Raw genomic sequence first — 55945 nt, 5'->3', positions numbered from 1 at the left:
GCACTTCGGCTTTTTCCGAAGTCCAGATTTCTTCCAGGTCCGAATACTCGCGTTCCAGACGGACGATTTCTTCCTGGAGTTTTTCCAGGCGTTTCTTCGCCGCGTCGTCCTCTTCTTTCTTCAGGGCCTGGGATTCAACTTTAAGTTGAATCAGACGCCGATCCAGACGGTCGAGCACTTCCGGCTTGGAGTCAATCTCCATGCGAATGCGGCTGGCCGCTTCGTCGATCAAGTCGATGGCCTTGTCGGGCAACTGCCGGTCGGTGATATAGCGATGGCTCAATTTCGCCGCCGCAATGATCGCGCCGTCAGTGATGGCCACTTTGTGGTGGACCTCATAACGCTCTTTCAGGCCACGCAGGATCGCGATGGTGTCTTCTTCGCTCGGCTCTTCCACCAGCACTTTCTGGAAGCGACGTTCAAGGGCCGCGTCCTTTTCAATGTACTGGCGATACTCGTTGAGCGTAGTGGCACCGACACAATGCAACTCACCCCGCGCCAACGCTGGCTTGAGCATGTTGCCCGCATCCATCGAGCCCTCGCCTTTACCAGCGCCGACCATGGTGTGCAGTTCGTCGATAAACAGAATGATCTGCCCTTCCTGCTTCGACAGTTCATTCAGCAGGGATTTGAGGCGCTCTTCGAACTCACCACGGAACTTGGCGCCAGCGATCAACGCCCCCATGTCCAGGGACAGCAGGCGCTTGCCTTTAAGGCCGTCCGGCACTTCACCATTGATGATGCGCTGGGCCAGACCTTCGGCAATCGCGGTTTTACCCACGCCAGGCTCACCGATCAGCACCGGGTTGTTCTTGGTGCGACGTTGCAGGACCTGGATGGTGCGACGGATTTCATCGTCACGCCCGATCACCGGGTCAAGCTTGCCGTCTTCGGCGCGCTTGGTCAGGTCGACGGTGTATTTGTCCAGGGCCTGGCGCGACTCCTCATGATTGGGGTCGTTCACCGCGTCGCCGCCACGCAGGTTGTTGATGGCGTTTTCCAGGGCTTTCTTGCTCACGCCCTGGCCCAGCAACAACTTGCCGAGTTTGCTGTTTTCGTCCATGGCGGCGAGCAGCACCAGTTCGCTGGAGATGAACTGGTCGCCCTTTTGCTGGGCCAGGCGGTCCGCTTGGTTAAGCAGGCGCGCCAAGTCCTGGGACATATTCACGTCGCCGGTCGGATTTTGGATTTTCGGCAATTGGTCGAGCTCTTTGCTCAACTCCTTGCGCAGGCTGTTGACGTCGAAGCCCACCTGCATCAGCAAGGGCTTGATAGAACCACCTTGCTGCTCCAGGAGCGCCTGCATCAAGTGCGCAGGCTCAATGGCCGGATGGTCGAGGCCCACCGCCAGGGATTGAGAGTCAGATAATGCCAACTGTAATTTGCTGGTTAAACGATCAATACGCATTAGTCACCTTCCTTTTGAGCAGGCCGGAGCTATAAAACATCCTGAATGAAGAAACCTGCCAGATACCCTTATAGATGGGGTGGATTCTGGGAGTTTCAAGCGTCGGACAGTTGACCTGGGTCAGAAGAGTCTAGCGTGCAAGCCAGATAAGGGAGGCAAACCGACCAGTGCGAGGACTGCGGCGGTAAGAAAAGAAGCGCGGATCGGTCACGGTGCAGAAACCGCCACCATAAACAGCGGTTACACCGCGTGCGGCAAGGCGCAGGCGCGCGAGCTTATAGATGTCGGCCATGAACTTGCCGGGGTTGCGACTGGGCACGAAAGCTTCAGCGGTGATCGGCAATTGCTGCATGAAGGCTTCCCGCACTTCCGGGCCGACTTCAAACGCTTGCGGACCAATGGCCGGGCCGAGCCAGACCAGAACCTCGCCGGGTTCGGCATCCAGGCTTTCAAAAGCGGCTTCCAGCACGCCAGCCGCGAGGCCACGCCAACCGGCATGGGCTGCGGCGACGCGAGTACCGGCACGGTTGCAGAACAACGCGGGCAGGCAATCGGCAGTCATGGACGTGCAGGCAATACCTGGGGTGCTGGTCCAACTGCCATCGGCTTCAGCGGTGCGGTCTGGGTCGGCTTCGACCACGGTCACACCATGAACCTGACGCAGCCAGGCCGGCCGGACATCGAACGCATCGCTCAGACGGCGGCGATTCTCGAGGACGGCCTCCAGGCTGTCCTCGACGTGATCGCCCAGGTTGAGGCTGTCGAACGGCGCCAGACTGACGCCGCCCGCACGGGTGGTGACGCAGGCCTTTACCCGAGCCGGCGCGGGCCAGTCAGGAATCAGCCAGTCACTCATCCGATAAACGCCTCGCGATCCTGCTTGAGCAACGACAACAACCAGACCAGATCGTCTGGTAGAGGCGATTCCCAGCTCATCCGCTTACCGCTCGTCGGATGATCCAGTTCCAGGAAGCGTGCATGCAGCGCCTGGCGCGGGAACGACTTCAGCGACTCAACCATGGTCTGACTTGCCGCTGGCGGAATGCGGAAGCGACCGCCGTAGGCCGGATCCCCGACCAACGGGAAGTTGATGTGGGCCATGTGCACACGAATCTGGTGGGTACGACCGGTTTCCAGCTTGACCCGCACGTGGGTGTGGGAACGGAAACGCTCCAGCACACGGTAGTGGCTGACGGCTTGCTTGCCGCCTTCCATCACCGCCATACGCTGGCGCTGCTGGCCGTGACGACCGATCGGCGCGTTGATCTTGCCACCGGCCACCACGACGCCGATCACGATGCATTCGTAGATACGGCTGACGCTGCGGCTCTGCAGTTGTGTGACCAGCTGCGTCTGCGCCTGAATGGTCTTGGCCACCACCATCAAGCCGGTGGTGTCTTTGTCCAGACGGTGCACGATACCGCAGCGCGGGACATTGATGATGTCCGGCACGTGGTGCAACAGGGCATTGAGCAAAGTGCCATCAGCGTGCCCAGCTGCCGGGTGAACCACCAGGCCTGCGGGTTTGTTGATGACCAGGATGTCGTCGTCTTCATAGACGATGTCCAGCTCGATGTCCTGGGCGACCCATTCTCCCTGGGCTTCCTGCTCGGCAGTCAGCTCAAGAATCGCACCGCCATGGACTATGTCTCGCGGGCGGATAACCGCTCCATCCACAGTCAGGCGGCCGTCTTTGATCCAGGCGGAAAGGCGCGAGCGCGAGTGCTCAGCGAATAATTGTGCGGCGACTTGATCGAGGCGTTGGCCGCCCAATTCGGACGGCACCTCTGCGCGAAGTTCAATTTTATCGGACATGCTCAGACTAGGCGTGGCACAGCCTTTGGTTTCGGCTGCGCGCTTGTGGTTAAATACGGCGTCTTTTGCCCCGAGGCTTTCAACGGGGCGCTCATCATAACAGGACGGCCCCGCCCAAGACAGCGGCCGTCATAGGGACGCAAGCCGCCATGCAAGTGAAACACCTGCTGCTGATCGCCATCCTCGCCATGACTGCTGCTTGCTCGTCAACAAAGGAAGTCGTCGACGAAAACCTGAGCGAAGTCGAGTTGTACCAACTGGCTCAGAAAGACTTGGACAATAATAGCTACACCAGCGCCACAGCGAAGCTGAAGGCACTGGAGTCGCGCTATCCGTTCGGGCGCTACGCCGACCAGGCCCAGCTTGAGTTGATCTACGCCAACTACAAGAACGCCGAGCCGGAAGCCGCCAAGTCCGCCGCCGAGCGTTTTATCCGCCTGCACCCACAGCACCCGAACGTTGACTACGCCTACTACCTCAAGGGCCTGACCTCGTTTGACCAGGACGTCGGCCTGCTGGCGCGCTTCCTGCCGCTGGACATGACCAAGCGTGACCCAGGCGCTGCCCGCGACTCCTACAACGAGTTCGCCCAGCTGACCAGCCGCTACCCGAACAGCCGCTACGCGCCGGACGCCAAGCAGCGCATGATCTACCTGCGCAACCTGCTGGCGTCCTACGAGATCCACGTGGCCCACTACTACCTGACCCGTCAGGCCTATGTCGCTGCCGCCAACCGTGGCCGCTATGTCGTGGAGAACTTCCAGGAAACCCCGTCCGTCGGTGACGGCCTGGCCGTGATGACCGAGGCTTACCAGCGCCTGCACCTGGACGCCCTGGCCACCACCAGCCTGGAAACCCTGAAGCTCAACTACCCGGATCACCCAAGCCTGAAAGACGGCCAGTTCGTACCCCAGGTCGCCGAAGCGGACAACCGCTCGTGGCTGAGCAAGTACACCCTGGGCCTGATCGAGTCCCGTCCACCACTGCCGCCGGGCGAAACCCGCGCCAACCAGGACGTGATGAAGCAGTTCCAGGATGCCAAGGAAGCGATTCCTTCGGAGCTCAAGCCCCACGACGAGAACGGCGACGTGATCGAAGAAGAAGCCCCGCAAGCCCTGGGCAACAATCAGGACCGCTCGTGGTTCAGCTACATGACCTTCGGTGTGTTCGACTGATCTGTTGACGCAACGCAAAAAGGGAGCCCTTGGGGGCTCCCTTTTTTGTGGGCAAGCATTATTGCGCTGTGCGCCTGCCATGTCCTTGGCTAAACTGGCGCATTCCTTGTCGAGAAGCTGCCCATCATGGTTCGTCTACTGTTCTGGATTGCCGTCATTGCCGCCGCAGTATGGTTCTGGCGTAAATTCAAAAGCCCGGCTGCCAAACAGCAGCGCTCCGCCGAGCCCGACGCGGCATTGATGGTGCGCTGCGCCCACTGCGGCGTGCACCTGCCGCAGGATCGCGCATTGAACTCACGCCAGGAGTGGTACTGCACCCAGGCGCATCTGGAGCAAGGGCCGAAGTCTATCCAGCGTTGATCCGACCGTCGGGAGCGTACGGCGCCGGGTCGATGATCGGCGCACGTCCCAGCAGCAGATCCACAAACAACTGGCAGGATGCCGGAGCAAGCACCAGGCCGTTGCGATAATGCCCGCAGTTGAGCCACAAACCGTTGAAACCCGGCACCTGGCCAATATATGGAATGCCTTCCGGCGACCCCGGACGCAAGCCGGCCCAATGCCCCACCACCTCGGCGTCGGCCAACGCGGGGATCAACTCCACCGCTGAAGCCTTGAGGCTTTCCAGTGCCGCTTCGGTTGGCGTCTTGTCGAAACCTTCATGCTCCAATGTGCTGCCAATCAAGATATGTCCATCACGCCGAGGGATCGCATAACGCCCCTTGGCCAGGACCATGCACGACAAAAAGTCCGACGCGCATTTGTACAGAATCATCTGCCCCTTGACCGGCTCTACCGGCAGCGACAGCCCCAGGGTGCCGAGCAACTCACCGCTCCACGCCCCCGCCGCCAGCACCACCTGATCACCCAGGACCGGGCCACTCGGTGTGTTCACGCCGATCACGCGCTCACCCTCCCGAACAAACCCGCTCACTTCGCACTGCTCATGGAGCGTCACGCCCGGCAGCGCCAACAGCGCCGCCTTGAGCGACTTGACCAGCCGAGGATTGCGCACGTTGGCCACGTTGGCCATGAACACCGCCTGGGAATATCCGCTGCCCAGCACCGGCACCGCGTCATGGGCGGCGCAGACATCCACCTTGCTCAAAGGACGACCTTCGCGTGCAGCCCAGGCAAGCGCCTCGGCCTCATCATCCAGGTCGAGCCAGTACAAGCCGGTGGTATGTACCTCCGGGTCAACACCAGTCGTAGCAAACAGGCGCTGCGCCAACTGTGGATAAAAATCCTGCGACCAATGGGCCAGCGCGGTGACCGCCGGGCTGTAGCGCCACGGGTACAACGGCGAAACAATACCGCCGCCGGCCCAGGACGACTCCTGCCCCACGCCCGCACGCTCCAGCAGCACCACCGCCTGCCCCTGAGAGGCCAGGTTGAACGCCGTCAACAAGCCGATTACGCCACCACCGACAACCACCACCTGCTGTTGCTTAGCCATCATTTGATCCAGCCGATAAATAGGGACAAGCGCACCCGGCGCCCAATCTTCCAGCACTCTCATCACTGCCCCCAGCACAGCTTGCGCGACATGTCCGGCGCTGCGCCAGGGTTGGCCCGGGCGCCGGTGCTGGTCAGGCTGAAGTCGCCGCAAGGGTCGCCGGCCATCACCGAGTCGACGGCAGGCGTAGCCACCAGGCGGAAATCCTGAGGGTTCAATGCAGCGGTGATTCTATAGCGATCATTGCCCGCACTGATGCCGCTGGCGTCAATAAAAGTACCGTTGCTCGTATAAAAACGTTCCAGATGCTGGGCCTGCTCGTTCAGCAGGGCGACGATTTCTGCGCGATAAACCTTTTTTATATGGCCGGTGTAGCTGGGGTAAACGATCCCGGCCAGCAACCCGATGATCGCCACGGCGATCAGTAATTCGATCAGGGTAAAACCCTGGCTATCCCTGCCCATCACACCACTCCTTATTGAACCTGCCGCCACGCTACCCGCCGAAACCGTGGGCCGCCCTCCTCCCTCAGCCGCGCATACACGCTCTCCAGCACCGTGCGTGATTGGCCGCTGAGCCCGACAGCCGTCACCCGATACACATTGGCCACAGCCTGTGGCGGCAAATGCGCCAGCCCCACCGCTTCCCCAAGGGACTGAATGCCGTAGAAACCACCCTTGAGCGCGATCCAGTCAACGCCAGAAACCGGGTTCGCCCCAGCGCCAATCAATAGAAGCGCTTCACCCGGGGGCGCACAGGTGGCAACCGACTGGCACACCGGCAAGGCGGCAAACGCCCGTTGCACGCTGGACTCCCCCAACCTCAGGCCACTCTCGGCGCTTTGCAGCGACTGATTGCGATGCCAGAGGCTGGCTGCCATCTTTTGCTGGGACACCGCGCCTTGCATCGAAGACAGGCCGATCAGCGACAACAGCAGCAGAAACACCAGGCTGATCAGCAGGACCATCCCCGCCTGCCGCACACCAATACGTTGAATCATTTCCATGCTCGCGCCCTACCCCAGACGGTTTCGTAGCGCGGCGACGACGCTGTAGGTTTGATCCTTTACCCGCCCGGAAGGGTCTTGCAGCGTCATCCGGATGCGCACACTGCGGATCAACGACTCGTCCCCGGGGCTGGTGTCGTAACGCACCACACCGGGCGACTCCGGCTTGGCGGCCAAACCAAAACTGATCTCGAAATTGCGCACGTTATCCACCAGCACGGCCTTGGCCGGTGCGGTGGGCGTACTGACCTTCAACTGGCCCGCCTCGAATGTGTAGGTGAGTTGGCGTATCGCAAAACGAATCTGCCCGGGAGCAGGCGCCGGTCCGTGCGCAGCGTAAGCCTGGGCCCTTGCGGTGCAGTCGGAAAGCACCGTCCAGTCCGGCGTGCCACCAGCGACATCAGCCGTCACCAACATCAGCGCCGTTGACCCGCTACCGGCACTCCAGCCCACTGGCCGATCAAAGGCCGGCGGGGCGTTGTCGATAAACGCCGTGGCCAGGCAGCCGAACATGCCGGCCTGGCGAATATCCTGAACCATCTTGCCCAGGACAAACCGCGCATCGTCCTGCAGCAGCATGGCTGCCTGCTGGCTGGCGTGTGTCATGCGAGCGCTGACCGCGACCTGGCGGGCCCCGAGCACCAGCACCAGACCAACGGCCAGTGCCAGCAGCAGTTCCACCAGGCTAAAACCTCGCACAGGACGCTTCATTGCGCCCCCGCCATACGGCTGGTCAGCGTGAATGTTTCACGGGCGCCCGGGGTATGGGTGCCCCGACTGTCGTCCCAAGTGATGCTGACGGTGACTTGATCATCGCTGACCACCACCGAGCCTTTGGCGCTCTCTCCGGCAAAGCCGCGGATATTGGCTTCGAAATCATGCAGGTCCAGGTCACGCACGCTGGAGGAAGGGCTGCTGAGCGGGGCGCGCTCGGCGCGTCCCCAGGTGTAGTCAGCGGTGGAATTGGCGCGGATCCGGTCAAGCATGTCGTACGCGATAAAACTCGCCTGGCTGGCCATCCTCGAGCTGTCGGTGTACTTGAGCGCATTGAGCTGGATAAGCGCCGCACCCAGCAGACCGATCGTGAGGATCGACAGCGCAACCAGCACTTCGATCAGTGTCGTGCCGGTTTGGCATCGACGTGAAGCATGGGAAAAAACATTGTTGGGGCAGGCGGGCATCACCATCGTCATCCGTGTCGAGGGCCAAAAAAAGCAGGCAAATCCTGCTGTGCGAACCAAGACTAGCGGCGGTTTTTACCGCGTGCCGCTGCCGGAACAAAGGGAAATACTTTGGACAAAAAGGCCATCATCCAGCGCCACGGACTGGGCGCTATACCTATCACTGCACCCAAATCCATGGAGGGATGACCGATGAAACAGCGAGGTTTCACCTTGATTGAATTGCTGCTCGCGCTGATCGTGAGCGGCATCCTGGCGCACCTGGCGGTCCCCAGCTTCAAGCATCTTCTGCAATCGCAACAACGACACAGCGCAGCACAGTCGCTAGTGGGAGGGCTGCGCTTTGCCCGCACCGAGGCCATTGCACACAACCGGGCGGTGGTGATTCACGCGCTGGGCGATGATTGGAGCCGGGGCTGGCGGGTGATATTGGATCTGAGCGGGCGCGGCCACCTGGACGAGGACAACCCGGTGCTGCTGGAGCACCAGGACAGCGGACAGGTGCCGATGGTCGGCAATGGGCCAGTGAAGAACCAAGTCCGCTTCAGCGGGCTGGGCGAACCGGTCTTTTCAGGCGGAGGGTTTCGGGCAGGGACGGTACACGTATGTACCACGGACCAGGCGGAGAGCCTTTACCAAGTGGTGCTGGCGCCCAGCGGGCGCATCAGCCTGCGCAGCGACAGGGCCGAGCAGGCGCTGTGCCGGAGCTACTCCGGCAGCCTGGCGCTCAGAGCAGCGAGCGAACCCGCAGCTCCTTGGGCATGGAGAAAGTGATGTTTTCTTCACGACCAGCCAACTCATCGGCGCCAGTGGCACCCCATGCGTGCAGTTGCTGGATCACACCACGCACCAATACTTCCGGAGCCGAGGCACCGGCGGTGATGCCGATACGCTCGACACCATCGAACCAGCTGCGCTGCATGTCTTCTGCGCCGTCGATCAGGTACGCCGGCGTGGCCATGCGTTCGGCCAACTCCCGCAGGCGGTTGGAGTTGGAGCTGTTGGGGCTGCCGACCACCAGGACCACATCGCACTCGTCGGCCAGTTGCTTGACCGCGTCCTGGCGGTTTTGCGTGGCGTAGCAGATGTCATCTTTACGCGGGCCACCGATGGCCGGGAAGCGGCTGCGCAGGGCGTCGATCACCCGGCTGGTGTCGTCCATGGACAAGGTCGTCTGGGTCACGAATGCCAGGCGCTCGGGGTTGCGCACCTGCAGGTTGGCGACGTCTTTTTCGTCCTCCACCAGGTAGATGGTGCCGCCATTGCTGGCATCGTACTGGCCCATGGTGCCTTCGACTTCCGGGTGCCCGGCGTGGCCGATCAGGATGCACTCACGGCCGTCACGGCTATAGCGCGCCACTTCGATATGCACCTTGGTCACCAGCGGGCAGGTGGCATCGAAGACTTTCAGGCCACGGCCTGCCGCTTCGGTACGCACTGCCTGGGAAACACCGTGGGCGCTGAAGATGACGATCACGTCGTCCGGCACCTGATCCAGCTCTTCGACAAAGATGGCGCCGCGTGCGCGCAGGTCTTCGACCACGAACTTGTTGTGGACAACTTCATGGCGCACGTAAATCGGCGGCCCGAAGACTTCCAGGGCGCGGTTGACGATTTCGATCGCACGGTCCACGCCGGCGCAGAAGCCACGGGGGTTGGCGAGTTTGATTTGCATGCTGTGCCTCGTGTCTTGCAGCCACTTGGGTTCAAGCTAGACGCCAACCCACCTGACAGTAGAGATCAAAGGTGGGAGCGGGCTTGCTCGCGAATGCGGTGGGTCAGTAAATACATCTGTTGACTGACACTCAGCATTCGCGAGCAAGCCCGCTCCCACATTTTTAACCGTGTCGTTGATCAGAGCGCTTTAACGTCGATGATTTCAACGTCAAAGGTCAAGGTTTTACCGGCCAACGGGTGGTTGAAGTCGATGGTTACTTGCGTGTCATCGAAGGTTTTCACCACGCCAGGCAATTCGGTGTTCGCCGCGTCATTGAAGATCACCAGCAAGCCTTCCGAAAGGTCCATGCCTTCGAACTGCGAACGCGGGATGATCTGTACGTTTTGCGGGTTGGGCTGGCCAAAGGCGTTTTCCGGCAGGATCTGCAGGTTGCGCTTGTCGCCAGCCTTGAAGCCGAACAGGGCCGCTTCGAAACCCGGCAGCAGGTTGCCGTCGCCGACCTTGAAGGTGGCCGGGGCTTTGTCGAACGTGCTGTCGACCGTGTCGCCATTCTCCAGGCGCAGTGCGAAATGCAAGGTGACTTCCGTGTTCTGGCCGATGCGTTGCTCAGCCAATACCTGATCAGTCATTGACGGTCTCTCCGGTTTTCTTACTTTTGAACATGTCCAACGCCAGCATGATTGCACCGACGGTGATGGCGCTGTCGGCAAAGTTGAACGCCGGGAAATACCAGCGGTTCTGCCAATGCACCAGAATGAAGTCGATCACATGGCCCAGGGCAATGCGGTCGTAAAGATTGCCCAGCGCGCCGCCCAGCACCAGAGCCAGGGCGACAGCCAGCCAGGTGTCATCGCGGCCCAGGCGCTTGAGCCACACCACCAGCACCGCACTGACCACAACGGCGATCAGGGCGAACAGCCAGCGCTGCCAGCCGCCACCATCAGCCAGGAAGCTGAAAGCAGCACCGGTGTTGTAGGCCAGGGTCCAGCTGAAGTAATCCGGGATGACCACGATCTGCTGGAACATCTGCAAGGAGCCTTCGAAATGAGCCTTGCTGACCTGGTCGATGACCAGGACCAGCACGCTCAGTACGAGCCAACCCAGACGTCCGAAACGACTGGCGTTAGGCATAGTGGCGAACCTCGCCAGCGCCCGAGATGTTGTCGACGCAACGACCACAGATCTCCGGATGCTCAGGGTTCACGCCGACGTCTTCACGGCAGTGCCAGCAACGGGCGCACTTGGCGAAGGCCGACTTGACCACTTTGAGCTTCAGGCCTGGAACTTCGGTAGCGACCGCATCCGTTGGAGCCTGGGCGAAGGGTGCCAGGCTCGCAGTGGAGGTGATCAGCACGAAACGCAGTTCGTTGCTCAGCTTGGCCAGGTCGGCGCTCAAGCCTTCCTCGGCGAACAGGGTGACTTCGGCTTGCAGGTTGCCACCGACGGCCTTGGCCGCACGCTGCACTTCCAGCTCCTTGTTCACCGCGACCTTGACGGCCATCACGCCTTCCCAGTACTCGCGGCCCAGTTCGAAGTCGGCCGGCAGTTCGGTCAGGCCTTCGTACCAGGTGTTGAGCATCACGGACTCGTTACGCTCGCCCGGCAGGTATTCCCACAGTTCGTCGGCGGTGAAGGCCAGGATCGGCGCGATCCAGCGCACCAGTGCTTCGCTGATGTGGTACAGCGCGGTCTGCGCCGAGCGGCGCGCCTTGCTGTTGGCGCCGGTGGTGTACTGGCGGTCCTTGATGATGTCGAGGTAGAAACCACCCAGCTCCTGCACGCAGAAGTTGTGGATCTTCGAGTACACGTTCCAGAAGCGGTATTCACCGTAGCTTTCCTGCAACTCGCGCTGCAGCAACAGGGTACGGTCCACGGCCCAACGGTCCAGGGCGAGCATGTCCTCGGCCGGCAGGATGTCGGTGGCCGGGTTGAAGCCGGTCAGGTTCGACAGCAGGAAGCGTGCGGTATTACGGATGCGACGGTAGGCATCGGCGCTACGGGCCAGGATCTGGTCCGACACGGCGATTTCGCCCGAATAGTCGGTCGACGCTACCCAAAGACGCATGATGTCGGCGCCCAGGGTGTCATTGATCTTTTTCGGCTCGATCACGTTTTTCAGCGACTTGGACATCTTGCGACCCGTCTCGTCGACGGTGAAGCCGTGGGTCAGCAATTCGCGGTACGGGGCGTGGTCGTCGATGGCGCAACCGGTCAGCAGGGACGAGTGGAACCAGCCACGGTGCTGGTCCGAGCCTTCCAGGTACAGGTCGGCACGCGGGCCGGTCTCGTGACCCATCGGGTGCGAGCCGCGCAGGACGTGCCAGTGAGTGGTACCCGAGTCGAACCACACGTCGAGGGTGTCACTGATCTTGTCGTACTGCGGCGCTTCGTCGCCCAACAGTTCGGCCGCGTCCATCTTGAACCAGGCTTCGATGCCTTCCTGTTCAACACGCTGAGCAACGATTTCCATCAGCTCGACGGTGCGTGGGTGCAGTTCGCCGCTTTCCTTGTTCAGGAAGAACGGGATCGGCACGCCCCAGTTACGCTGGCGGGAGATGCACCAGTCCGGGCGGTTGGCGATCATCGAGTGCAGGCGCGCCTGGCCCCAGGCCGGGACAAACTTGGTGTCTTCGATGGCTTTGATTGCGCGGTTGCGCAGGGTGTCACCGCTGGCCGGCTCTTTGTCCATGCCGATGAACCACTGCGCGGTGGCGCGGTAGATCAGCGGGGTCTTGTGGCGCCAGCAGTGCATGTAGCTGTGCTGGATGGTCGCGGTTTGCATCAGCGCACCGACTTCACGCAGCTTCTCGATGATCGGCTGGTCGGCCTTGAAGATGAACTGGCCGCCGAAAAACTCCAGCGAAGTCGCGTAGACGCCGTTGCTCTGCACGGGGTTGATGATGTCATCGTTGACCAGGCCGTACTTCTTGCAGATCACAAAGTCGTCTACGCCGTAGGCTGGCGAGCAGTGAACCACGCCCGTGCCCGAACCCAGCTCAACATAGTCGGCCAGGTAAACCGGCGACAGACGGTCGTAGAACGGGTGACGGAAATTGATCAGTTCCAGCGCTGTGCCGGTGGTGGTCGCGATGACCGAACCCTGCAGCTCGTAACGGGCCAGGCAGGCCTCAACCATTTCCTCGGCCAGTACCAGCAGGCGATCACCGACGTCCACCAGGGCGTAGGTGAATTCCGGGTGCACGTTCAACGCCTGGTTGGCAGGGATGGTCCACGGGGTGGTGGTCCAGATCACGATGGCGGCGGGTTTGGCCAGCGATGCCAGGCCAAAGGCCTCGGCCAGCTTGGCGTCGTCGGCAATCGGGAAGGCCACGTCGATGGTCGAGGACTTCTTGTCTTCGTACTCGACTTCCGCTTCGGCCAGGGCCGAACCGCAGTCGAAGCACCAGTTCACGGGCTTGAGGCCCTTGAACACGAAACCGCCCTTGACGATTTCGGCCAAGGCGCGGATTTCACCGGCCTCGTTCTTGAAGTTCATGGTCTTGTAGGGGTTGTCCCACTCGCCCAGCACGCCCAGGCGGATGAATTCGGACTTCTGCCCTTCGATCTGCTCGGTGGCGTAGGCACGGCACAGTTCGCGGGTTTTATCCGCGCCCAGGTTCTTGCCGTGGGTCACTTCGACCTTGTGTTCGATCGGCAGGCCGTGGCAGTCCCAACCCGGCACATACGGCGCGTCGAAGCCCGACAGGGTTTTCGAGCGCAGGATCATGTCCTTGAGAATCTTGTTCAGCGCATGACCGATGTGAATCGTGCCGTTGGCATAAGGAGGGCCGTCGTGCAGGACGAATTTCGGACGATCCTTGCCAATCTCGCGCAACTTTCCGTACAGGCCAATACTGTCCCAGCGCTGCAGGATCTGCGGTTCGCGCTGTGGCAGGCCGGCCTTCATTGGGAAGGCGGTGTCCGGAAGGTTTAGCGTGGCTTTATAGTCGGTCATTTAAGGCTCTTCGGTTAGCGATGGGCGCTAGGTGCGGCTAGTGCACGGGCGGCGGCGACATCCGCATTGATCGCCGTTTTCAACGCCTCAAGGGAGGCGAAACGCTGCTCTTCACGCAGCTTCTGGTGGAAAACCACCGTCAAACGCCGGTCATACAGATCACCGGCAAAATCCAAAAGATGAACTTCCAGGTGGGCCTTGCCATCACCTGCAACCGTGGGCCTGACGCCTATGTTGGCGACTCCCGGCCACGGTTGGCCGTCGATGTCGACACTGACCAGGTATACCCCGGTGAGCGGCACACGACGGCGCTTGAGTTGCACGTTGGCGGTTGGCGTGCCCAGTTGGCGCGCCAGCTTCTGGCCGTGCAGTACCCGCCCGGCAATGCGGAACGGGCGACCGAGCAGACGCTCGGCCAAGGCGAAGTCGGCAGCGGCCAGGGCGTTACGCACCTGGGTGCTGCTCACGCGCAGGCCATCGAGTTCGACGGTTTGCGCGGCTTCGACGGTAAACCCCTGGTTGACGCCTGCGTGTTGCAGGAAATCGAAATCACCGACGCGGTCGCAACCAAAACGGAAGTCGTCGCCGACCTCCAGGTGCTGTACGCCCAGGCCATCGACCAGGATACGGTCGACGAACTCGGCGGCGCTGAGGCTCTGCAAACGCTGGTTGAAGGCCAGGCAGAGGACGCGGTCCACGCCTTCTTCGGCCAGCAGTTGCAGTTTGTCGCGCAGGCGCGCCAGACGCGCCGGAGCGGTCTCGGGAGTAAAGTATTCCCGCGGCTGTGGCTCAAAAATCACCACGCAGCTGGGTACGCCCAACTCGACCGCACGCTCGCGCAGCCTGGCCAGGATAGCCTGGTGGCCACGGTGAACACCGTCAAAGTTGCCAATAGTGGCGACGCAGCCCCGATGCCGGGGGCGCAGGTTGTGGAGACCTCGAACCAGCTGCATAACGCGCTTCTTGCTCATAAAGTGGTCGATTATAACCACACCCGGCCCCGGACGACAGGCAACAGAACAGGCCAAATGGATCGAATCGATAAAACAATGGTTTTATCGCCGCAAACGCTCTAACTGATCGACTTGCGATTGAAATCCCGCAGGCGGAAGCCTTGCAACAGCAACATCCCGAAGTACACCACCACCCCCGCGACCACCAGCACACCCAGGCGCATGAAGCGCTCCAGCATGTGGCCCTGGTCCCAGGCGGGCATGAAGTGCATCAGGCCCAGCAATACCGCCGACATCGCCGCGACCGCCACCAGCAGTTTCAGGGCAAACATGCCCCAGCCCGGCTGCGGCTGGAACATCTGCTGCTTGCGCAGTTGATAAAACAGCAGGCCGGCGTTGATGCATGCCCCCGCACTGATGGCCAGAGCCAGCCCGGCGTGGGCCAACGGGCCGATAAACACCAGGTTGAGCAGTTGCGTGACGATCAGCGTGAAGATCGCGATCTTCACCGGCGTGCGAATGTTCTGCTGGGCATAGAAGCCCGGTGCCAGCACCTTGATCACGATGATGCCAAGCAGGCCGACGGAGTAGGCGATCAACGCATGCTGGGTCATCAGGGCGTCATGGGCATCGAACTGCCCGTACTGGAACAGCGACACCGTCAGCGGCTCGGCCAGGATGCCAAGCGCCAGGGAGCATGGCAGCACCAGCACAAAGCACAGGCGCAGCCCCCAATCGAGGATACGTGAATATTCCTGACGATCCTTGCTGGCATAGGTGCGCGCCAGCGTCGGCAGCAAGATAGTGCCCAAGGCCACGCCGAGCACGCCGGACGGCAATTCCATCAGACGGTCGGCGTAGTACATCCACGACACCGACCCCGAGACCAGCAGCGAAGCAAATGCGGTGTTGATGATCAGGGAAATCTGACTGACCGATACGCCGAGGATCGCCGGCAACATATTGCGCATCACACGCCAGACGCCGGCGTCCTTGAGGTTGAGACGCGGCAGTACGAGCATGCCGATCTTTTTCAGGTGCGGCAGTTGGTAGAGCAATTGCGCCAGGCCACCAGCCAGTACGGCCCAGCCCAGGGCCATGACCGGCGGATCGAAGTACGGCGTCAGGAACAGCGCGAAGATGATCATGCTGACGTTCAGCAGGGTCGGCACGAACGCCGGCACCGAGAAGCGGTTCCAGGTGTTGAGGATTGCCCCGGCCAGGGATGACAGGGAAATCAGCAATATATAAGGAAAGGTCACCCGCAACAGGTCGGTGGTCAGCGTGAATTTTTCCGGGGTGTTGGCAAAACCGGGGGCCGTGGCCCAGATCACCCAGGGCGCAGCGAGCATGCCAAGGATGGTCACCAGCATCAGCACCAGGGTCAGCAGACCGGAGACGTAGGCAATGAAGGTGCGGGTCGCCTCCTCGCCTTGTTGGGTCTTGTATTCAGCCAGGATCGGCACGAACGCCTGGGAAAATGCGCCCTCGGCGAAGATCCGCCGCAGCAGGTTGGGCAGTTTGAAGGCAATAAAGAAGGCATCCGTGGCCATGCTTGCGCCAAAAATGCGGGCCAGCAGAGTGTCACGCACAAAGCCCAGAACCCGGGAAATCATGGTGATGGAGCTGACGGCGGCCAACGATTTGAGGAGGTTCATTGAAAGAGTTTGCGCCTATTAGATAAACAGCAGGCGAACAACGCGCCTACTTATGCGATACTGCGCGCCTGCAAAACAGCACAGAGCCAAAGCTCGCGAGTTTACAGGTCAAGCGCCGGAAATAAATCACCCGCCTCTTCAGATCGACCACTCAGCAGTTCGCATCAACCGCCCTTGACAACCAATCAACTCATCGGCATGATTCGCGGCCTATTTTGTTTGCTATTTCCTAAAAAGTCTTTCGAGGAGCTCGACGGTGGCCAACACACCTTCCGCCAAAAAACGTGCAAAACAGGCTGAGAAGCGTCGCAGCCACAACGCCAGCCTGCGTTCCATGGTTCGTACCTACATCAAGAATGTAGTTAAAGCCATCGACACCAAAGACGCTGAAAAAGCTCAAGCAGCTTACGTTCTGGCTGTGCCAGTTATCGACCGTATGGCCGATAAAGGCATCATCCACAAGAACAAGGCCGCTCGTCATAAGAGCCGTCTGAATGGCCACATCAAGGCTCTGAACGTCGCTGCAGCAGCCTAAGTGGTAACAACTGCCGCGTAACCCAGGTTACGCAACAGTTAAGAAATGCCCCGTACCGAAAGGTCCGGGGCATTTTTGTTTGCGCCCGAAAATACTTGTAGTAATGGAATGGACGCCCCCTTCCTAACGGCATCTATGTGCCAAAGTGAAAGTGTTACCCACACTTAACGGAAGGGAGCGTCCACATGAAGCTTACGACTGTTTCGATTGACTTGGCAAAAGCAGTGTTTCAACTTCACGCCATCGACGAACAAGGCAAGACGGCGCTGAAGAAACAGCTTAAACGTGAGCAGGTTGTGCCTTTTTTTGCCACGCTAGAACCGTGTTTGATTGGCATGGAGGCCTGCGGTGGCGCTCATTATTGGGCAAGAAAGCTGCATTCTCTTGGCCATACGGTCAAGCTGATGGCGCCGCAATTTGTGAAACCCTATGTGAAGTCGAACAAGAATGATGCGGCCGATGCAGAGGCAATCTGTGAAGCCGTCACTCGACCCAATATGCGCTTTGTGCCAGTTAAAACGGTTGAGCAACAAGCCATCCTTGCCGTACATCGTGCGCGCCAAGGTTTTGTAAAAGCCCGGACGGCGCAAGCTAATTCGATTCGCGGGCTTCTTGCTGAGTTTGGCGTGGTCTTGCCACAAGGAATCAGGCATATCAACGAGCGTTTGCCAGGCATTTTGGAAGATTATGAAAACGACCTTCCTGGATCTTTTCGTCAACTGATGCAGCGCTTGCACGAACATCTAAAAGAGCTGGACCGACAAGTCGTTGAGTTGGAGCGAGAGATCCAACAATGGCATCGCGCCAACGAGGCCAGTTGCCGCTTGGCAGAAATGCCAGGAGTGGGACCACTCACCGCGACAGCTCTGGTGGCGTCGGTGGGGGACGCAAAAAACTTCGCTAATGGCCGGCAAATGGCGGCCTGGCTCGGGTTGGTGCCGCGACAACACTCCAGCGGAGGAAAGCCCACATTATTGGGGATCAGCAAGCGGGGAGATGGCTATTTACGCACCTTGCTGGTTCATGGCGCTAGGTCAGTCGTTCGCGTGGTGGAAAGTAAGACAGACCCTTCAGCGGATTGGTTGAAGGGGTTATTGGCGCGTCGTAACACTAACGTCGCGGTTGTGGCACAGGCGAATAAAACGGTTCGAATAGCCTGGGCATTATTGGCCCACGGCAGCAGGTTCCGCCTCGACTACACCCCAGATGTAACAGGGGCGTAGTCGGGGCGGTTGAACAAAGGCAGTGATGCATTGGAAAGGAATACTTCCAAGGTTGCTCAGGCGATCATAACGTGATGGCAAGACAGGTAGGACCGGGATCGGGTAATTCTGCTCCGCTCACAGCGCTTCGAGCGCGTTGTAGTGATAAGAACCCGATCAGCGAATTCCATCAGGGACAGAGGTACAGCCTCACTTAAAGTCCGGATGTATGGCTGCAACCTTATCCCGTCTGCGTTTTCACGATTTGAGAGCTTGGCATACTGGGGGCGTCCATGTATGAGCGGGCTTGCCCGCGCTGGGTGGCGACGCCGCCCCAAACGGTCCGCCGCGGTGTTTCAGAGAGACCGAGGTGATTGGATTTGGGGCGGCTTCGCCACCCAGCGCGGGGCAAGCCCGCTCACTACAAAAGCCCGGCCGCCACAAAATACGGGCACAAAAAAAACGCCCCGAACAGGTCGGGGCGTTTTGCTAGCAGCTGATCAATACATCGATCAGTGCTGGTGACCGCCTTCACCGTGGACGTGGCCGTGAGCCACTTCTTCCTGGGAAGCGTCGCGGATGGCAACGATCTTCACTTGGAAGTTCAGGCGCTGGCCAGCCAGCGGGTGGTTGCCGTCAACGGTAACGTCGTCGCCGTCCAGATCACGGATGGTCACGATCTGCATTTGGCCGTCCGGCGCGGAAGCGTGGAACTGCATGCCCACTTCCAGCTCGTCAACGCCTTCGAACATGCTGCGGCTCAGGGTGCTGACCAGTTCGGCCGAGTACTCGCCATAAGCATCTTCAGGTTCTACGGCAACGGTCAGTTCGTCACCGACGCTCTTGCCTTCCAGAGCCTTTTCCAGGCCTGGGATGATGTTACCTGCGCCTTGCAGGTAGACCAGCGGCGCGCCGCCGGCGGAGCTGTCGATGACCTCACCAGCGTCGTTGGTCAGGGTATAGTCGATGGAGACAGCCTTGTTAGCGGCGATCGTCATGGGGCGAGACCTTTTGCATAAGAATGAAGAACGGACAAGTCTAAACAAGGATTTGCCCGAAAGCGAACACAACCCGGACAGACGGGGTCGCACACGCGACTCGACGGTCATCGGTTTTCATCTGGACGACGACCAACACTGGGTCGCCGAGCTCTCCTGCGGCCACACCCAACACCTGCGCCACCAGCCGCCCTGGCAAACCCGCGCCTGGGTCCTGGACCCCGCGCAACGCCTGGAAAAAATAGGCCAGCCCTTTGCCTGCGGCTGGTGTGCGCAAGCACGCGAATAACGATAACCTTGGCACCTGATTCGCGGTAGACGCTCAGCCATAGAGCGCCACCCAAGCCATGCACCTCCAGAGAATCCGCATGCAGACTTTTTTTATCGCGCCCACCGATTTTGGTGTGGGTCTGACCTCCATCAGCCTTGGGCTGGTGCGTACCCTTGAGCGGGCCGGGCTGAAAGTCGGGTTCTTCAAGCCGATTGCCCAGCCGCACCCCGGCGACACCGGCCCCGAGCGCTCCACCGAACTGGTGGCACGCACCCACGGCCTCAAACCGCCACAACCCTTGGGCCTGGCCCATGTCGAGCGCATGCTCGGCGACGGCCAACTCGACGAGTTGCTCGAAGAAATCATCACCCTCTACCAGCAGGCCGCAGTCGGCAAGGACGTACTGATCGTCGAAGGCATGGTGCCGACCCGCAGCGCCAGCTATGCGGCGCGGGTCAACCTGCACCTGGCCAAGAGCCTGGATGCCGAAGTGATCCTGGTCTCGGCCCCGGAAAACGAAGTGCTCACCGAACTTTCCGGCCGCGTGGAATTGCAGGCCCAACTGTTCGGCGGCCCGAAAGACCCGAAAGTCCTCGGCGTGATCCTCAACAAGGTGCGCACCGACGAAAGCATGGAAGCCTTCTCCGCCCGCCTGAAAGAACACTCACCGTTACTGCGCAGCGGCGACTTTCGCCTGCTCGGCTGCATTCCCTACCAACCGGAACTCAACGCCCCGCGCACCCGCGACGTGGCCGACCTGATGGGCGCACAGATCCTCAACGCCGGCGACTACGAAAGCCGGCGCATGACCAAGATCATCATCTGCGCGCGCACCATGCGTAACACCGTAGAACTGCTCAAGCCCGGCGTGCTGGTGGTGACTCCCGGCGACCGCGACGACATCATCCTCGCCGTCAGCCTGGCCGCGATCAACGGCGTGCCCCTGGCCGGCCTGCTGCTGACCAGCGACACCCTGCCCGACCCGCGCATCATGGATCTGTGCCGTGGCGCATTCCAGGCCGGGCTGCCAGTGTTGTCGGTGAGCACCGGCTCCTACGACACCGCCAACCAGCTCAATAGCCTCAACAAAGAAATCCCCATCGATGACCGCGAACGCGCGGAGATCATCACCGATTTCGTCGCCAGCCACCTTGATGCGCGCTGGCTGCACCAACGCTGCGGCACGCCACGGGAGATGCGCCTGTCGCCGGCGGTGTTCCGCTACCAACTGATCCAGCGCGCCCAGGCGGCCAACAAGCGCATCGTGCTGCCCGAAGGCAGCGAACCGCTGACCGTGCAGGCCGCCGCGATTTGCCAGGCCCGCGGGATTGCGCGCTGCGTGCTGCTGGCCAAACCGGCGGACGTGGAAGCCGTCGCCCGCGCCCAGGGCATCGAATTGCCCGAGGGCCTGGAGATCCTCGACCCGGACCTGATCCGCCAACGCTACGTCGAACCCATGGTGGCCCTGCGCAAGAGCAAGAGCCTCAATGCGCCGATGGCCGAGCAGCAACTGGAAGACACCGTGGTGATCGCCACCATGATGCTCGCGCTGGATGAAGTGGATGGCCTGGTCTCCGGCGTCATCCACTCCACCGCCAACACCATCCGCCCTGCCCTGCAACTGATCAAGACCGCGCCGGGCTGCACCCTGGTGTCGTCGGTGTTCTTCATGCTGTTCCCCGAGCAGGTGCTGGTGTACGGCGACTGCGTGATGAACCCGCACCCGAGTGCGGCGGAACTGGCGGAAATCGCCCTGCAAAGTGCCGACTCGGCCGCCGCGTTCGGGATTACGCCGCGCGTGGCGATGATCAGCTATTCCAGCGGTGATTCGGCCAGCGGTGAAGAAGTCGAAAAAGTCCGCGAAGCCACCCTGCTCGCCCACGAGCAGCAAAGCTCGCTGCTGATCGACGGCCCGCTGCAGTACGACGCCGCCGCCAACGAAAACGTTGCGCGGCAATTGGCCCCCAACAGCCAGGTCGCCGGCAAGGCCACGGTGTTCGTGTTCCCTGATCTCAACACCGGCAACACCACCCACAAGGCCGTGCAACGCAGCGCCGACTGCGTGAGCCTGGGGCCGATGCTCCAGGGCCTGCGCAAACCGGTCAACGACCTGCCACGTGGCGCCCAGGTGGACGACATCGTGTACACCATCGCACTGACTGCGATCCAAGCCGCCAACCGACCTATGGATATTTAAATGCTGGCTTTCCTACCTGCCGCCGTGCGCGGGGTGATCGCGTCGCTGTTGTTGGCGCTGAACACCATTCTGTTGTGTTCGTTCCTGTTTATCGTGGCCCTGTTCAAGGCGCTGCCGTTCGCCAAGCGCTTCAGCGAATGGCTGATGAACCACACCCACGAAGCCTGGGTCACCAACAACAAAGGCTGGATGAATCTGGTTCGTCGCACACGCTGGCACCTGAGCGGCCTGGAAGGCCTGGACTACCAGCACTCGTATTTGGTGACCAGCAATCACCAGAGCTGGGTCGACATCATGGTGTTGCAGTACGTGCTCAATCGGCGCATTCGCCCACTGAAGTTCTTCCTCAAGCAGGAGCTGATCTGGGTCCCGGTGATCGGTCTGGCGTGGTGGGCCTTGGGCTTTCCGTTCATGAAGCGCTACAGCAAGGCATACCTGGAGAAGCACCCGGAAAAGAAAGGCAAGGACCTGGAAACCACCCGCAAGACCTGTGCGAAGTTTCGCGACAACCCGGTGGGTATTTTCAACTTTGCTGAAGGCACGCGGTTTACCCCGGGCAAGCATGCGCAGCAGAAATCGCCGTTCCGCTATCTGCTCAAGCCCAAGGCCGGTGGCATTGCGTTTGTGCTGGATGCGATGGGGGAGCAGTTGAAGTCATTGGTCAATGTGACCATTCACTACCCGGCCGGGCGCCCTGGTTATTGGGATTTGCTGTGCGGGAATGTGCAGGACGTTGTGGTGCAGTTTGAAGAGGTGCAGATCCCGGCCGAGTTCATTGGCAAGAATTATGAGCAGGACGGGGAGTACCGGACGGCCTTCCAGGGCTGGATCAACCAGCTATGGGAAGAAAAAGACCAACTGCTGGAAAAACTGCACACACAATTCCCAGGCAAACACTGATCAAAATGTGGGAGCGGGCTTGCTCGCGAAAGCGGTGTATCAGAAACAGATGTGCTGGCTGACACACCGCTTTCGCGAGCAAGCCCGCTCCCACATTTGACCGAGTTGTTTTCAAGCCCTCCACAAAAAAGCCCGCCACCGATGACTCGGTGGCGGGCTTTTTTGTAGCGACGATCTTTAGATCGCGCCGCGCTGACGCAACAGCTCCAGCACTTGCTTGACGCTCTCATCCACCGACAACGCCTGGGTGTCGATCACCAGATCGGCATTCAACGGCACGTCGTACGGGAAAGATTCGCCCGGGATGTTATCCCCACCGGCAGCGTACAGGCCTTGCGGATCACGCTCGGCGCACGCCAGCGGCGACGCTTGCACATAGACGGTCAACAAACGGTCGGCGCCGATCAGCGCCTTGGCCGCCTCACGCCCTTCGGCATCCGGCGCAACGAACGCAGCCAGGGTCAACAGGCCGGCTTCGTTGAACTGACGCGCCACGTGAGCGGCACGACGCCAGTTCTCGGTGCGACCGGCACGGTCCTGCGGCAACCCCTTGTTCAGGTCGTGGCGCAGGTTCTGGCCATCCAGTACAAACACTGCACGGCCCATGTCGAACAGCTTGCGCTCAACCGCATAGGCCAGGGTGCTCTTGCCCGCACCCGACAGGCCGCTGAACAGCACGGTCGCCGGTTGCTGGCCAAAGCGCTGGGCGCGCTCTTCAGTGGCTACATGGGCCAGCTTGCCGTGCTGCGCCGAACTGCCGTGGCTCACTGGCGGCGCGATGATCATGCCCGCGGCCACAGTGCCGTTGGTCAGGCGGTCGATGACGATGAACGCACCGGTGGTGCGGTTGCTGTCGTAACCGTCCAGGGCGATGGCGGCATCGAGGCTGACCTTGACCCGGCCAATCTCGTTCAGTTGCAGCGAACTCGCCGGGCCTTCGGCCAGGGTGTTCACGTCCACGCGGTGCACGATGCTGGTGATGGAACCCGGCACGTAGCTGGTGGCGCGCTTGATGTCGTATTTCTTGCCCGGCAGCATCGGTTCTTCGGCCATCCACACCAGCATGGCGTCGAAGGCGTCGGTCACTTGCGGCACGTTGTCGGCATGCACCAGCAGGTCGCCACGGGAGATGTCGATCTCGTCTTCCATGGTCAGGGTCACGGCCTGGCCTGGGCCTGCGTGTTCCAGTTCACCTTCAAAGGTGACGATGGATTTGACGCGGCTGCTCTTGCCCGACGGCAGCACCACGACTTCGTCGCCCTTGTGCACGATGCCGCTGGCCAGGGTGCCGGCGAAACCGCGGAAATTCAGGTTCGGACGGTTGACGTACTGCACCGGGAAACGCAGGTCGGTGTAGTTGCGGTCGTTGGCGATCTCGACGGTCTCGAGGATCTCCATCAGCGACTGCCCGGTGTACCAAGGCGAACGCTCGCTCTTGTTCACCACGTTGTCGCCCTTGAGCGCCGACATCGGCACGAACGCCATGGTGCTCGGCTTGAACGCGATACCTTCGGCAAACTTCAGGTAATCGGCCTTGATCGACTCGAACACGCTTTGGTCAAAGCCATTGATGTCCATCTTGTTGACGGCAATCACGATGTGCTTGATGCCCAGCAGCGAAGCGATATAGCTGTGGCGACGGGTCTGGGTCTGCACGCCGTAGCGGGCGTCGATCAGGATGATCGCCAGGTCACAGGTGGACGCGCCAGTGGCCATGTTGCGGGTGTACTGCTCATGGCCAGGGGTGTCGGCAATGATGAATTTGCGCTTGGCGGTGGAGAAGTAGCGGTAGGCCACATCGATGGTGATGCCCTGCTCACGCTCGGCCTGCAGGCCGTCGACCAGCAACGCCAGGTCGATGTCGTCGCCGGTGGTGCCGACTTTCTTCGAATCGCGGGTGATGGCTTCCAGGTGATCTTCGTAGATCATCTTGGAGTCGTGCAGCAGGCGCCCGATCAGGGTGCTCTTGCCGTCATCGACGTTGCCGCAGGTCAGGAAGCGCAACATTTCCTTGCGCTCGTGCTGGCCCAGGTAGGCGAGGATGTCCTCGCTGATCAAATCAGATTGATGGCTCATTGGGTTCAAGCTCCAAGCTGTAAGCTTCAAGCGGCAAGCTTGTCGGCGTACAGCTAGTCAGAAATTTTGTTAATCAGACCGCAGAGCATTTTTGCCAGCTCGCGAGTTTCTGTAATCCAGTTATCAGCCAGCGGCTGGGCGATGTAGGCAATGTCACTACCGATGAGAATCTGTGTACGCAACTCTCCACAAGAAGCCTTCGCAATCCAAAGAAAACGGATCTTTTCTTTGGCACTGCAACGCTCCATGCCTTCAGCAATGTTGGAGGGCACTGAAAGCGCTGAGCGGGTAATCTGATCCTTGAAACCCAGATCCCGACACTGCGCAAATTCTCGATAGATTCCCACCGCTAAACTCTTGCTTCTCTGCCAAACAACCAACTTCTCGAAATCCATTACGAGTCACTCAATCGCGGCTCGCAACAACCGGCTGCAAGCACCAAGCTACAAAATTACGCATACCGCCCTTAACTTGCAGCTTGCCGCTTGTAACTCGAAGCTTAGAAGTACCCCTGACGTTTTTTGTCTTCCATCGAGCCTGCGCCATCGTGGTCGATGACACGGCCCTGGCGCTCGGAAGTTCGCGTCAGGAGCATTTCCTGAATGATGTCCGTCAGCGTCTCGGCTTCGGACTCCACCGCGCCCGTCAACGGGTAGCAGCCAAGGGTACGGAAACGTACTTTCTTTTTGACGATTCGGGCTTTGTCTTCGTCGGACAAGTGCTCGAGGATGCGGTCGTCGTCGATCATGATCAACGTACCGTTCTTCTCGATCACTTCACGCTCGGCGGCGAAGTACAGCGGCACGATCGGGATGCCTTCCAGGTAGATGTACTGCCAGATGTCCAGCTCGGTCCAGTTGGACAGCGGGAACACACGGATCGACTCACCCTTGTTGACGTTGCCGTTGTAGACGTTCCACAGCTCGGGGCGCTGGTTCTTCGGGTCCCAGCGGTGCTTGCTGTCGCGGAACGAGTACACGCGCTCTTTGGCACGGGATTTCTCTTCATCGCGACGGGCACCGCCGAACGCGGCGTCGAAACCATGCTTGTCCAGGGCTTGCTTGAGGCCCTCGGTCTTCATGATGTCGGTGTGCTTGGCGCTACCGTGGGTAAACGGGTTGATGCCCTGCGCCACGCCGTCCGGGTTGACGTGGGTGATCAACTCCAGGCCCAGCTCCTCGACCATCTTGTCGCGGAACTTGTACATCTCCTGGAATTTCCACTGGGTGTCGACGTGCATCACCGGGAACGGCAGCTTGCCCGGGAAGAATGCCTTGCGTGCCAGATGCAGCATCACGGCGGAGTCTTTACCGATCGAGTAGAGCATCACCGGGTTATCGAACTCGGCGGCGACCTCGCGGATGATGTGGATGCTTTCCGCCTCCAGCTGTTTCAGATGCGTCAGTTTGTCGACCATGGTTACTCACGGAAAAACGATCTTGTGGACGGCCAGCGGGCCGTGTTCGAGCGGGGCATGCTAGCACAGCACCTTCTTCTATTCAGGGCGCCGGCTAGATCGAAACGGTATATGAATATGCCCCCAGGTTTGGCTCATCACCCACTGCGAACACGGGACAGGTGGGAGCTGGCTTGCCTGCGATGCAGACACCTCGGTGTATCAGTTGCACCTCGGTGATGCTATCGCAGGCAAGCCAGCTCCCACATTTGTTCGGCGGTATTTGTCAGATCGGGTTCGGGCAATCGATAAACAGGTGCTCCAGCGCAAACCGCCGCGCCAGGTAATCCCCCAACGCCTGCACACCGTAACGCTCGGTGGCGTGATGGCCGGCGGCGATGAAGCTGATGTCGTTTTCCCGCGCACTGTGGAAGGTCTGCTCGGAGGCTTCGCCACTGAGGAACAGGTCCACGCCGGCCGCAATCCCATGGTCGATGTAACCCTGGCCACCCCCCGTGCACCAACCGACGCGACGGATCATTTCGCTGCCTTCGATCAGCAGCGGCTCACGGCCCATGACTTCCTGCACGCGGCGGGCAAAGTCGCGGGGCGACAGCGGTTCGGCGAGGGAGCCGACCAGGCCGACGACCTTGGCGTCGCTTGGGTCCAGCGGGCCTTCGACGGTGATGTCCAATTGCCGGGCAAGTTGCACGTTGTTGCCGACATCGGGATGCAGGTCCAGCGGCAGGTGATAAGCCAGCAGACTGATATCGTGCTTGAGCAGGGTTTTCAGGCGCCGCTGCTTCATGCCGGTAATGCAGGGGTTCTCGCCTTTCCAGAAATAACCGTGGTGCACCAGCACCAGGTCGGCCCCGGCCTCGACGGCCGCGTCCAGCAGGGCCTGGCTGGCGGTCACACCGCTGACGATGCGCATCACCTGCGGGCGCCCCTCGACTTGCAGGCCATTGGGGCAATAATCGGCAATTTTGGAGCTGTTCAGGTAGCGGTCAGCTTCGTCGACTAATGTGCTCAGGGCAACGGCCATAAAAGACTCCTAAATATCCCGTTCGAAGGCACTCACAGCCTCGTATAATGCGCGCCATTATGGGCGCTCTCCCGCCCCCTGCAACCTGTCAGGACTTACTTGATGCTCAAGGCACTGCGTTTTTTTGGATGGCCATTGTTGGCTGGCGTGCTGATCGCGATGCTGATCATTCAGCGTTATCCCCAATGGGTGGGCCTGCCCAGCCTGGATGTGAACATGCAACAGGCACCGCAAACCAGCGCGGTGGTGCAAGGCCCGGTGACCTATGCGGACGCGGTCGTCATCGCCGCGCCGGCGGTGGTCAACCTGTACACCACCAAGGTCATCAACAAACCGTCGCACCCGTTGTTTGAAGACCCGCAGTTTCGCCGCTATTTCGGCGACAACGGGCCCAAGCAACGCCGCATGGAATCCAGCCTGGGTTCCGGCGTGATCATGAGCCCGGAGGGCTACATCCTCACCAACAACCATGTGACCACCGGCGCCGACCAGATCGTGGTGGCCCTGCGTGACGGCCGCGAAACCCTGGCCCGCGTGGTCGGCAGCGACCCGGAAACCGACCTCGCCGTGTTGAAGATCGACCTCAAGAACCTGCCCTCCATCACCCTGGGCCGCTCCGACGGCCTGCGTGTAGGTGACGTGGCGCTGGCCATCGGCAACCCGTTCGGCGTGGGTCAAACGGTGACCATGGGCATCATCAGTGCCACCGGGCGCAATCAGTTGGGCCTGAACAGCTACGAGGACTTCATCCAGACCGACGCGGCGATCAACCCTGGCAACTCCGGCGGTGCGCTGGTGGATGCCAATGGCAATCTGACCGGTATCAACACGGCGATTTTCTCCAAGTCCGGCGGCTCCCAGGGCATCGGCTTTGCGATCCCGGTGAAGCTGGCGACGGAAGTGATGAAGTCGATCATCGAGCACGGCCAGGTGATTCGAGGCTGGCTGGGCATTGAAGTACAGCCGCTGACCAAGGACCTGGCCGAATCGTTTGGCCTGACCGGGCGGCCGGGCATCGTGGTCGCCGGGATCTTCCGTGACGGCCCGGCACAGAAAGCCGGCCTGCAACTGGGCGACGTGATCCTCAGCATCGACGGCGAACCGGCCGGCGATGGCCGCAAGTCGATGAACCAAGTGGCGCGAATCAAACCGACCGACAAGGTGACGATCCTGGTGATGCGCAACGGCAAGGAGATCAAGCTCTCAGCGGAAATCGGCCTGCGTCCACCACCGGCGCCGGTGAAAGAAGAGGAATAAACGCCCTCGGCGAGGTGCCTGTTCGCGGGCACCTGCAAGCCCACAATTCATAGCGATTCATTCTCATTAGGCATGTTATATTGTTTCAATATCGACATTGGAACGCTCTATCATGCCGTCTCGAAGAATTGCCCCCCTGGCTGGCCTGGCCTTGGGTCTATTGCTTGATCCCGCCTTCGCCGAAGACAACACCCTGGAACTCGATGCCATCAGCGTCACCACCGACGCTTACGAGTCCGCCACAGGCCCGGTCAACGGCTACAGAGCGACCCGTTCGGCCAGCGCGACCAAAACCGACACCGCCCTTCGCGACATCCCACAATCCATCAGCGTGATTCCGGCCACGGTGCTCAAGGACCTGGGCAGCACCAACGTCGAGCGCGCCCTGGAATTTGCCGGCGGCGTGTCCAAGCAGAACAACTTCGGCGGCCTGACGCTCTACGAATACAGCGTGCGCGGCTTCACCACGTCCGAGTTCTACCAGGACGGCTTCAGCGCCAACCGTGGCTACCCGAGCACCCCGGACACGGCCAATATCGAACGCATCGAAGTGCTCAAGGGCCCCGCCGCCAGCCTGTACGGGCGCGGCGATCCCGGCGGCACCGTGAATATCGTCACCAAAAAGCCCCAGCCTGAAGCCTTCACCACCCTGCAAACCAGCGCCGGCAGCTGGGACCGCTACCGCACCGCCCTCGACGTCAACACGCCGCTGGACAGCGAAGGCCACGTGCTGTCACGGGTCAACCTGGCGGTGGAGGACAACCACAGCTTCCGCGATCACGTGCAGAGCAAGCGCGTATTCGTCGCCCCTTCGTTCAGTTGGCAATTGGACCCGGATACCACGCTGCTCGTCGAAAGCGAATTCGTGCGCCACAGCTCCACCTTCGACCGCGGCATCGTCGTCGCCCCCGGCGTATCTCGCTCAACCTTCCTCGGCGAACCCAACGACGGCGACATCGACAACCACAACAATCGCATCCAGGCCGCCCTCGAACATCACCTCAACGACGCCTGGAGCCTGCGCCTGGCCAGCCATTACAAACAGGGCAGCCTGTGGGGCGACGCCTCGGAAAACCGCGCACTGAATGCCGATGGCCACACCCTCAACCGCCGCTACCGCGAACGCTCCATGGGCTGGCACGACAGCATCACCCAACTGGAACTGCGCGGCCTGTTCGACATCGGCAGTTGGCAACACGAACTGCTGGTCGGTACCGAATACGAGGACTACCGCAAGAACGAACGGGTCACCGCCATCGCCGGCAGCCCCTACGCCATCGACCTCTACAACCCGGTCTACGGCCAGACAAAACCCAACGGCACACGCAGCGGCACCGACTTCTTCGAACAGACCAAAAGCCACGCCCTGAACCTGCAAGACCAGATCGTCTTCACCGAGCGCCTGCGCGGCATGGTCGGCGCACGTTTCGAGCATTTCGAGCAACGCATTGACGATTTCACCCTCAACGCGCCGCCGGGCAAGCAGACCCACGACGCCCTTACCCAGCGCGCCGGCCTGCTCTACCAACTCACGCCAGAAGTCGGCGTGTTCGCCAACGCCTCCACCTCGTTCAAACCCAACAGCGGCCTGGACGCCAACAACAAAGGCTTCAAGCCGGAAGAAGGCGTGGGCTACGAAGTGGGGATCAAGAGCGAGCTGTTCGACGACCGCCTCAGCGCCACCCTCGCCGCCTTCCATATCGAGAAGGAAAACGTGCTCACCCTCGACCCGGCCACCAACCTCAACCGTGCCATGGGCAAGGCGCGCAGCCAGGGTTTTGACCTGCAGCTGACCGGGCAAGCGACGGACGCCGTACGGGTAATCGGGGCCTTTGCCTACATCGATGCCCAAGTCACCAAAGGCGACACAGCCATTCCTGCCGGCAGCCGCATCCTTGGCGTGGCCAAGCGCAGCGCCAGCCTGTTGGGCGTGTATGAATTCCAGGACGGCGTCTTGCGTGGATCAGACCTGGGGGCGGCGTTTACTTATGTGGGGGATCGTTCCGGTGAGGCGGGCACGAGCTTTGAGCTGCCGGCGTATCACACGGTGGATGTGTTGGCGCATTACAAGGCCACAGAGAATGTCACCGTAGGACTGAACCTCAATAACCTGTTTGATGAGAAGTACTACGAGCGGTCTTACAGCAACTATTGGGTCAACCCGGGTGAACCGCGCAATCTCAAGGTCAGCCTGACCCTCAATCTGTAACGCGGTAAAAACTGTGGGAGCGGGCTTGCTCGCGAATGCGGTATGTCAGTCACTTATTATTTGACTGATCCACCGCATTCGCGAGCAAGCCCGCTCCCACATTTAGACTGCGCCAGGTTCAGTTACAGCTCAACGGGTGCTTTTTCACACAAGGTATTCAACGCCTTCGCCCACTGCGGATCATCATTCAGGCACGGCACCAGCACCAACTCCTCGCCCCCCGCCTCGCGGAACTGCTCCAGCCCGCGATCACCAATCTCCTCCAGCGTCTCAATGCAGTCGGCCACGAACGCCGGGCACATCACCAGCAACTTCTTCACGCCTTGCCGGGCCAGGCTTTCCAGGCGGGCTTCGGTATAGGGTTCGATCCACTTGGCGCGGCCCAGGCGCGATTGGAACGCCACCGACCACTTGTCTTCGGGCAACCCCATGCGTGCGGCAAAGTCACGGGCAACGCTGAAGCACTGCGCGCGATAGCAGGTCTTGAGCACCTCGGCAGACGCGTTCTTGCAACAGTCGGCATCCTTGAAGCAATGCTGGCCGGTAGGGTCGAGCTTGGTCAGGTGGCGCTCAGGCAAGCCATGGAAACTCAGCAGCAGGTGGTCGTAATCCTGCTCCACGTACGGCCGCGCGCTGGCGACCAGGGCGTCGAGATATTCGGGCTGGTCGTAAAACGGTTGCAGAATCGAGAATTGCACGTCGAGTTTGTGGTCGCGCACCACACGCCTGGCTTCCTCGATCACCGTGGTCACGGTGCTGTCGGCAAACTGCGGATACAACGGCGCCAGCGTGACCTTGCGGATGCCCTGGCCGGCGAGGCGGGTCAGCACGCTTTCAATCGACGGCTCGCCGTAGCGCATCGCCAATTCCACCGGGCCTTGGCTCCATTGCGCAGTCATTTGTTGTTGCAGGCGGCGGCTGAGCACCACCAGCGGCGAGCCTTCGTCCCACCAGATCGAAGCGTAGGCGTGGGCCGACTGCTCGGGGCGCTTGATCAGGATCAGCGACACCAACAAGCGCCGCACCGGCCACGGCAGGTCGATCACGTAGGGGTCCATCAAAAACTGATTGAGGTAGCTGCGCACATCGGCCACCGAGGTGGACGCCGGTGAACCCAGGTTGACCAGTAACAACGCGTGATCCGTCATGCAACATCCTATCTTTAGAGGCGGCTGGACAAGTCATCCAGGGCCGCGCGCAACTCAGTGAACTGAAAAGTGAAACCGGCCGCCAGCAACCGCTCCGGAACGGCCTTCTGCCCGCCCAACAGCAACCCGGACAACTCGCCCAAACCGACCTTCAACGCAAAAGCCGGCATCGGCATGAACGCCGGGCGATGCAGCACCTGGCCCAGGGTCTTGGCGAACTCGCGGTTACGCACCGGGTGTGGCGCGCACGCATTATAAGGACCGCTGGCGTCGGCGTTGTGCAGAAGAAAATCAATCAGGCCGATTTGATCCTTGATATGCACCCACGGCATCCACTGCCGACCATTGCCGATCGGCCCGCCCAGCGCCAGCTTGAACGGCAGCAACAGGCGCGACAAAAAGCCGCCCTCGGCCGCCAGCACCAGGCCCGTGCGCACCAACACCACGCGTATGCCCAGGGCTTCGGCGCGCTGCGCGGTTTCTTCCCAGGCGATGCACAGTTGGCTGGGGAAATCGTCCTGCACCGGGCCGCTGGCTTCGCTCAACTCACGCTCGCCGCCGTCGCCGTACCAGCCCACGGCGGAACCGGAGATCAGCACCGCCGGTTTTTGCGTCAGCTCATCGAGCCACGCCAGCAGGGTTTCGGTCAGGCCGACCCGGCTGTTCCACAACAACGTCTTGCGCTTGTGGGTCCAAGGGCGATCCGCGATGGGCGCACCGGCGAGGTTAATGACCGCGTCCACCGGGCCGATAACCTGTTGTAGGCGGCCGACTCCCGACACCTGAGCGCCGCAGACCTTGGCAACCTGTTCCGGGTGACGGCTCCACACGGTCAGGCGATGGCCCTGGGCAAGCCAGTGTTGGCAGAGTTGGCGGCCGATCAAACCCGTACCGCCGGTCAGCAAAATATGCATGGGACACTCCTCATGTAACGTTCGCCGCCGATCACTGGTCTATTTTATAGGCAGGGATCATTTGCTATCGGGCGTAGCCTCAACGTTAACCATAGGCCACGCCGTAAGAACAGGCACGCCAAAACTTATACCAAAAAACAATATTGTACAGCTATTGGTGTCGGCGTAGTCTGTACCCAAAGGTAAAACGAGGCCTCCCATGACTGTTCCCATCGCGATCATCGGCACCGGCATTGCCGGTCTCTCCGCCGCCCAAGCGTTACGAGACGCGGGGCACGTTGTACAACTCTTCGATAAAAGCCGCGGCAGTGGTGGCCGCATGTCCAGCAAGCGCAGCGATGCCGGCTCACTGGACATGGGCGCGCAGTACTTCACCGCCCGCGACCGGCGCTTCGTCAACGAAGTGCAACGCTGGCAAAGCAACGGTTGGGCCGAGCAGTGGAAACCCCAGCTGTACAACTTCAAGTCCGGCCAACTCACACCCTCCCCCGATGAACAGGTGCGCTGGGTCGGCACGCCGCGCATGAGCGCGATCACCCGCGCCTTGCTCGACGACTTGCCGGTGCAATTCGGTTGCCGCATCACCGAAGTGTTCCAGGGCACACAGCACTGGAACCTGCTGGATGCCGACGGCGGCAGCCACGGCCCGTTCAGCCACGTGGTCATCGCCACGCCCGCGCCCCAGGCCACCGCCCTGCTCGCCGCCGCGCCGAAACTGGCCAGCGCCGCCGCCGGAGTGAAGATGGACCCGACCTGGGCCATCGCCCTGGCTTTCGACAAACCCCTGGATACACCGATGGAAGGCTGCTTCGTCCAAGACAGCCCCCTTGACTGGCTGGCGCGCAACCGCAGCAAACCAGGGCGTGACGCCAGCCAGGACACCTGGGTGCTGCACGCCACCAGCGCATGGAGCCGGGCGCACCTGGACCTGGCCAAGGAAGCGGTGATCGAACACCTGCACGGCGCCTTCGCCGAACTGCTGCACAGCGCCATGCCTGCGCCGTCGTTCAGCCTGGCGCACCGCTGGCTCTACGCACGACCGTCGAGCAGCCACGAGTTCGGCGTGCTGGCCGACGCCGACCTGGGCCTGTATGTGTGCGGTGACTGGTGCTTGTCCGGCCGCGTGGAAGGCGCCTGGCTCAGCGGCCAGGAAGCGGCGCGACGCTTGATCGAGCACCTGCAATGAACCGCATCAACCCCGCCAAGTTGCTGCTGTCGAAGTGGACAGCAGCCCAGCCTCGCCACAAAGAAAAACACTTCCTCGTCACCGAGCTGTTTCGCGACGAGGGAGGCACCGTGCTGGAAATCGAACTGCAAGCCGTGCTGACCCGCCGAGCCGAGCGCCTGGCGTGGCAAACCCTGCAAAACGCCGAGGACTGGAAGATCGGCTGGAAATAACTTGTACAAAAAGTTTGACTTGTACAGCATCGAACCTATGATGAGATTTAGTTGTACAAGAACATTATCTTGTACAGGAATCTTGCCGGGGTTCGCGTATGTCCAGCACCACCAAACCCAAGATCGCCATCAGCGCCTGTCTGCTCGGCGAAAACGTGCGCTTCAACGGCGGGCATAAACAATCCCTGCTGTGCAGCCAGACCCTCGCCGACTACTTCGACTTCGTGCCACTGTGCCCCGAAGTCGCCATCGGCCTGGGCATCCCCCGTGAACCGATCCGCCTGGTGGGCGACCCGGCCCATCCGCAAGCCGTCGGCACGGTGCACCGCGAACTCAACGTCACCCAGCCGCTGAACGACTACGGCCAACAGATGGCGCTGGAACACACCGACCTGTGCGGTTACATCTTCATGCAGAAATCCCCGTCGTGCGGCCTGGAGCGGGTCAAGGTCTACCGCGCCAACGGCACCCCGGTGGACGGCGGTGGGCGCGGCATCTACGCCCAGGCGTTCTGCTCACGCCATCCCAACCTGCCAGTGGAAGAAGACGGTCGGCTGAATGACCCGGTGCTGCGGGAAAACTTCCTGACCCGCGTGTTCGTCTACGCCAGCTGGCAACAGCTGCTGGCCGACGGCCTGACCCGCCACCGCCTGCTGGCCTTTCACTCGCGCTACAAATACCTGCTGATGGCCCATAGCCCGGCGCACTACAAACGCCTCGGCCACTTGCTCGGCAGCATGGGCAAAAGCACGCAACTGGAAGAATTGTCCGCCTGCTATTTCAGCGACCTGATGACCGGCCTGAGCCAGTGCGCCACCCGTGGCACTCACAGCAACGTGCTGCAACACATCAGCGGGCATCTGAAGCAGGCGATCAGCGCCGACGACAAACAGGAAATGCAAACCGTCATCGGCCAATACCGCCACGGCATCGTGCCGCTGGTAGTGCCGCTGACCCTGCTCAAGCATCACTTTCGCCAACATCCGGACCGCTACATCGCACAGCAGGCCTACCTGCAGCCGCACCCGGAAAACCTCAGCCTGCGTAATGCGATCTAACCCATGAAAGCTGCCCCACCCGAAGACCTCGCCCAAGCCGTCGAAGACGGCTGGCTGCCGATCCGCGAAGTGGCGCGCCAGACCGGAGTCAACGCCGTGACCCTGCGCGCCTGGGAACGCCGCTACGGGCTGATCGTGCCCCAGCGCACACCCAAGGGCCACCGACTGTTCAGCGCCGAACACGTGCAACGCATCCATACCATCCTCACCTGGCTCAACCGTGGCGTGCCGGTCGGCCAGGTGAAAACCTTGATCGACTCCGCCCAACCCGCCACCGACGTCGTAGAAAATGAATGGCACACCTTGCGCCAGACGCTGGTGCAAGCGATCAGCGAATTGGCCGAGCGTCGGGTCGACGATGCCTTCAACCAGGCCATGGCGCTGTACCCGCCGCGCACCCTGTGCGAGCAACTCTTGCTGCCCCTGCTCAAGGATCTGGAGTTGCGCTGGCAAGGCCAGTTCGGCGCGCAGATGGAGCGGGTGTTTTTCCTGTCGTGGCTGCGCAGCAAGTTTGGCGCACGCATCTACCACAACAACCGTCAGCTCCAGGGCGCGCCGCTGCTGCTGGTCAACCACTCGGACCTGCCGCTGGAACCGCACTTATGGCTCAGCGCCTGGCTGGCCAGCAGCGCCGACTGCCCGGTGGAAGTCTTCGACTGGCCGCTGCCGGCCGGCGAACTCGCGCTGGCGGTGGAACATCTGAAACCGCGCGCCGTGCTGCTGTATTCGAGCAAGGCCCTGCATGTGCCGGCCCTCGGCAAACTGCTGGGCGGTGTCGATTGCCCAACGCTGATTGCCGGACCAACGGTATGCATCCACCAAGCCGAGTTGGCCGTATTAAGCACTGACACCCCCCAACTGTGCGTGGCCGAAGACCCGTTGTCGGCCCACCAGCTACTGATCCAGCGTGGAATCGTTTAAATGCATTTGATCTGGTTGCGCACCGACCTGCGCCTGCACGACAACACCGCCCTGGCCGCCGCGAGCCAGCGTGGCCCGGTCGCCGCCGTGTACCTGATAACCGCCGAGCAGTGGCAGGCCCACGATGACGCACCGTGCAAGGTGGATTTCTGGCTGCGCAACCTGCGCGAACTGAGCAACGCCCTTGGGGAGCTGAACATTCCCCTGTTGATCCGCCACGCCGCCACCTGGGACCAGGCGCCAGGCGTCTTGAGTGAACTGTGCCGCGAACTGTCGGTGACGTCTGTGCACGTCAACGAGGAATACGGCATCCACGAGAGCCGCCGCGACGCTGCCGTGGCCACGGCGCTGGACGCCGACGGCGTGACGTTCCACAGCTACCTCGACCAACTGTTCTTCCAACCCGGCAGTGTGCTGACCAAGAGCGGCACGTATTTCCAAGTGTTCAGCCAGTTCCGCAAGGTCTGCTATACGCGCCTGCACAGCGCCCTGCCGCGCCTGGTGCCGACAGCCAAAGCCCAGGCGCCACTCGCCATCAAACGCGATCCGATCCCCCAGGCCGTCGACGGCTTCGAGCCCCCCAGCGACAGCCTGCGCGCGCTCTGGCCCGCCGGTGAAGACGAAGCCCGTCGGCGCCTGGACGCCTTCGCCGAGCAACAGATCAGCTACTACAAGGACGAGCGCGACTTCCCCGCCAAGCCCGGTACCAGCCAGCTTTCGGCGTACCTCGCGGCGGGCGTGGTGTCACCGCGCCAATGCCTGCACGCCGCGCTGCAAACCAACCGGGGCGAATTCGAAAGTGGCGACATCGGCGCCATCACCTGGATCAACGAACTGCTCTGGCGCGAGTTCTACAAACACATCCTGGTCGGCTACCCACGGGTGTCCCGTCACCGTGCGTTCCGTCCCGAGACCGAAGCCGTGGCCTGGCGCGATGCGCCCAAGGACCTGGCGGCGTGGCAAGAAGCGCGCACCGGCCTGCCGATCATCGACGCGGCCATGCGCCAACTGCTCGAAACCGGCTGGATGCACAACCGCCTGCGCATGGTGGTGGCGATGTTCCTGACCAAGAACCTGCTGATCGACTGGCGTGAAGGCGAGCGCTTCTTTATGCGCCACCTGATCGACGGCGACCTCGCCGCCAACAACGGCGGCTGGCAGTGGAGTTCGTCGACCGGCACCGACTCGGCGCCGTATTTCCGCATCTTCAGCCCGCTGAGCCAGTCGGAAAAATTCGACGGCGACGGCGTGTTCATCAAGCGCTGGCTGCCCGAGTTGGCCGCGCTGAATAAAAAGGAAGTGCATAACCCCGAGGCGGTCGGCGGCCTATTCGGCGTGGCGGATTACCCAAGGGCCATCGTCGACCTGAAAAAATCCCGCGAACGCGCCCTGGCGGCCTTCCGCAGCCTGCCGTCACGCGCGGCGATCGGGGGCGAGCATGAGTGACTTCCTGCGCCGCTTCGCCCAGGCCTTTGCCACGCTGGACAAGCACAACCTGCACCTGCTCGACAGCCTCTACAGCCAGGACATCGCCTTTGCCGACCCGCTGCATGAAGTCCACGGCCTGCCCGCGCTACGGCGTTACTTCGCCGAGCTGTACGGCAACGTGCGCCAGTTGCGCTTCGACTTTCACAGCTTCGACGAGGTGGCTGAAGGCGAAGGCTACCTGCGCTGGAAAATGAGCTTCTGCCACCCGCGCCTGGCCAACGGCAAGGTGATCCGCGTGGAAGGCTGCTCGCACCTGCAGTGGCGCGACGGCAAGGTGTATCGCCATCGCGACTATTTCGACGCCGGCGCCCTGCTTTACGAGCACCTGCCCGTGCTGGGCCGCGTGGTCCGCTGGCTGAAAAGGAGAATCGCATGAGCCAGACCCCCCCCCGCCGTTACTGGCTGACCGGCGCCAGCAGTGGCATCGGCGCAGCGCTGGCGATCGAGCTGTTGGAAAGCGGCGCCCAGGTCGCGCTCAGTTCGCGCACCACAGCCCCGCTGCAAACCCTGGCCGAACGCTATCCGGGGCAAGTGCTGCTGGTGCCCGGCGACTTGACCGACAGCCAGGCCGTGCGTGAGATCGGCGCACAGATCAGCGCCGCCTGGGGCGCGCTGGACACGGTGATCCTCAATGCCGGCACCTGTGAATACATCGATGCCCAGCACTTCGACGCCGCGATTGTCGAACAGGTGGTACGCACCAACCTGCTGGCCAGCAGTTATTGCATCGAGGCCGCGTTGCCGCTGTTGCGCGCCGGAATCCGCCCGCACCTGGTGGGCGTCGCGAGCGCCGTGACGTACTTGCCGATGCCGCGCGCCGAGGCCTATGGCGCGTCCAAGGCCGGCTTGCGCTACCTGTTGGAATCCTTGCGCATCGGCCTGTCGCCGGAACACATCGACGTCACAGTGATCAGCCCGGGCTTTGTCGACACGCCGCTGACCGAACGCAACGATTTCCCCATGCCCCTGAGCTGGCCGGCCGGCAAGGCCGCGCGCCATATCTTCGTAAAGCTTGCGAAACGTCCGCTGGAAATCGCCTTCCCGGCACTGTTTATCGCCACCCTCTGGCCGCTGTCGAAGCTGCCGGCGCGCGTGCAGTTGTTCATCGGCAGGCGCATGTTGCGCAGCCCGCTACCGCAGAAGGATCGCCTGTGAAAATCGCCATCATCGGCAGCGGCATCGCCGGGCTGAGCAGCGCCTACCTGCTCAGCCGCCGCCACGACATCACGCTGTTCGAAGCGGGCGACCGCATCGGCGGGCATACCCATACGGTCAACGTCAGCGTCGCCGGTGAAAGCCATGCGGTGGACACCGGTTTCATCGTGTTCAACGACTGGACCTACCCCAATTTCATCCAACTGCTGGGGCAGATCGGCGTCACGTTCAAACCCACCGAGATGAGCTTTTCGGTACACGACGAGAGCCAGCGCTTCGAGTACAACGGCAACAACCTCAACAGCCTGTTTGCCCAGCGTCGCAATATCTTGTCGCCGGGGTTCTGGGGCATGTTGCGCGACATCCTGCGCTTCAACCGCGAGGCCCCGCTGGACCTGCAAGAACAGCGCATCAGCGCCGAGATGACCCTGGGTGAGTACCTCAAGGCCGGCGGTTATGGCGAGCGGTTTATCCGACACTACATCGTGCCGATGGGCGCGGCGATCTGGTCGATGTCCCTGGCGGACATGCTCGGGTTTCCGTTGCAGTTCTTTGTGCGCTTCTTCAAAAACCACGGCTTGCTGTCGGTGAGCAATCGCCCGCAGTGGTGCGTGATCGAGGGTGGTTCGAGCAGCTATATCGAACCGCTGACCCGCAGCTTTCGCGAACAGATCCGCCTCGACTGCCCTGTGCATAACGTTGAGCGCACCGCCGACGGTGTGGTTATCCACAGCGCCGCCGGCCGCGAGACGTTCGACCGCGTGGTATTCGCCTGCCACAGCGACCAGGCCTTGGCGCTGCTGGCCGACCCAAGCCAGGCCGAACACGACATCCTCGGCGCCCTGCCCTACGCCGACAACGACGTGGTGCTGCACACCGACACCCGCCTGCTGCCGGATCGCAAACTCGCCTGGGCCAGCTGGAACTACCGGCTCAGCGGCGATGCGCAGACCCAGGCCGCCGTCACCTACGACATGAACATCCTGCAAGGCATCGACAGCGCCACCACCTTTTGCGTCAGCCTCAACCAGACGGCCATGATCAACCCGCTGAAGATCCTCGCCCGCTACACCTACGCGCACCCGCAATACAGCCTCGCGGCGGTGGCCGCCCAAGCGCGCTGGCAAGAGTTGTTCGGCATGCGCAACACCTATTATTGCGGCGCCTACTGGGCCAACGGCTTTCACGAAGACGGCGTGGTCAGCGCGCTGCGCGTAGCCAAGGCCTTTGGGGAAAGCCTGTGAACAGCGCCCTGTACAGCGGCTGGATCGCCCATCGCCGGTTTGCCCCCAAGGCCCACGCCTTTCGCTACCGCATCGGCTTGCTGTACCTGGATTTGAGTGAAGAACACACGGTGCTCGGGCTCTCGCCCTTGGCCGGGCGCAGCCGTTTTGCCGCGTTCGGTTTTCGCCAGCAGGACTACCTGCGTGAGTTCACGCGCACCGGCATGAGCTTGAGCGATGCCGTGCGCCATGAAGTCGGCAAGGCTCTGGGGCGTACACCCCAGGGCGTTATCTGCCTACTGACCCAGGCCCGCAGTTGGGGCCTGGCTTTTAACCCGGTGAGTTTCTTCTACTGCTTCGAGGCTGACGGACAATTGGCCGCGATCCTGTGTGAAGTGACCAACACGCCCTGGCGCGAGCGTTACCACTACGTGCTGCCGGCCCAGGCGCTGGACGCGGATGAACATCAGCATTTCGCCGTGGCCAAGGCGTTTCATGTGTCGCCGTTCCTGCCCCGCGACCTGGAATACCGCATGAGCTTCAGCCCGCCCGCCGCCAGGCTTGGCGTGCACATGGCCGATTGGCAGGGCACGCAAAAAGTCTTCGACGCCACCTTGAGCCTGGAAAAACATGCACTGAACCGCGCCAGCCTGCATCGCTACCTATGGCGCTTCCCCTGGATGACCGCCAAGACCTGCCTCGCGATTTACTGGCAGGCCCTGCGCTTGTTACTCAAACGCACACCGATTTTTTCCCACAGGGCTGCCGAAGGCACCTCTCGCACTGCAGTCGGGTATACCAAGGATCGCCGCCATGAAACCCCCTAGTTTATCGGTCAAGTCCCACCGTCTGAACGTCAACGGCATGACCAGCGCACTGCTGCGCAAGGCCGTGCTGCGTCAATTGAGCCAACTGCGCCACGGCCAGTTGGTGGTGATCGAGGACGGCGAACGCCAGGTGTTCGGCGCACGGGAAGCGCACCTGCTGGGGGAGATCCACATCCTCGATCCGGCGGTGTGGGGCCTGGTGGCGGCCAGTGGTTCCATCGGCGCGGGTGAGGCATTTATCCATGGTTACTGGAGCAGCCCGGACCTGACTGCCGTGGTGCGCGTGATGGTCAGCAACCTCGATGTGCTCGATGCGATGGAAGGCGGCCTCGCACGCCTGGCGCGTCCACTGACCCAGGGCTTGCACTGGCTCAACCGCAACACACGCAAGGGCTCGCAGAAAAACATTGCCGCCCACTACGACCTGGGCAATGACCTGTTCGAAGAATTCCTCGACCCGACCATGATGTACTCGGCGGCGCAATTCCTGAGCCCCGACGACAGCCTGGAACAGGCGCAATTGAACAAGCTGGAGCGCATCTGCCAGAAACTCGCGCTCAAGGCCACCGACCACCTGCTGGAAATCGGCACCGGCTGGGGCAGCATGGCGCTGTATGCCGCGCAACATTATGGCTGCAAGGTCACCACCACCACCTTGTCCAAAGAGCAGTTTGCCTACACCGAAAAACGCATCGCCGCACTGGGCCTGGGTGATCGGGTGACACTGCTGTTGCAGGACTACCGCGACCTGACCGGCGCGTACGACAAGCTGGTCTCCATTGAAATGATCGAAGCGGTGGGCCATCGCTTCCTGCCGACCTACTTCAAACAGTGCGCGCAACTGCTCAAGAGCGACGGCCTGATGTTGCTGCAAGCCATCACCATCCGCGACCAACGCTACGAACAGGCCAAGCGCAGCGTCGACTTTATCCAGCGTTACATCTTCCCCGGCGGCGCCCTGCCCTGTGTGCAGAAGATGCTGGAGATCGTCAGCCGCGATACCGACTTGAACCTGATGCACATGGAGGATTTCGGCCTGCACTACGCGCGAACCCTGCGCCTGTGGCATGAGAACTTTCGCCGCGCCCATGGCCGCCTCGCGGAGCTGGGCTACGATGAGTACTTCCTGCGGCTGTGGGAATTCTACTTGTGCTACTGCGAAGGGGGGTTCATGGAGCGCACGATCGGCACCGCACAACTGCTGCTGGCCAAGCCCGCTGCGATCAACCCGCCGTTGCTCGGGCGCTTCGATGCTTAAACCGCTGGTGAATGCCGTGCTGTTCCAGTGCGGCTGGTTTGCCTGCGTGCTGGGCGGCGACAGTCGGTGGCTACTGGTGGCGGTGGCGGCGCTGGCCGTGCACCTGCTGTGGATAAGTTCGTGGTCGCGCGAGGGCCAGGTGATTCTCGCCGTGACCTTGCTCGGCACGCTGATCGACACCTCGTTGCGCTCCTTTGGCGTGTTTCATTTCAGCCTGCCGGGGCCGCTGATTCCGCTGTGGCTGATGGTGTTGTGGGCGCTGCTGGGGACGACCTTGCGCCATTGCCTGGCCTGGAGCGCACGCCCCTGGTGGCGGGCCAGCCTGCTGGGAGCCGTGGGTGGGCCGCTGTCCTATTACGCAGGCAGCCAATTGGCCGGGGTGAGTTTCGGCTACGGCACGGCGCCGACCGTGATTGGCCTGGCGCTGCTCTGGGGACTATTGTTCCCTGTCTTGCATTGGGTCGCCCGAGAGCTGGGACACTGACGTCTGTCAGAGCATTCACACGCTCTTGATCGGCTTGCCTTACACTGCGCGCCTATGACCAACATCCCCCACACCCAAATCACCGAACCCGCCGTCACCTGCTCGACGTGCGCGGCCTGCTGCTGCCAGTTGGAAGTGATGCTGATCACCGATACCGGCGTGCCGGAGCGCTACATCGATACGGACGATTGGGGCGGCGAAGTGATGCTGCGCCTCGACGACGGCTGGTGCGCAGCGCTGGACCGGGACACGATGATGTGCACGATCTACGAGCGCCGGCCCTTGATCTGCCGGGAGTTCGAGATGGGCGCGCCGGAGTGCCTGGAAGAGCGGCAGGGGATTGCGACGGCCTATCGCTGAACCTGGGCCAATGGAGATCCAAATGTGGGAGCGGCCTCGTGTGGGAGCGGGCTTGCTCGCGAATGCGGTGGGTCAGCCAATGCATGTATCGGTGATCCACCGCATTCGCGAGCAAGCCCGCTCCCACATTGATTTGCGCTGTTTGGAAGAACTACAACGGCAGGGTGTAGTGCAACGAATAGCTCTCGACCCCATCGTTGTTGCTGCTCAGCCCGGCATTGGAATAGTGCGTGGCGCGAATCCCCACCTCATGCCCACCGGCAAAGCGCAGGCCGAATCCCAGCCGATCTTCGAACTGAAAAGCCTGGCCAATATTGTTGTCCTCGACCCGTGTGCGCGAGAACAGCGCCACGCCCACCCCCGCCTCGATGTACGGCTTGACCTTCTCCCCGGCAAACTCATACACAAACACTGGCGAGAACGACAGGCTGCTGACGCTGGCGTGCTTGTCACCATCCCAGTAGGTGTAGGCACCGCTCCAGTAGCCGGTCAAGCGCCCGGTATCGGTCTGCCACCAGCTTTTGTCCCACTGCGACGTCAGCCCCAGCCGATAGGTCAGTGTCGAATCACTGGTGCTCCCCACCCCCAATTCCAGGCCAGCGGCCTGGGCTGAAACGGTGTGCCCTACAACGACGGCCGCAATCGCGGCCAAACAGAACAAGCGCTTCATAAGAAACATCCTTTCCCGACGAAGTTATTTGGTTTTGTACAAGCTATCTCGCTATAGAAGCTGGCAAATAGACGGAAGTTCCAGCTTTTAACGCGGGCATTTCACGAATTTTTCACGCACCGAAGCTTCGCACAACGCCCGGATATTTCCATAGTGTTGGTAGGATATTTCTAAGATGAGACACATCGCCGCTGGTCCAGAACTGCGCTGGCGCGGGTTTGCCGTCGGCCAGCAGGTTGCGCTCGCCGAGCAAGCGCTTGAGCTGGCGGGCCACGGCGGCGCCGGTGTCGATGAGGATGATGCTGGGGGGCAGCATCTGCGCCAGCAGCGGCTTGAGGAAGGGATAGTGGGTGCAGCCGAGGATGATGGTGTCGCAGCCGGCGCCGAGCAGCGGGTCGATATACCCCTGCAACAACTGGCGCAGTGCCGGGCTGCTCAGGTCGCCGGTTTCGATCAGTTCCACCAGGCCCGGGCACGGCTGAGTAATCACGCGGACATCGGTGGCGAAGCGATCAAGCAGTGCCGCGAACTTGGCGCTTTGCAGGGTGCCCGTGGTGGCGAGCACGCCGACCACACCGCTGCGGGTCGCGGCGGCCGCAGGCTTGACGGCAGGTTCCATGCCCACCAACGGCCAATCCGGGAAGTCCTTGCGTAAATCGGCAACGGCCGCAACGGTCGCGGTGTTGCAGGCAATCACAAACGCCTTGGCCCCCTTCTCGCGCAGAAACCCGGCAACCTGCCGCGAGCGCTCAAGAATAAAGGCCGGGCTTTTCTCGCCGTAAGGGATATGCCCGCAGTCGGCCACGTACAGCAGCGATTCGTGGGGCAGCAGTTGCTGGATTTCCTCCAGCACCGACAGCCCGCCGACGCCGGAATCGAACACACCGATCGGCGCGTCCTTAACCATGGTGAGTCCCGCACACGCTGCAACCGGGGTCGCGCTTGACGCGCAACTCGCGGAAACGGCTGCTCAATGCATCGATCAGCAACAAGCGGCCCACCAGCGGCTCGCCGAAACCGGCCAGCAGCTTCAAGGCTTCCAGCGCTTGCAAGCTGCCGACCAGGCCCACCAGCGGCCCGACCACGCCGGCTTCGCTGCAGGTCAGTTCGGTGTCGCTGCCGTGCCCGTATAAACAGTGGTAGCACGGGCTGTCGGCGCGACGCGGGTCGAACACCGACAGTTGCCCTTCCAGGCGAATCGCCGCGCCGCTGATCAACGGCTTGGTCGCGGCGACGCAGGCGGCGTTGACCGCTTCGCGGGTGGAGAAGTTGTCGCTGCAATCGAGGACCACATCCACCGCCGCGACCGCCGCGGCGAGTGAGTCGGCGTCCAGCGCGCTGCGATGGGCGACCAGCGTGATTTCAGGATTGATCGCGCCCAGGCGACGCAGGGCCGAATCGACCTTGGTCTGCCCGACGCTGGCGGTGTCGTGGATGATCTGGCGTTGCAGGTTGGTCAGGTCGACGCTGTCGAAGTCCGCCACGTGCAACTCACCGACCCCCGCAGCAGCCAGGTACAACGCAACCGGCGCGCCCAGCCCGCCCAGGCCGATGATCAGGGCGCGGCTGTGTTTCAGGCGCAACTGGCCGTCGATGTCGACATGCTGCAACAGAATCTGTCGGCTGTAGCGCAGCAGTTCCTGGTCGGTCAGCACGGCCGGCGTCCCAGGGTAATGCGCTCGTGGCCGCCAAGGTCGATGCGGCTGTGCACGTTGTCAAAACCTTCGCCCAGCAATAGGTCACGCACGGCGCCAGCCTGGTCGTAACCGTGTTCGAGCAGCAGCCAGCCAGCGGCATTCAGGTGCTGGGGTGCCTGCTTGATGATGTGGCGCAAGTCGTCCAGGCCATCGCGGCCCGCCACCAGCGCACTGGCCGGTTCGAAGCGCACGTCACCGGCGACCAGGTGCGGGTCGTTGTCGGCAATGTACGGCGGGTTGCTGATGATCAGATCGTAGGTGTGGCCTTGCAGGGCGCTGAACCAGTGGCTGTTCAGCACGGTGACGTTATTCAGGTGCAGGCGCTGGCGATTGCGCTCGGCCAGGGCCACCGCTTCGAGCACGCGGTCGACGGCGGTGACGGTCCAGGCCGGGCGCTCGCTGGCCAGGGCCAGGGCAATCGCGCCGCTGCCGGTGCCGAGGTCGAGAACCTGGGTCGGCGTGGCCGGCAACAATTCCAGGGCGGTTTCCACCAGTAACTCGGTGTCCGGACGCGGGATCAGCGTGTGGGGCGCGACCTCCAGGTCCAGCTTCCAGAAGCCTTGCTGGCCGAGGATGTAGGCCACCGGCTCACCGCCGCGGCGGCGTTGCAGGTAGCCGGCAAAGGTCAGCGCATCTTCGCTGCTGACGATTTTCTCCGGCCAGGTGTGCAGGTAGCTGCGCGACTTGCCCAGGGCCGCGGCGAGCAATAACTCGGCGTCCAGGCGCGCGGTGGGCGAGTCGGGCAGGTCGGCAGCGCGCAGCAGGCTGGCGATAATGGTCATTTAGTCACCTATCGCTGCAAGTTGGTCGGCCTGGTATTCGGCGAGCAACGGCTCGATCACCGCATCGACGCCACCGGCGAGGATCTCGTCGAGGGAGTAGAGCGTGAGGTTGACCCGGTGGTCGGTGACCCGGCCCTGGGCAAAGTTGTAGGTGCGGATGCGTTCGGAGCGGTCGCCCGAGCCCACCAGCAACTTGCGCTCGCTGGCAATCGCATTGGCAGCGGCGCTGGTCTGCTGGTCGTTGAGCTTGGCCGACAGCCAGGACATGGCCCGCGCCCGGTTCTTGTGCTGGGAACGTTCTTCCTGACACTCCACCACAATGCCGGACGGCAAGTGGGTAATGCGGATCGCCGAGTCGGTCTTGTTGACGTGCTGGCCGCCGGCGCCCGACGAGCGGTAGGTGTCGACGCGCAGGTCGGCCGGGTTGATCTCGATGGCTTCCTGCTCGTCCGGCTCGGGCAACACGGCCACGGTGCAGGCCGAGGTGTGGATGCGGCCCTGGGACTCGGTGGCCGGCACGCGTTGTACCCGGTGTGCGCCAGACTCGAACTTGAGCTTGCCGTAGACGTTATCGCCTTCAACCCGTGCGATGACTTCTTTATAGCCGCCGTGCTCCCCCTCATTCTCCGAGAGGATCTCGACTCGCCAGCCGCGTCGCTCGGCATACCGCGAATACATGCGGAACAGGTCGCCGGAGAAGATCGCCGCCTCGTCGCCGCCGGTGCCGGCACGGATTTCGAGGAACACGTTGCGCCCGTCGTTGGGGTCTTTGGGCAGCAGCATGCGTTGCAGATCGCCTTCGAGCGCGACCAGTTTTTCCTTGGCTTCGCGGACTTCTTCCACGGCCATTTCGCGCATGTCCGGGTCGCTGTCCTTGAGCAGCGCCTGGGCGCCTTCGAGGTCGGCCTGGGTTTTCAGCCACTGGCCATAGGTGGTCACAATCGGCTCAACTTCCGCGTATTCCTTGGAATAGGTACGGAACTTGGTCTGATCGGAGATGACTTCGCCATCGCCGAGCAAGGCGGTCAGTTCTTCGAAACGGTCCTGGAGCACGTCCAGTTTATTGAGCAGTGACGCTTTCATTGCGGTTTTTTATCCGAAGAGCTATCTGACGCGCCCTCACCGAGGGCAAAGAGTTCTTGGGCCATGGCCAGCGCATCGAGGCGGCCTTCGGCAGTCAACTTTTTAAGCTGCACGCTGGGGGCGTGGAGCAGCTTGTTGGTCAGGCCACGGGCCAGTTGCATCAGCACCTCTTCGGCGTTGCTGCCGTTGGCCAGCAAACGCTGGGCCTTGCTCAGTTCCTCGTCGCGCAGGCGTTCGCCCTGCTGACGATACGCCTTGAGCACGTCCACTGCCGCCAGTTCACGCAAGCGCACCATGAAATCTTCGGCGCCGTCGCTGACCATCTCTTCGGCCGCCTGGGCTGCACCCTGGCGACTCTTGAGGTTCTCGGCGACCACTTCGTGCAGATCGTCGACGCTATAGAGGTAAACGTCGTCCAACTCGCCGACTTCGGGTTCGATGTCCCGAGGAACGGCGATGTCCACCATAAAGATCGGCTTGTGCTTGCGCAGCTTCAGCGCGCTTTCGACCGCGCCTTTGCCGAGGATCGGCAACTGGCTGGCGGTGGAGCTGATGACAATATCGCTGCGCACCAACTCGGCCGGGATGTCCGACAGCAACACCGCATGGGCGCCGAACTGCTCGGCGAGGATGCTCGCACGCTCAAGGGTGCGGTTGGCGACGACAATGCGTTTCACGCCCAGGTCGTGCAGGTGGCGGGCGACCAGGGTGATGGTCTCGCCAGCGCCGATCAGCAGGGCCTGGCTGCGCTGCAAGTCGCTGAAAATCTGTTTGGCCAGGCTGACGGCAGCAAATGCCACGGACACCGGGTTTTCGCCGATGGCGGTGTCGGTCCGCACCTGCTTGGCCGAGTTGAACGTGGCCTGGAACAGGCGGCCCAACAGCGGCCCCACCGTACCAGCCTCACGCGCCACGGCGTAGGCGGATTTCATCTGGCCAAGGATCTGCGGCTCGCCCAACACCAGCGAATCGAGACCGGCCGCCACACGCATCATGTGACGAACTGCCGCATCCTCTTCGTGCACATAAGCACACGCGCGCAGCTCATCGAGGCTTAAATGGTGGTAATCGGCCAGCCAGCGCAGTACCACATCCGCGGAAAGATGTTCCTGCTCTATATAAAGCTCGCTGCGATTGCAGGTTGAAAGGATTGCAGCTTCGCGGCTGTCGGTGAGCCGGCAGAGCTGTTGCAAGGCCTCAACCAACTGCTCTGGCGTAAACGCTACGCGCTCGCGCACGTCTACGGAGGCAGTCTTGTGGTTAATACCGAGTGCGAGGAAGGCCATTCAATATCGCTGATGATGTCGGGAAGCCGACAATTGTCCTACTTCGAAAGATTCAGAACAACCACCGTCGTCTATTGTCCCTATACCTTGTACCTATAAATACGCCAACTGAGTCTCGGTTATGTTTGGCCGAAGGCTTGTGTCATGATGATCCGACCGCAGGTTAGTCGTCCTCTTCCTATATGAATAGATCCTCCGCGTTGCTCCTTGCTTTTGTCTTCCTCAGCGGCTGCCAGGCCTTGGCCCCCGTGTCGCCGGACGGTACGCCGCCGGTGGAAGACAGCACCCCCGCCCCTGAAAAGCCCAAGGTTTATTCTTCATTCAGTGAAGAAACGGTGTTCAGCCTGCTGAGCGCGGAGCTGGCTGGCCAGCGCAATCGTTTCGACATTGCGTTGGATAACTACGTGACGCAGGCCATCAATACGCAGGACCCGGGGATTTCCGAGCGGGCGTTTCGTATCGCCGAGTACCTGGGCGCCGATCAGGCTGCGCTGGATACCTCGCTGATCTGGGCGAAAAACGCGCCGGACGACCTCGAGGCGCAGCGCGCCGCGGCGGTGCAACTGGCGCGTGCGGGGCGCTACGACGACTCCATGGTCTATATGGAGAAGGTCTTGCAGGGCAAGGGCGACACCCATTTCGACTTTCTTGCGCTGTCGGCTGCCGACACCGACCAGGACACGCGCAATGGTCTGATGAAGAGCTTCGACCGCCTGCTGCAAAAACATCCCAAGAACAGTCAGCTGATTTTCGGCAAGGCCTTGCTGTTGCAGCAAGACGACGAGGCCGATGCGGCGCTGAAACTGCTGGAGCAGAACCCACCGGAAGAGGGTGAGATCGCGCCGATCCTGCTGCGTGCGCGCCTGCTGCAAAACCTCAATCGCGGCAAGGAAGCGATTCCGCTGCTGGAAAAAAGCATCAAGAAGTACCCGGACGACAAGCGCCTGCGCCTGACCTACGCGCGCATGCTGGTGGAACAGGACCGCATGGAAGACGCCAAAGTGCAGTTCGCCAACCTGGTCCAGCAATACCCGGACGACGACGAACTGCGCTATTCCCTCGCACTGGTGTGCCTGGAAGCCAAGGCCTGGGATGAGGCCAAGGGTTACCTGCAAGAGCTGATCGAACGCGAAAGCCACGTGGATTCGGCGCACCTGAACCTGGGCCGCATCGCCGAGGAGCACAATGACCCACAGGCCGCCCTGCTTGAGTATGCCCAGGTCGGCCCTGGCAACGATTACCTGCCGGCGCAACTGCGCCAGGCCGACATATTGATGAGCAACGGTCGCACCGACGAGGCGGAAAAACGCCTGGCGGCTGCGCGTGATGCCGAGCCTGACTACGCGATCCAGCTGTACCTGATCCAGGCCGAAACCCTGTCGGCCAATAACCAGGGCGAGCGCGCCTGGAAACTGCTGCAACAAGCGTTGCTGCAATACCCTGACGACCTGAACCTGCTGTACACCCGCGCCATGCAGGCGGAAAAGCGCAACGACCTGGCGCAGATGGAAAAAGACCTGCGCCTGATCATCAAGCGTGATCCGGACAACGCCATGGCCCTCAACGCCCTGGGCTACACCTTGTCCGACCGGACCACGCGCTACGACGAAGCCAAGGCGCTGATCGAACAAGCGCACAAGCTCAACCCGGAAGACCCGGCCGTGCTCGATAGCCTGGGATGGGTGAATTACCGCCTGGGCAACCTGGATGAAGCCGAACGCTTGCTGCGCCAGGCACTGGAGCGCTTCCCCGACCAGGAAGTCGCCGCCCACCTGGGTGAAGTCCTGTGGGCCAATGGCAAACAACGCGAAGCGCGCCAGATCTGGGAAAAATTCCTCAAGGAACAACCCGAAAGCCCCATCCTGCGCGGCACCATCAAACGCCTGACCGGATCCGAGACCCTTTAAGCTTATGTTCTTGCGCCACGTTGCAGTCTTCAGTCTTATCGCCCTGCTCGCCGGTTGCGCGGGCGTCGGCACCCGCGAATCCGTTGAGGGCCAGGGCAACCCGGCGCAATGGCAACAGCACAAGGATCAGCTCGCCAGCATCGATGGCTGGCAGATCGAAGGGAAAGTCGGTGTTCGTGCGCCGAAAGATTCCGGGAGCGGTACGTTGTTCTGGCTGCAACGCCAGGATTACTACGACATCCGCCTGTCCGGCCCATTGGGCCGCGGCGCGGCACGCCTGACCGGCCGACCAGGGCAAGTCAGCCTGGAAGTGGCCAATCAGGGCCGCTATGAAGCGACATCGCCGGAAACATTGCTGGAAGAACAGATCGGCTGGAAGCTGCCAGTGTCGCATCTGGTGTGGTGGGTACGCGGCTTGCCCGCGCCTGAGAGCAAAAGCCGCTTGAGCCTTAACAGTGACAGCCGCCTGGCCACCCTGGAGCAGGATGGCTGGCAAGTCGAATATTTGAGCTACGTGCAGCAAAGCGGTTACTGGCTGCCTGAACGAATCAAGCTGCATGGCACCAACCTTGACGTCACGCTGGTGATCAAGGACTGGCAACCACGCAAACTGGGACAATAACGTGACCGTAGAACGCTTGACCCTGCCCTCCCCTGCAAAACTCAATTTGATGCTGCACATCCTGGGTCGTCGTGAAGACGGCTACCACGAGTTGCAGACGCTGTTTCAATTTCTCGACTACGGCGATGAGATGACGTTCGCCGTACGCGACGATGGCGTGATCCAGCTGCATACCGAATTCGAAGGCGTGCCCCACGACAGCAACCTGATCGTGAAGGCCGCAAAAAAACTTCAGGAACAATCTGGCTGCTCGCTCGGCATCGACATCTGGATCGATAAAATCTTGCCCATGGGCGGTGGTATCGGCGGCGGCAGTTCGAATGCGGCCACCACACTGCTGGGTCTGAATCACTTGTGGCAACTCGGCTGGGACCACGATCGCCTGGCGGCGCTGGGCCTTACGCTGGGCGCGGACGTCCCGGTTTTCGTGCGTGGACACGCCGCATTTGCTGAGGGTGTCGGGGAAAAACTCACCCCTGTAGAGCCCGAAGAACCGTGGTATGTCGTACTTGTGCCGCAAGTATCTGTAAGTACAGCAGAAATTTTTTCAGATCCGTTGTTGACACGTAACTCTTCTCCCATTAAAGTGCGCCCCGTTCCCAAGGGAAACAGTCGAAATGACTGCTTACCGGTTGTAGCAAGGCGTTATCCAGAGGTACGTAACGCTTTGAATTTGTTAGGTGATTTTACCGAAGCAAAATTAACCGGAACTGGAAGTTGTGTGTTTGGGGGCTTCCCAAACAAAGCTGAAGCTGATAAAGTCTCGGCCCTTCTTACAGAGACCCTTACAGGGTTTGTAGCAAAAGGAAGCAACGTTTCGATGTTGCATCGCAAGCTGCAAAGTCTGCTCTAAAAGGAACCGAGTGTTAGGCACTCGTTGCAACAGATACAGGGGCGTCGCCAAGCGGTAAGGCAGCAGGTTTTGATCCTGCCATGCGTTGGTTCGAATCCAGCCGCCCCTGCCATTTTCTAATACTCATCCAGGTTACCCTCAGCCTCTAGGTACTGCGCGTGTCCAAGATGATGGTCTTTACGGGGAACGCCAACCCCGATCTGGCTCGACGTGTCGTACGTCAGCTGCATATCCCTCTCGGTGACATCTCTGTCGGTAAGTTCTCCGACGGTGAAATTACAGCCGAGATCAATGAAAACGTCCGCGGTAAAGACGTCTTCATTATTCAGCCGACTTGCGCTCCGACCAACGATAACCTGATGGAACTCGTCGTGATGGCTGATGCCTTCCGCCGCTCCTCAGCGACTCGAATCACAGCTGTAATCCCTTACTTTGGTTATGCCCGTCAGGATCGCCGTCCGCGCTCCGCACGTGTGGCCATCAGCGCGAAAGTCGTCGCTGACATGCTGACCGTGGTAGGTATCGACCGTGTTCTCACGGTTGACCTGCACGCTGACCAAATCCAGGGGTTCTTCGATATTCCGGTAGATAACATCTACGGCTCCCCAGTACTGGTGGATGACATCGAAGACCAGCGCTTTGAAAACCTGATGATCGTATCCCCGGACATTGGTGGCGTCGTGCGTGCACGGGCTGTTGCCAAATCCTTGGGCGTGGACCTCGGGATCATCGACAAACGCCGTGAAAAAGCCAATCACTCTGAAGTGATGCATATCATCGGTGATGTCGAAGGGCGTACCTGTATTCTGGTTGATGACATGGTCGACACCGCCGGCACCCTGTGCCACGCGGCGAAAGCCTTGAAAGAGCACGGTGCCGCAAAAGTCTTCGCCTACTGCACACACCCTGTGCTGTCGGGCCGAGCGATCGAGAACATCGAGAACTCCATGCTGGACGAACTGGTGGTGACCAACACCATCCCGTTGTCCGCTGCAGCTCAAGCCTGTTCGCGTATCCGCCAACTGGATATTGCACCGGTAGTTGCCGAAGCGGTTCGCCGCATCAGCAATGAAGAATCGATCAGCGCGATGTTCCGTTAAGGGTCATACCTTCGGATCATTTCACTGACGAAAAGCGCCCCGCCCCGGCATTCTGTCGGGGCGGGGCTTTTTTGCCCATATCGAGAACGGCGCTGGTCGCAAACGCCACTCGATGATGGCTATTTTGGAGATACAAAATGACTGACTTTACTCTGAACGCTCAAGCGCGTACTGACCTGGGGAAAGGTGCGAGCCGCCGCCTGCGTCACGCCGCCAACGTCCCAGCCGTTGTATACGGTGGTAACAAGCCTGCTGAATCCGTGACCATCCTGGCCAAGGAAATCGCCAAGCTGTTCGAAAACGAAGCTGCCTACAGCCACGTTATCGAGCTGAACGTCGACGGCGCCAAGCAGAACGTCATCGTTAAAGCGATGCAGCGTCACCCGTCCAAGCAGTTCATCATGCACGCTGACTTCGTTCGCGTCGTAGCTGGCCAGAAACTGACCGCTGTCGTGCCTGTGCACTTCGTCGGCGAAGAAGCTCCGGTCAAGAAAGGCGGCGAGATTTCTCACGTTGTGAACGAAATCGAAGTGACCTGCCTGCCGAAAGACCTGCCTGAGTTCATCGAAGTCGACCTGTCGACCGCTGAAGTTGGCGCCATCATCCACCTGTCCGACCTCAAGGCCCCTAAAGGCGTTGAGTTTGTTGCACTGGCTCACGGTGATGACAAAGCTGTTGCAAACGTACACGCTCCACGCGTTGCTCCAGAAGCAGACGCTGCAGAGTAAATCACTCTGTAACGTCGGAGCTTGAGGAAACATCGCGGACCGAAACGTAGCGAGAAAGCGGGCGATAACGCGACGTTTACTCTTGAGTAAATGAGCTACTGTTGTCCACTTTCGCCGCACCTTGGTTTGGCGATGTTATCCACAACTCCAAAGGAAGGGCCCCTGTCGTGACTGCCATTAAACTGATCGTTGGCCTGGGAAATCCAGGCGCCGAATACGAACAGACCCGGCATAACGCGGGGGCCCTTTTTGTTGAGCGCATCGCCCACGCGCAAGGTGTGAACCTTGTGGCCGATCGCAAGTATTTTGGCCTGACCGGGCGCTTCTCGCACCAGGGTCAGGATGTTCGTCTGCTGATTCCCACCACCTACATGAACCGTAGCGGCCAAGCCGTGGCGGCGCTTGCGAACTTCTTCCGGATCAAACCCGAAGAAATCCTGGTGGCCCATGACGAACTGGACCTGCCACCCGGTGTTGCCAAGCTCAAGCTCGGCGGTGGGCATGGCGGGCACAATGGCCTGCGCGACATCATCGCGCAGCTGGGCAATCAGAATAATTTCTACCGTCTGCGGCTCGGCATTGGCCACCCAGGCGTTGCCAGTATGGTTTCAAATTTCGTCCTGGGTCGTGCGCCACGCGCCGAACAGGAAAAACTCGATGCCAGCATCGACTTTGCCCTCGGCGTGCTGCCGGATATCTTCGCCGGTGAATGGAACCGCGCGATGAAAAACCTGCACAGCCAGAAGGCCTGACTCTTTATCCGAGGGGAAACACCATGGGATTCAATTGCGGCATCGTCGGCCTGCCCAACGTCGGCAAATCCACCTTGTTCAACGCCCTGACCAAGTCCGGTATTGCGGCGGAGAACTTCCCCTTCTGCACCATCGAACCCAACAGCGGTATCGTGCCGATGCCGGACCCACGCCTGGACGCCCTCGCGGCCATCGTCAATCCAAAGCGCATCCTGCCGACCACCATGGAATTCGTCGACATCGCGGGCCTGGTGGCTGGCGCGTCGAAAGGTGAAGGCCTGGGTAACAAGTTCCTGGCCAACATCCGTGAAACCGATGCCATCGCCCACGTGGTCCGCTGCTTTGAAGACGAGAACGTGATTCACGTCTCCAACAGCGTCGACCCGAAACGCGACATCGAGATCATCGACCTGGAACTGATCTTCGCCGACCTCGACAGCTGCGAGAAGCAATTGCAGAAGGTCGCACGTAACGCCAAGGGCGGCGACAAAGACGCCGTGGTTCAAAAAGCGCTGCTGGAACAGCTGATCGCACACTTCACCGAAGGCAAGCCGGCACGCAGCCTGATGAAGAACATGGGCGCCGACGAGAAGGCCGTGATCAAAGGCTTCCACCTGCTGACCACCAAGCCGGTGATGTACATCGCCAACGTCGCCGAAGACGGTTTCGAGAACAACCCGCTGCTCGACGTGGTCAAGGCCATCGCCGACGAAGAAGGCGCGATCGTGGTGCCGGTGTGCAACAAGATCGAAGCCGAAATCGCCGAGCTGGATGACGGCGAAGAGAAGGACATGTTCCTCGAGGCCCTGGGCCTGGAAGAGCCTGGCCTGAACCGCGTGATCCGCGCCGGTTACGAAATGCTCAACCTGCAGACCTACTTCACCGCCGGTGTCGAAGAAGTCCGTGCATGGACCGTCAAGGTCGGCGCCACCGCGCCACAGGCCGCCGGCGTGATCCACACCGACTTCGAGAAAGGCTTTATCCGTGCCGAAGTAATCGCCTACAACGACTTTATCCAGTTCAAGGGTGAGGCCGGCGCCAAGGAAGCGGGTAAGTGGCGCCTGGAAGGCAAGGAATACATCGTGAAAGATGGCGATGTGATGCACTTCCGTTTCAACGTATAAGTTTCACGCTGCAGATAAAAAGCCGATGCAATGCATCGGCTTTTTTGTACCTGCCTGATTGTCATAGATAAACAAATTTAAGATTAATCTTACATATACAGTGCGCATCAAAACCACACAACCACCATAGGCCCTCCGTTTATCCTACAACACTTTAGCTGCTTACCCCTTTCAACCCTACCTCCCACCCTGATAAGTTTCGACCTGCTGGCGAGGCTAACAGGTCGTTCGCCCAGCCATAAAGCAATAGCGTTGGCGGAGCCTCTTTACGATGTCGGTCTTTATTCACAAGCACAATGAAGTAGATCCCCTCTTTATTGCAGGCTCGGAAATTGAAAGCACCCTCAATACGACCGCAACACTTAATATAGACATCCTATTACTAGGAGAAACCGGCACCGGCAAAGATACCTTGGCGCAACGGGTACATCGTTTGTCTGGCCGCCGTGGAAACCTGGTCGCCGTTAACTGTGCAGCCATCCCGGAAACTCTCGCCGAAGGCCAATTATTCGGGGTCAATAGTGGCGCCTATACCGGTGCAGTGCAGTCGAGGGCAGGCTTTATCGAAGCCGCACACCTGGGTACGTTGTACCTGGATGAAATCGACAGCATGCCGCTGCCCCTGCAGGCCAAACTGCTTCGAGTCTTGGAGTCGCGCGGTGTCGAGCGCTTGGGGTCGACCCGGTTCATCCCAGTGGACATGCGCGTCATCGCGTCCGCTCAGCAATCGCTGCAT

The 55945-nt window shown here is 61.1% G+C and carries 57 protein-coding genes and 1 tRNA gene (2 of these 58 cut by a window edge); 31 read left to right on the top strand and 27 right to left on the bottom strand.

Annotated features, from left to right (window positions below):
* The 3 genes from clpB to rluD form a co-directional block, all read right to left on the bottom strand.
* Positions 1-1408: the 5' portion of an ATP-dependent chaperone ClpB gene (gene clpB / locus AC3ISR_RS03975; protein ID WP_192297745.1), read on the bottom strand. It extends 1157 nt beyond the left edge of the window; the window shows 1408 of its 2565 coding nt (coding positions 1-1408); the start codon lies at positions 1406-1408; its stop codon lies beyond the left edge, outside the window.
* A gap of 130 nt (positions 1409-1538) precedes the next feature.
* Positions 1539-2264, bottom strand: a complete 726-nt coding sequence (pgeF, locus tag AC3ISR_RS03970; RefSeq protein WP_463983209.1) for a peptidoglycan editing factor PgeF — start codon at positions 2262-2264, stop codon at positions 1539-1541.
* Positions 2261-3223, bottom strand: a complete 963-nt coding sequence (rluD, locus tag AC3ISR_RS03965) for a 23S rRNA pseudouridine(1911/1915/1917) synthase RluD (RefSeq protein ID WP_005784662.1) — start codon at positions 3221-3223, stop codon at positions 2261-2263. Before rluD ends, pgeF begins: the two co-directional genes overlap by 4 nt.
* Positions 3224-3372: 149 nt before the next feature.
* Between rluD and AC3ISR_RS03960 the strand changes: the two genes are divergently transcribed.
* Both AC3ISR_RS03960 and AC3ISR_RS03955 read left to right on the top strand, forming a co-directional pair.
* On the top strand, positions 3373-4398 hold the full coding sequence (locus AC3ISR_RS03960; protein ID WP_192297747.1) for an outer membrane protein assembly factor BamD: 1026 nt from the start codon (positions 3373-3375) through the stop codon (positions 4396-4398).
* 126 nt (positions 4399-4524) lie between these two features.
* Complete coding sequence (locus AC3ISR_RS03955; protein WP_192297748.1) at positions 4525-4758, top strand: PP0621 family protein; 234 nt, start codon at positions 4525-4527, stop codon at positions 4756-4758.
* On the opposite strand, the gene thiO is transcribed toward AC3ISR_RS03955, so the two are convergent.
* The 5 genes from thiO to pilV all read right to left on the bottom strand — a co-directional run bounded on the left by thiO (position 4745) and on the right by pilV (position 8041).
* Complete coding sequence (thiO, locus tag AC3ISR_RS03950; protein ID WP_463983208.1) at positions 4745-5854, bottom strand: glycine oxidase ThiO; 1110 nt, start codon at positions 5852-5854, stop codon at positions 4745-4747. The two genes, AC3ISR_RS03955 and thiO, sit on opposite strands and share 14 nt — an antisense overlap.
* 62 nt (positions 5855-5916) lie before the next feature.
* A complete protein-coding gene (locus AC3ISR_RS03945) occupies positions 5917-6318 on the bottom strand; it encodes a type IV pilin protein (protein ID WP_192297750.1) in 402 nt (133 codons plus the stop codon).
* Between the two features lie 11 nt (positions 6319-6329).
* Positions 6330-6860 carry a pilus assembly PilX family protein gene (locus AC3ISR_RS03940; RefSeq protein WP_463983207.1) on the bottom strand — a complete coding sequence of 177 codons (531 nt, stop codon included), beginning with the start codon at positions 6858-6860 and terminating at the stop codon, positions 6330-6332.
* Between the two features lie 9 nt (positions 6861-6869).
* A complete protein-coding gene (locus AC3ISR_RS03935; protein WP_489324583.1) occupies positions 6870-7571 on the bottom strand; it encodes a prepilin-type N-terminal cleavage/methylation domain-containing protein in 702 nt (233 codons plus the stop codon).
* Positions 7568-8041, bottom strand: coding sequence for a type IV pilus modification protein PilV (gene pilV / locus AC3ISR_RS03930; protein ID WP_192297841.1), 474 nt, complete (start codon positions 8039-8041; stop codon positions 7568-7570). Before pilV ends, AC3ISR_RS03935 begins: the two co-directional genes overlap by 4 nt.
* Before the next feature lie 192 nt (positions 8042-8233).
* Here pilV and AC3ISR_RS03925 point away from each other — a divergent pair, with 192 nt between their 5' ends.
* Complete coding sequence (locus tag AC3ISR_RS03925) at positions 8234-8815, top strand: GspH/FimT family pseudopilin (RefSeq protein ID WP_192297753.1); 582 nt, start codon at positions 8234-8236, stop codon at positions 8813-8815.
* Here AC3ISR_RS03925 and ispH read toward each other — a convergent pair.
* From ispH to murJ, 6 genes are all read right to left on the bottom strand, one after another.
* Positions 8769-9716, bottom strand: a complete 948-nt coding sequence (gene ispH / locus AC3ISR_RS03920) for a 4-hydroxy-3-methylbut-2-enyl diphosphate reductase (RefSeq protein WP_192297754.1) — start codon at positions 9714-9716, stop codon at positions 8769-8771. The two genes, AC3ISR_RS03925 and ispH, sit on opposite strands and share 47 nt — an antisense overlap.
* A gap of 179 nt (positions 9717-9895) precedes the next feature.
* A complete protein-coding gene (locus AC3ISR_RS03915) occupies positions 9896-10333 on the bottom strand; it encodes an FKBP-type peptidyl-prolyl cis-trans isomerase (protein WP_177325344.1) in 438 nt (145 codons plus the stop codon).
* A 7-nt stretch (positions 10334-10340) separates the two neighbouring features.
* A complete protein-coding gene (gene lspA, locus AC3ISR_RS03910; RefSeq protein ID WP_192297755.1) occupies positions 10341-10850 on the bottom strand; it encodes a signal peptidase II in 510 nt (169 codons plus the stop codon).
* The gene (ileS, locus tag AC3ISR_RS03905; protein ID WP_192297756.1) at positions 10843-13674 is read right to left on the bottom strand and encodes an isoleucine--tRNA ligase; all 2832 of its coding nucleotides are present in this window, start codon (positions 13672-13674) and stop codon (positions 10843-10845) included. Before ileS ends, lspA begins: the two co-directional genes overlap by 8 nt.
* A gap of 14 nt (positions 13675-13688) precedes the next feature.
* Positions 13689-14627, bottom strand: a complete 939-nt coding sequence (gene ribF / locus AC3ISR_RS03900) for a bifunctional riboflavin kinase/FAD synthetase (protein ID WP_192297757.1) — start codon at positions 14625-14627, stop codon at positions 13689-13691.
* Positions 14628-14746: 119 nt separating this feature from the next.
* Positions 14747-16285: a murein biosynthesis integral membrane protein MurJ gene (murJ, locus tag AC3ISR_RS03895; protein ID WP_463983205.1), complete on the bottom strand. Its 1539-nt coding sequence runs from the start codon at positions 16283-16285 to the stop codon at positions 14747-14749.
* Positions 16286-16541: 256 nt separating this feature from the next.
* On the opposite strand from murJ, the gene rpsT reads away from it, so the two are divergent.
* Both rpsT and AC3ISR_RS03885 read left to right on the top strand, forming a co-directional pair.
* The gene (gene rpsT, locus AC3ISR_RS03890; RefSeq protein WP_003171647.1) at positions 16542-16820 is read left to right on the top strand and encodes a 30S ribosomal protein S20; all 279 of its coding nucleotides are present in this window, start codon (positions 16542-16544) and stop codon (positions 16818-16820) included.
* A 185-nt stretch (positions 16821-17005) separates the two neighbouring features.
* A complete protein-coding gene (locus AC3ISR_RS03885) occupies positions 17006-18043 on the top strand; it encodes an IS110 family RNA-guided transposase (RefSeq protein ID WP_489324582.1) in 1038 nt (345 codons plus the stop codon).
* A gap of 491 nt (positions 18044-18534) precedes the next feature.
* Here AC3ISR_RS03885 and AC3ISR_RS03880 read toward each other — a convergent pair whose 3' ends face one another.
* Positions 18535-19020, bottom strand: coding sequence for an FKBP-type peptidyl-prolyl cis-trans isomerase (locus AC3ISR_RS03880; RefSeq protein WP_017737905.1), 486 nt, complete (start codon positions 19018-19020; stop codon positions 18535-18537).
* Between AC3ISR_RS03880 and AC3ISR_RS03875 the strand changes: the two genes are divergently transcribed.
* From AC3ISR_RS03875 to yihG, 3 genes are all read left to right on the top strand, one after another.
* Positions 19019-19309 carry a DUF3565 domain-containing protein gene (locus tag AC3ISR_RS03875; protein WP_192297842.1) on the top strand — a complete coding sequence of 97 codons (291 nt, stop codon included), beginning with the start codon at positions 19019-19021 and terminating at the stop codon, positions 19307-19309. The genes AC3ISR_RS03880 and AC3ISR_RS03875 overlap by 2 nt on opposite strands.
* A gap of 79 nt (positions 19310-19388) precedes the next feature.
* On the top strand, positions 19389-21488 hold the full coding sequence (pta, locus tag AC3ISR_RS03870; RefSeq protein WP_192297759.1) for a phosphate acetyltransferase: 2100 nt from the start codon (positions 19389-19391) through the stop codon (positions 21486-21488).
* Complete coding sequence (yihG, locus tag AC3ISR_RS03865; RefSeq protein WP_463984584.1) at positions 21489-22388, top strand: 1-acylglycerol-3-phosphate O-acyltransferase, YihG family; 900 nt, start codon at positions 21489-21491, stop codon at positions 22386-22388.
* Between the two features lie 177 nt (positions 22389-22565).
* Here the strand turns inward: yihG and cysN are convergent, their stop codons facing one another.
* The 4 genes from cysN to AC3ISR_RS03845 all read right to left on the bottom strand — a co-directional run bounded on the left by cysN (position 22566) and on the right by AC3ISR_RS03845 (position 26905).
* Positions 22566-24464, bottom strand: a complete 1899-nt coding sequence (gene cysN / locus AC3ISR_RS03860; protein ID WP_192297761.1) for a sulfate adenylyltransferase subunit CysN — start codon at positions 24462-24464, stop codon at positions 22566-22568.
* Positions 24465-24517: 53 nt separating this feature from the next.
* The gene (locus tag AC3ISR_RS03855; protein WP_463984583.1) at positions 24518-24859 is read right to left on the bottom strand and encodes a four helix bundle protein; all 342 of its coding nucleotides are present in this window, start codon (positions 24857-24859) and stop codon (positions 24518-24520) included.
* A 104-nt stretch (positions 24860-24963) separates the two neighbouring features.
* A complete protein-coding gene (gene cysD, locus AC3ISR_RS03850; RefSeq protein WP_017735179.1) occupies positions 24964-25881 on the bottom strand; it encodes a sulfate adenylyltransferase subunit CysD in 918 nt (305 codons plus the stop codon).
* A gap of 265 nt (positions 25882-26146) precedes the next feature.
* The gene (locus AC3ISR_RS03845; RefSeq protein ID WP_192297762.1) at positions 26147-26905 is read right to left on the bottom strand and encodes a Nif3-like dinuclear metal center hexameric protein; all 759 of its coding nucleotides are present in this window, start codon (positions 26903-26905) and stop codon (positions 26147-26149) included.
* Between the two features lie 102 nt (positions 26906-27007).
* Between AC3ISR_RS03845 and algW the strand changes: the two genes are divergently transcribed.
* Both algW and AC3ISR_RS03835 read left to right on the top strand, forming a co-directional pair.
* Entirely contained in the window at positions 27008-28162 is a 1155-nt protein-coding gene (algW, locus tag AC3ISR_RS03840; protein ID WP_192297763.1) for a Do family serine endopeptidase AlgW, read from the top strand.
* Positions 28163-28274: 112 nt separating this feature from the next.
* Complete coding sequence (locus AC3ISR_RS03835) at positions 28275-30371, top strand: TonB-dependent siderophore receptor (protein ID WP_489324581.1); 2097 nt, start codon at positions 28275-28277, stop codon at positions 30369-30371.
* 122 nt (positions 30372-30493) lie between these two features.
* Here AC3ISR_RS03835 and hemH read toward each other — a convergent pair whose 3' ends face one another.
* Positions 30494-31519 (bottom strand): ferrochelatase, encoded by a 1026-nt coding sequence (hemH, locus tag AC3ISR_RS03830; protein WP_226456534.1) that lies wholly within the window; start codon positions 31517-31519, stop codon positions 30494-30496.
* Positions 31520-31533: 14 nt separating this feature from the next.
* Complete coding sequence (locus AC3ISR_RS03825) at positions 31534-32433, bottom strand: TIGR01777 family oxidoreductase (RefSeq protein WP_192297766.1); 900 nt, start codon at positions 32431-32433, stop codon at positions 31534-31536.
* A gap of 199 nt (positions 32434-32632) precedes the next feature.
* On the opposite strand from AC3ISR_RS03825, the gene AC3ISR_RS03820 reads away from it, so the two are divergent.
* The 12 genes from AC3ISR_RS03820 (at position 32633) to AC3ISR_RS03765 (ending at position 42605) form a co-directional block, all read left to right on the top strand.
* Positions 32633-33619, top strand: coding sequence for an NAD(P)/FAD-dependent oxidoreductase (locus tag AC3ISR_RS03820; RefSeq protein WP_226456536.1), 987 nt, complete (start codon positions 32633-32635; stop codon positions 33617-33619).
* Positions 33616-33831: a TIGR02450 family Trp-rich protein gene (locus tag AC3ISR_RS03815; RefSeq protein WP_463984581.1), complete on the top strand. Its 216-nt coding sequence runs from the start codon at positions 33616-33618 to the stop codon at positions 33829-33831. Before AC3ISR_RS03820 ends, AC3ISR_RS03815 begins: the two co-directional genes overlap by 4 nt.
* 98 nt (positions 33832-33929) lie before the next feature.
* Positions 33930-34889 (top strand): YbgA family protein, encoded by a 960-nt coding sequence (locus AC3ISR_RS03810; RefSeq protein ID WP_192297769.1) that lies wholly within the window; start codon positions 33930-33932, stop codon positions 34887-34889.
* A 3-nt stretch (positions 34890-34892) separates the two neighbouring features.
* Entirely contained in the window at positions 34893-35810 is a 918-nt protein-coding gene (locus AC3ISR_RS03805; protein WP_463984580.1) for a MerR family transcriptional regulator, read from the top strand.
* Positions 35811-37256, top strand: coding sequence for a deoxyribodipyrimidine photo-lyase (gene phrB, locus AC3ISR_RS03800; protein WP_489324580.1), 1446 nt, complete (start codon positions 35811-35813; stop codon positions 37254-37256).
* Positions 37249-37674, top strand: a complete 426-nt coding sequence (locus tag AC3ISR_RS03795) for a nuclear transport factor 2 family protein (protein WP_192297772.1) — start codon at positions 37249-37251, stop codon at positions 37672-37674. Before phrB ends, AC3ISR_RS03795 begins: the two co-directional genes overlap by 8 nt.
* Entirely contained in the window at positions 37671-38453 is a 783-nt protein-coding gene (locus AC3ISR_RS03790) for an SDR family NAD(P)-dependent oxidoreductase (protein WP_192297773.1), read from the top strand. The genes AC3ISR_RS03795 and AC3ISR_RS03790 overlap by 4 nt, the downstream gene beginning before the upstream one ends.
* On the top strand, positions 38450-39697 hold the full coding sequence (locus AC3ISR_RS03785; RefSeq protein ID WP_463984578.1) for an NAD(P)/FAD-dependent oxidoreductase: 1248 nt from the start codon (positions 38450-38452) through the stop codon (positions 39695-39697). The genes AC3ISR_RS03790 and AC3ISR_RS03785 overlap by 4 nt, the downstream gene beginning before the upstream one ends.
* Positions 39694-40503 (top strand): DUF1365 domain-containing protein, encoded by an 810-nt coding sequence (locus AC3ISR_RS03780; protein ID WP_463984577.1) that lies wholly within the window; start codon positions 39694-39696, stop codon positions 40501-40503. Before AC3ISR_RS03785 ends, AC3ISR_RS03780 begins: the two co-directional genes overlap by 4 nt.
* Positions 40490-41761: a class I SAM-dependent methyltransferase gene (locus tag AC3ISR_RS03775; protein WP_463984576.1), complete on the top strand. Its 1272-nt coding sequence runs from the start codon at positions 40490-40492 to the stop codon at positions 41759-41761. Before AC3ISR_RS03780 ends, AC3ISR_RS03775 begins: the two co-directional genes overlap by 14 nt.
* Positions 41754-42245 (top strand): DUF2878 domain-containing protein, encoded by a 492-nt coding sequence (locus AC3ISR_RS03770; RefSeq protein ID WP_463984575.1) that lies wholly within the window; start codon positions 41754-41756, stop codon positions 42243-42245. Before AC3ISR_RS03775 ends, AC3ISR_RS03770 begins: the two co-directional genes overlap by 8 nt.
* A gap of 54 nt (positions 42246-42299) precedes the next feature.
* Positions 42300-42605 (top strand): YkgJ family cysteine cluster protein, encoded by a 306-nt coding sequence (locus AC3ISR_RS03765; RefSeq protein WP_056859129.1) that lies wholly within the window; start codon positions 42300-42302, stop codon positions 42603-42605.
* Between the two features lie 151 nt (positions 42606-42756).
* On the opposite strand, the gene AC3ISR_RS03760 is transcribed toward AC3ISR_RS03765, so the two are convergent.
* From AC3ISR_RS03760 to hemA, 6 genes are all read right to left on the bottom strand, one after another.
* The gene (locus AC3ISR_RS03760) at positions 42757-43275 is read right to left on the bottom strand and encodes an acyloxyacyl hydrolase (RefSeq protein ID WP_226456544.1); all 519 of its coding nucleotides are present in this window, start codon (positions 43273-43275) and stop codon (positions 42757-42759) included.
* Between the two features lie 112 nt (positions 43276-43387).
* The gene (gene murI, locus AC3ISR_RS03755; RefSeq protein ID WP_192297779.1) at positions 43388-44182 is read right to left on the bottom strand and encodes a glutamate racemase; all 795 of its coding nucleotides are present in this window, start codon (positions 44180-44182) and stop codon (positions 43388-43390) included.
* Positions 44175-44930 carry a molybdopterin-synthase adenylyltransferase MoeB gene (locus AC3ISR_RS03750; RefSeq protein ID WP_192297780.1) on the bottom strand — a complete coding sequence of 252 codons (756 nt, stop codon included), beginning with the start codon at positions 44928-44930 and terminating at the stop codon, positions 44175-44177. The genes murI and AC3ISR_RS03750 overlap by 8 nt, the downstream gene beginning before the upstream one ends.
* Positions 44924-45754, bottom strand: a complete 831-nt coding sequence (gene prmC, locus AC3ISR_RS03745; protein ID WP_192297781.1) for a peptide chain release factor N(5)-glutamine methyltransferase — start codon at positions 45752-45754, stop codon at positions 44924-44926. Before prmC ends, AC3ISR_RS03750 begins: the two co-directional genes overlap by 7 nt.
* Complete coding sequence (gene prfA, locus AC3ISR_RS03740) at positions 45755-46837, bottom strand: peptide chain release factor 1 (RefSeq protein ID WP_192297782.1); 1083 nt, start codon at positions 46835-46837, stop codon at positions 45755-45757.
* Positions 46834-48123, bottom strand: a complete 1290-nt coding sequence (gene hemA / locus AC3ISR_RS03735; protein ID WP_192297783.1) for a glutamyl-tRNA reductase — start codon at positions 48121-48123, stop codon at positions 46834-46836. Before hemA ends, prfA begins: the two co-directional genes overlap by 4 nt.
* 182 nt (positions 48124-48305) lie before the next feature.
* On the opposite strand from hemA, the gene AC3ISR_RS03730 reads away from it, so the two are divergent.
* The 9 genes from AC3ISR_RS03730 to AC3ISR_RS03690 form a co-directional block, all read left to right on the top strand.
* Entirely contained in the window at positions 48306-50030 is a 1725-nt protein-coding gene (locus AC3ISR_RS03730; RefSeq protein ID WP_192297784.1) for a tetratricopeptide repeat protein, read from the top strand.
* A gap of 4 nt (positions 50031-50034) precedes the next feature.
* On the top strand, positions 50035-50652 hold the full coding sequence (gene lolB / locus AC3ISR_RS03725) for a lipoprotein insertase outer membrane protein LolB (RefSeq protein WP_192297785.1): 618 nt from the start codon (positions 50035-50037) through the stop codon (positions 50650-50652).
* Positions 50653-50701: 49 nt separating this feature from the next.
* Positions 50702-51505: a 4-(cytidine 5'-diphospho)-2-C-methyl-D-erythritol kinase gene (gene ispE, locus AC3ISR_RS03720; RefSeq protein WP_463984586.1), complete on the top strand. Its 804-nt coding sequence runs from the start codon at positions 50702-50704 to the stop codon at positions 51503-51505.
* 37 nt (positions 51506-51542) lie between these two features.
* Positions 51543-51617, top strand: a tRNA-Gln gene (locus AC3ISR_RS03715).
* A 46-nt stretch (positions 51618-51663) separates the two neighbouring features.
* Positions 51664-52605 carry a ribose-phosphate pyrophosphokinase gene (locus AC3ISR_RS03710; protein ID WP_003208392.1) on the top strand — a complete coding sequence of 314 codons (942 nt, stop codon included), beginning with the start codon at positions 51664-51666 and terminating at the stop codon, positions 52603-52605.
* A 137-nt stretch (positions 52606-52742) separates the two neighbouring features.
* Positions 52743-53333 carry a 50S ribosomal protein L25/general stress protein Ctc gene (locus tag AC3ISR_RS03705; RefSeq protein ID WP_192297787.1) on the top strand — a complete coding sequence of 197 codons (591 nt, stop codon included), beginning with the start codon at positions 52743-52745 and terminating at the stop codon, positions 53331-53333.
* 167 nt (positions 53334-53500) lie between these two features.
* Positions 53501-54085, top strand: coding sequence for an aminoacyl-tRNA hydrolase (gene pth, locus AC3ISR_RS03700; RefSeq protein ID WP_017735148.1), 585 nt, complete (start codon positions 53501-53503; stop codon positions 54083-54085).
* A gap of 23 nt (positions 54086-54108) precedes the next feature.
* Positions 54109-55209, top strand: coding sequence for a redox-regulated ATPase YchF (ychF, locus tag AC3ISR_RS03695; protein ID WP_192297788.1), 1101 nt, complete (start codon positions 54109-54111; stop codon positions 55207-55209).
* Between the two features lie 271 nt (positions 55210-55480).
* A protein-coding gene (locus AC3ISR_RS03690) for a sigma 54-interacting transcriptional regulator (RefSeq protein WP_463984574.1) crosses the window boundary here: on the top strand, positions 55481-55945 show its 5' portion. It continues 450 nt past the right edge of the window; only the first 465 of its 915 coding nucleotides appear in the window; it begins with the start codon at positions 55481-55483; its stop codon lies off the right edge, out of view.

The sequence above is a fragment of the Pseudomonas sp. GL_117 genome (genome assembly GCF_057835125.1).
The sequence above is the reverse complement of the archived record's forward strand: the minus strand, read 5'-3'. Positions and strand labels throughout refer to the sequence as shown.

Excerpts from the sequence above, each read along its gene's own strand:
- AC3ISR_RS03775 (WP_463984576.1), top strand. The coding sequence starts at position 40,490 with ATGAAACCCCCTAGTTTATCGGTCAAGTCCCACCGTCTGAACGTCAAC.
- prfA (WP_192297782.1), bottom strand. The coding sequence starts at position 46,837 with ATGAAAGCGTCACTGCTCAATAAACTGGACGTGCTCCAGGACCGTTTC.
- ychF (WP_192297788.1), top strand. The coding sequence starts at position 54,109 with ATGGGATTCAATTGCGGCATCGTCGGCCTGCCCAACGTCGGCAAATCC.
- ribF (WP_192297757.1), bottom strand. The coding sequence starts at position 14,627 with ATGCAGCTGGTTCGAGGTCTCCACAACCTGCGCCCCCGGCATCGGGGC.
- lspA (WP_192297755.1), bottom strand. The coding sequence starts at position 10,850 with ATGCCTAACGCCAGTCGTTTCGGACGTCTGGGTTGGCTCGTACTGAGC.
- ispE (WP_463984586.1), top strand. The coding sequence starts at position 50,702 with ATGCTGCACATCCTGGGTCGTCGTGAAGACGGCTACCACGAGTTGCAG.
- AC3ISR_RS03730 (WP_192297784.1), top strand. The coding sequence starts at position 48,306 with ATGAATAGATCCTCCGCGTTGCTCCTTGCTTTTGTCTTCCTCAGCGGC.
- AC3ISR_RS03845 (WP_192297762.1), bottom strand. The coding sequence starts at position 26,905 with ATGGCCGTTGCCCTGAGCACATTAGTCGACGAAGCTGACCGCTACCTG.
- yihG (WP_463984584.1), top strand. The coding sequence starts at position 21,489 with ATGCTGGCTTTCCTACCTGCCGCCGTGCGCGGGGTGATCGCGTCGCTG.
- AC3ISR_RS03880 (WP_017737905.1), bottom strand. The coding sequence starts at position 19,020 with ATGACGATCGCCGCTAACAAGGCTGTCTCCATCGACTATACCCTGACC.
- AC3ISR_RS03760 (WP_226456544.1), bottom strand. The coding sequence starts at position 43,275 with ATGAAGCGCTTGTTCTGTTTGGCCGCGATTGCGGCCGTCGTTGTAGGG.
- cysN (WP_192297761.1), bottom strand. The coding sequence starts at position 24,464 with ATGAGCCATCAATCTGATTTGATCAGCGAGGACATCCTCGCCTACCTG.
- rluD (WP_005784662.1), bottom strand. The coding sequence starts at position 3,223 with ATGTCCGATAAAATTGAACTTCGCGCAGAGGTGCCGTCCGAATTGGGC.
- AC3ISR_RS03925 (WP_192297753.1), top strand. The coding sequence starts at position 8,234 with ATGAAACAGCGAGGTTTCACCTTGATTGAATTGCTGCTCGCGCTGATC.
- AC3ISR_RS03825 (WP_192297766.1), bottom strand. The coding sequence starts at position 32,433 with ATGCATATTTTGCTGACCGGCGGTACGGGTTTGATCGGCCGCCAACTC.
- pilV (WP_192297841.1), bottom strand. The coding sequence starts at position 8,041 with ATGCCCGCCTGCCCCAACAATGTTTTTTCCCATGCTTCACGTCGATGC.
- AC3ISR_RS03885 (WP_489324582.1), top strand. The coding sequence starts at position 17,006 with ATGAAGCTTACGACTGTTTCGATTGACTTGGCAAAAGCAGTGTTTCAA.
- pgeF (WP_463983209.1), bottom strand. The coding sequence starts at position 2,264 with ATGAGTGACTGGCTGATTCCTGACTGGCCCGCGCCGGCTCGGGTAAAG.
- murI (WP_192297779.1), bottom strand. The coding sequence starts at position 44,182 with ATGGTTAAGGACGCGCCGATCGGTGTGTTCGATTCCGGCGTCGGCGGG.
- AC3ISR_RS03945 (WP_192297750.1), bottom strand. The coding sequence starts at position 6,318 with ATGGGCAGGGATAGCCAGGGTTTTACCCTGATCGAATTACTGATCGCC.
- AC3ISR_RS03815 (WP_463984581.1), top strand. The coding sequence starts at position 33,616 with ATGAACCGCATCAACCCCGCCAAGTTGCTGCTGTCGAAGTGGACAGCA.
- algW (WP_192297763.1), top strand. The coding sequence starts at position 27,008 with ATGCTCAAGGCACTGCGTTTTTTTGGATGGCCATTGTTGGCTGGCGTG.
- pta (WP_192297759.1), top strand. The coding sequence starts at position 19,389 with ATGCAGACTTTTTTTATCGCGCCCACCGATTTTGGTGTGGGTCTGACC.
- AC3ISR_RS03795 (WP_192297772.1), top strand. The coding sequence starts at position 37,249 with ATGAGTGACTTCCTGCGCCGCTTCGCCCAGGCCTTTGCCACGCTGGAC.
- AC3ISR_RS03765 (WP_056859129.1), top strand. The coding sequence starts at position 42,300 with ATGACCAACATCCCCCACACCCAAATCACCGAACCCGCCGTCACCTGC.
- AC3ISR_RS03770 (WP_463984575.1), top strand. The coding sequence starts at position 41,754 with ATGCTTAAACCGCTGGTGAATGCCGTGCTGTTCCAGTGCGGCTGGTTT.
- prmC (WP_192297781.1), bottom strand. The coding sequence starts at position 45,754 with ATGACCATTATCGCCAGCCTGCTGCGCGCTGCCGACCTGCCCGACTCG.
- AC3ISR_RS03810 (WP_192297769.1), top strand. The coding sequence starts at position 33,930 with ATGTCCAGCACCACCAAACCCAAGATCGCCATCAGCGCCTGTCTGCTC.
- murJ (WP_463983205.1), bottom strand. The coding sequence starts at position 16,285 with ATGAACCTCCTCAAATCGTTGGCCGCCGTCAGCTCCATCACCATGATT.
- AC3ISR_RS03855 (WP_463984583.1), bottom strand. The coding sequence starts at position 24,859 with ATGGATTTCGAGAAGTTGGTTGTTTGGCAGAGAAGCAAGAGTTTAGCG.
- AC3ISR_RS03805 (WP_463984580.1), top strand. The coding sequence starts at position 34,893 with ATGAAAGCTGCCCCACCCGAAGACCTCGCCCAAGCCGTCGAAGACGGC.
- AC3ISR_RS03935 (WP_489324583.1), bottom strand. The coding sequence starts at position 7,571 with ATGAAGCGTCCTGTGCGAGGTTTTAGCCTGGTGGAACTGCTGCTGGCA.
- AC3ISR_RS03940 (WP_463983207.1), bottom strand. The coding sequence starts at position 6,860 with ATGGAAATGATTCAACGTATTGGTGTGCGGCAGGCGGGGATGGTCCTG.
- AC3ISR_RS03705 (WP_192297787.1), top strand. The coding sequence starts at position 52,743 with ATGACTGACTTTACTCTGAACGCTCAAGCGCGTACTGACCTGGGGAAA.
- hemH (WP_226456534.1), bottom strand. The coding sequence starts at position 31,519 with ATGACGGATCACGCGTTGTTACTGGTCAACCTGGGTTCACCGGCGTCC.
- AC3ISR_RS03820 (WP_226456536.1), top strand. The coding sequence starts at position 32,633 with ATGACTGTTCCCATCGCGATCATCGGCACCGGCATTGCCGGTCTCTCC.
- phrB (WP_489324580.1), top strand. The coding sequence starts at position 35,811 with ATGCATTTGATCTGGTTGCGCACCGACCTGCGCCTGCACGACAACACC.
- AC3ISR_RS03955 (WP_192297748.1), top strand. The coding sequence starts at position 4,525 with ATGGTTCGTCTACTGTTCTGGATTGCCGTCATTGCCGCCGCAGTATGG.
- lolB (WP_192297785.1), top strand. The coding sequence starts at position 50,035 with ATGTTCTTGCGCCACGTTGCAGTCTTCAGTCTTATCGCCCTGCTCGCC.
- AC3ISR_RS03960 (WP_192297747.1), top strand. The coding sequence starts at position 3,373 with ATGCAAGTGAAACACCTGCTGCTGATCGCCATCCTCGCCATGACTGCT.
- cysD (WP_017735179.1), bottom strand. The coding sequence starts at position 25,881 with ATGGTCGACAAACTGACGCATCTGAAACAGCTGGAGGCGGAAAGCATC.
- AC3ISR_RS03790 (WP_192297773.1), top strand. The coding sequence starts at position 37,671 with ATGAGCCAGACCCCCCCCCGCCGTTACTGGCTGACCGGCGCCAGCAGT.
- ileS (WP_192297756.1), bottom strand. The coding sequence starts at position 13,674 with ATGACCGACTATAAAGCCACGCTAAACCTTCCGGACACCGCCTTCCCA.
- hemA (WP_192297783.1), bottom strand. The coding sequence starts at position 48,123 with ATGGCCTTCCTCGCACTCGGTATTAACCACAAGACTGCCTCCGTAGAC.
- ispH (WP_192297754.1), bottom strand. The coding sequence starts at position 9,716 with ATGCAAATCAAACTCGCCAACCCCCGTGGCTTCTGCGCCGGCGTGGAC.
- thiO (WP_463983208.1), bottom strand. The coding sequence starts at position 5,854 with ATGGCTAAGCAACAGCAGGTGGTGGTTGTCGGTGGTGGCGTAATCGGC.
- AC3ISR_RS03875 (WP_192297842.1), top strand. The coding sequence starts at position 19,019 with ATGGGGCGAGACCTTTTGCATAAGAATGAAGAACGGACAAGTCTAAAC.
- AC3ISR_RS03835 (WP_489324581.1), top strand. The coding sequence starts at position 28,275 with ATGCCGTCTCGAAGAATTGCCCCCCTGGCTGGCCTGGCCTTGGGTCTA.